This is a genomic window from Acinetobacter boissieri, from assembly GCF_900096955.1.
Taxonomy (GTDB): Bacteria; Pseudomonadota; Gammaproteobacteria; order Pseudomonadales; family Moraxellaceae; genus Acinetobacter; species Acinetobacter boissieri.
Genome location: NZ_FMYL01000002.1, coordinates 1 through 57,671, shown reverse-complemented (window position 1 = coordinate 57,671; position 57,671 = coordinate 1). Strand labels below are relative to the sequence as shown.

The following is a 57,671-nucleotide window of genomic DNA, read 5'->3' as shown; positions in this document are numbered from 1 at the left end:
CTTAGGCTGGCCATTATCTAGGCAAACCATATTAATACTAAATGAGTTTTCAAGCTGTGTATTTAGAAATAGGTTATTCACAATCACTTCTGCGTTTTCACCACGCTTTAAGTCAATTGCAATACGCATACCCTCTTTATCAGATTCGTCACGTAACTCAGAAATACCTTCGAGTTTTTTCTCTTTAACCAGCTCTGCAATGCGCTCAATCACACGTGCTTTATTGACTTGATATGGAATTTCAGTAAAGACGATAGTTGTACGATGAGTTTTTGCATCTTCTTCAAAGTGATATTTACCACGAATATGCAAACGCCCTTTACCTGTACGGTAAGCATCTACAATGCCAGATTTACCATAAATAATACCACCTGTTGGAAAGTCAGGCCCACTAATATGTTCCATTAACCCTTCAATGGAAATATTAGGATTATCTGCATAAGCCAAGCATGCATTCACAACTTCAGTCATGTTGTGCGGTGCCATATTTGTTGCCATACCTACAGCAATACCTGCTGTACCATTAATCAACAAATTTGGAATACGTGTCGGCAATACTTGCGGAATACGCTCAGAACCGTCGTAGTTATCTTCCCAATCCACGGTGTCTTTTTCAAGATCGGCTAATAGCTCATGGGCCAAACGTGTCATGCGTACTTCGGTATAACGCATTGCCGCAGCACTATCACCGTCAACTGAACCGAAGTTCCCTTGACCATCAACCAAACGATAACGCAAGCTAAAATCTTGTGCCATACGGACAATGGTTTCATAGACTGCAGAGTCACCATGTGGGTGATACTTACCAATCACATCACCAACAACACGAGCAGATTTTTTATAGGCTTTATTATAATCATTGCCTAACTCATGCATTGCGAACAATACACGACGGTGAACGGGTTTCAGGCCATCTCTCACATCAGGCAATGCACGAGAAACGATGACACTCATCGCATAGTCTAAATACGAATGCTTGAGTTCATCCTCAATGGCAATCGGTCTTATTTCCGATACGCTCATGCATACTCCTTATTCTTTTGATTAGCCAGTTTTACTAATCTTAGACACAACATACAGAACAAATTAGTTGAAAAAAATCAAACTAAAACGAGATATAAATTAACGCCTTATTATATCACATTTTGCTTATTAAACATGTTCTGTCGCTTAAACGAATCGTATTTTTCAGCACGATAGATACATAATATTTGACTAAAAAAGTCCCAGTGTAAAGATGTTGAAATAAACTTAAAATAGATTGGGAAAACCATGATTTGAAGATAAAAAAACGCCTCTAATCATAGAGGCGTTTTTCATAAAAAATAATTTATATTTTAGTGGTAAATTCTGGAATAATGTCATTAAGGTCGCCGACTAACCAATAGTCTGCAACTGCATTAATCGGTGCTTCTTCGTCTTTGTTAATCGCAACAATTACTTTAGAGTCTTTCATACCTGCTAAATGCTGAATTGCACCAGAAATACCTGCTGCAATATATAAATCAGGTGCAACAATTTTCCCTGTTTGCCCAACTTGCATATCGTTAGGAACAAAGCCTGCATCTACTGCCGCACGAGATGCACCTTGTGCAGCACCAAGTTTATCTGCCAATGGATCGAGTACCGCATGATAGTTTTCTGCAGAACCAACACCACGTCCACCAGACACAACAACACGTGCTGCCGAAAGCTCTGGACGCTCTGTTTTAATGATCTGTTCTGTAACAAAACGAGATACTTTAGCATCTTCAGCAGTCGTAACAGTCTCTAAAGTTGCAGATCCGCCTGTATTCGCAACAGCATCAAATGCAGTTGTTCGAACAGTTGCAACAATAATCGCTTCATCTGATTGCACAGTAGCAATTGCATTGCCTGCATAAATTGAGCGTTTAAAGGTATTTTCAGATTCTACAGAAATAATATCTGTTGCCATACTCACATCAAGTAAAGCTGCCACACGAGGTAAAATATTTTTACCCATTGTTGTCGATGGCGCTAAAACATGACGATAGTCTTTTGCAAGGTCGGCAACCAATGCAGATACATTTTCTGCCAGTTGATGTGCATATACAGCATGATCTGCAACTAAAACTTTGCTTACGCCGGCAACAGCTTTTGCTTGCTCAGCAACCGCTGTAATATTTTCACCAGCCACCAATAACGTAATGTCTGCACCAATTTTCCGCGCTGCTGCAACAACATGTAAAGTTGCGCCATTTAATGCTGTATTATCATGTTCAGCAATCACTAAAATACTCATAGATTTATCCTTTTCGTATCAGATCACTTTAGCTTCATGTCTAAGCTTATCTACAAGCTCATCGACTGAAGTCACTCGTACACCCGCTTTACGCTCAGCAGGATTATCTACACGTACTGTTTTTAGCTTTGTACCTGTGTTTACACCATAATCTGCTAAAGTTTTCACAACTAAAGGCTTTTTACGTGCTTTCATAATGTCAGGTAATTTGACATAACGGGGTTCATTTAAGCGTAGATCTGCTGTAATCACCGCAGGAAATGTAAGTGCAACTGTTTGTAAGCCACCATCTATTTCACGTATTACTTGTACTTGATCTGATTCAACTTTAATTTCAGAGGCAAAAGTTGCTTGTCCCGAGCCCAGTAAAGCACTCAACATTTGACCCACTTGATTTGAGTCATCATCAATGGCTTGCTTGCCCAATAGAATAATCTCGGGTTTTTCTTCGAGAACAATCGCTTTTAGTACCTTTGCAACTTCAAGTGCACCAATATCATCATTCGTTTCAACTAGAATTGAACGATCACCACCCAATGCCATAGACGAACGAAGCTGCTCTTGAGACTCTTTTGCACCTACAGAAACAATCACGATTTCAGAAACAATGCCCTTTTCCTTTAAACGTACTGCTTCTTCTACAGCAATTTCACAAAATGGGTTAATTGACATTTTTACATTAGTCAAATCAACGCCACTATTGTCTTGCTTAATGCGAACCTTCACATTAGCATCTACTACACGTTTGACTGCAACCAGAGCCTTCATGTCATCCTCGGCTATATGTTTAAATACTATAGAAGGAAAAGCAAAATGCTTTTCAAGTTTGTTTTCGGTGCTTATCTTGCATTGATGTGCCCAATCTGGTCAAGCAACAATTCTTTATAGATCAGTTTTTTTTTATTAAAACCTCTATTCTATTTAAAATATAAGTACATTTACTCAAAAAACACTCATACAAGAATAATTTTAAACAAATAAAAAACAGCAACTTATAAATAAAAAAGGCGAAAGATTACATATAACATTTACTGATATACAACATAAAAAATATTCAGTCTACTGATATGCTAAATTTTCATATTTTAACCATTTGGTGACCATATTTTATTTGAACGGCTTAAGAATTTGAAAGCATCCATGTTGCAGCCAACATAATTAAACTGCCTGACCCCATATCTATCCACTTTTGTTGTTTGGTCTGAATATTGCGACCTCGCACAAACCGCGCAAATATTACACTTAATACACTATATACGATCAAACATAAACCAATAAAAATAAAGGATAACATTAACCCTTGCAAAATTGTATTGCCTTGTTTATTTATAAATTGCGGTAAAATTGCAAAATAAATAAGCATACCCTTAGGGTTTAAAAGAGCTGTAAAAAACCCTTTTTTGATTGGATTTTTTGCCACTTTTTTATTAAAACTTAAATCGCTACCTTTAGTAAATGCTGTACGAAATAAAGTGAAAGCTAAAAACAACAAATATATTACGCCCACATAACGAATGGTCTCAAACAAAATTGGATATGCCACAATAATTGCTGAAATACCTAAAGCCACCAAGATAGAATGAACCGTATACCCTAAACATACGCCAGATGTTGCCATAATACCTGCTTTTGCATCTTTTCCCATGACTTGTGACAAGATAAATAACATATCTGGGCCAGGTGTAAAAACTAGTGGAATAATAGTCAATGCAAATAGCGTTAAATCAGACACTTGGAAAGCTCTCAGTTCAGGTTTATATTATTTTTGTATTATCTAAATTTAGCAATAAAATAGGCTGTCAAATATTTTATAATATTATTTATTTTTAGAATTTAATGTGAATAAATGAAACTTAATTCATCAGATATTCGAATAAAGCTCGATAGAATAGACAAAAGTATTATTCGAAACTTACAAAAAAATGGCCGAATTCAAAACAACGATTTAGCCAAAGAAATTGGACTATCACCCTCCTCTTGTTTAAGACGTGTCAAAATACTCGAAGATGCGGGAGTCATTGAAAGTTACACGACTTTAGTTAATCCACACAAAGTGGGTTTACAGCTTATTTTATTTTCAAGAATTTGGTTAATTGGGCAAGATGCAGAAACGATTAATATCTTTATAGAAGCCATGAAAGAACTACCTCAAGTCATGGACTGCTATATTATTTTGGGCGAATGTGATGCAATGCTAAAAGTTATTGTTGCAGATTTAGAAAGCTATCGTAAATTTCAGTCTAGCCATTTGACTAAGAAAAATGGTATTACTAGCGTGAAGACTGACTTACCTAGTCAAATTATTAAACAAAGCTATCAACTACCATTATAAAATAGAGAAAAAGATGTCTTTTATACAACCTGTTCAATTATCAAAACATGGCATTTTACTTGAACCACTCACACACGAACATTTATATGGGCTCAGCACCGCTTGCAAAGATGGCGAACTTTGGAAAATTAGAGTTACATCAACCCCTAAGGTAGATGAAGTTAAGCAATACATTGATACGGCGTGCAACCAAAAATTACTCGGCCAACGCTTTGCTTTTGCTGTAATTGAGCAAGCGACAGGGCATGTGATTGGCACAACCAGTTATCATGATATTTTATCAGATGTAAAACGTATTGAAATTGGCTATACGTGGTACGCTCAGCGTATGCAACGTACGCATGTAAATACCACATGTAAATTATTGCTTTTAGAACATGCATTTGAAGTATTAAATTGTAATATTGTTGCCTTACGTACAGATATATTTAACTTTAAAAGTCAACGTGCCATTGAACGTTTAGGCGCTAAAAAAGATGGGATTATTCGTGGGAATGCGCTCAGAAAAGATAACACTATTCGAGATACTGTCATGTACAGTATCAGCGCAAGTGAATGGCCAAATATTAAATTGCATTTAACAGATTTATTGTCGCAACACGGGTTGAATGAATGACTTTTTTAGTTATGATTGAACATAGCCAAATTAAAGATACTTCGCCATGTTTCAACCACCACAATACCAAGAAAATGATTTAAACACATTACATCAGTTCCTTAACACACATAATTTTGCAACGCTCATGAGTTACAACCAAACACATGAGCGTATTGAAGCAGGCCACTTACCCTTTATTTTAGATATTAATCAAGGAATGTACGGTACGCTGAGTGCACATATTGCCAAAGCCAACCCATTATACGAGCAAATTAAACAAGACCAATCTGTACTATTGAGCTTTCAGGGAGATCAACAATATATTAGCCCAAACTGGTATCCAACTAAGGCCGATCATCACCGTGCTGTGCCTACTTGGAATTACATGGTGGTACATGTTAGAGGGCGGATACACTGCATAGATGATGAAAAATCTTTACTTGCCCTCCTTGGACGACTAACAAAACAACACGAAGCCAGTCAAGCCATTCCTTGGAAAATGAAAGATGCACCTGCAGAATATATTCAAAATTTACTCAAAGAAATTGCAGTGATTTATATTGAGATTGACAGCATTGTAGGTCAGTTTAAAACCAGCCAAGATCGACCAAATATAGACAAAATACGTGTGGCTCAAGCATTACAAACAACTGCACCAGAAATGTCAGCACATATTAAACAACATACAAACTAATGCTTTTGCGCTCTTGGATGGCTTTTATCGTACACCGCAGCAAGGCGCTCAAAATCTAAATGCGTATAAATTTGAGTAGTAGATAAATTACTGTGTCCCAACATTTCTTGTACAGCACGTAAATCACCACTTGCAGAAAGCATATGACTGGCAAAGCAGTGCCTTAATAAATGGGGGTGTAAATTAATATTTACCCCTGCTCTTTGCGCTTGAAATTTAACGCGATTTTCAATTTGTCGGTTGCTTAAAGCATTGCCTTTTTGAGACACAAAAACCGCATCTGCCGCCTGAAATTTACCTTTCCATAAACGATAAACCTCAAGCCATTTGAGTAATGCTTGCTTAGATTTTTCACCAAAAGGAACAATGCGTTCTTTACTTCCTTTACCTATTACACGAAGTAATCGTCTATTTAAGTCTATGCTATTAAAGCATAAACTTTGTATTTCAGATAAACGGATACCGCTAGTATACAGTAACTCTAAAATCGCTTTATCTCTGATCCAAAGTTGTTGATCTATCACACTTTCAGGCATAGGCTGATCTAAAATTTGTATAATTGTTTCTATATCTACTAAGCCAGGTAATGCACGAGCATGGCGTTTGAGTTGAAAATCAGCAGAAAAGTTTTGGACAATTAAATGATTTTCAGTCACCCATTTCATAAATTGCCGAATAGCACTGAGTTGACGTTGTAAACTACTTGAACTTAACTGGCCATGCTCAACTCGGAAGGTCAAATATTCTCGTAAATCTGATGCTTCAATCTCTGGTAATGCTAATTTTTTTTTGTCACAAAACTGAATAAAATCGGTTAAATCTCGCCGATATGCTGACAAAGTATGTTCAGATTGGTTTTGTCTTTCTCTGACATTCAACCAACTGTCTAACCAATACCATGTATCCATAGATGACTATTACTCAAAGTTCACCAAGCTCACCATTTAGTCAATGAGCTCGGTATTGGCTTTAGTACTGAAAATAACTTAAGTCTAAACGCCCTTCATAGACTGTTGCTGTCGGACCAGTCATATAAACAACGCCACCCTCTTGCCATGCAATGTGTAAGCGCCCACCTGCAAGCTCAATTTCAACTTCTTCGGAAAGCAAACCACGGCGCATTGCACTTACAGCAGCAGCACATGCTCCTGTACCACATGCCAATGTTTCACCTACACCACGTTCAAATACACGCAAGCGCGCTTGTTTTTCATTTAAAATTTGTAAAAAACCAGCATTAACTCGGTTCGGGAAACGAGCATGCTTTTCAATTTGTGGGCCTAAACGTGCCACATCTACCTGTAATATATCTGGAACAAGTGTCACAGCATGTGGATTACCCATGTTCACAACATCAATTTTAACAATTAACTGATCCGCTAACTCTAAATCATAAAGACTATCACTTAACTCTGCTGTGAATGGAATCTCGTGAGGTGAAAACTTAGGCTGTCCCATATTTACACGTACCCAACCATTAACTCCCAATTCAGGTTCAACCACACCTGATTTGGTTTGTACTTTAATTTTGGTTTTACGTGTCAATTTACGGTCATGCACAAAACGAGCAAAACAACGTACACCATTACCGCACTGCTCAACTTCAGAACCATCTGCATTAAAAATACGGTATTTGAAGTCAACATTCGGTAAGTCAGGTGGTTCAACAATCAGTAACTGATCAAAACCGATACCAAAATGACGGTCAGCCAACCGTTGAATTGTCAATGGATCAAAATGGGCTTGCTGGCTAATCAGATCAACCACCATAAAGTCGTTACCCAAGCCATGCATTTTACTAAATTCAAGTAACATGATTATTCCTCAGGTAAAAAGTGCTCTTTTTCCCACAATGATTCAATGGTTTCACGCTCACGAATTAAATGCGCCTGTGAGCCATCAACCATCACTTCAGCAGCACGTGCACGTGTATTGTAATTTGAACTCATTACAAAACCGTATGCGCCTGCACCTAAAACAGCGAGCGTGTCATTGTCTTGTAAGTTCAACTCACGATCTTTGGCAAGAAAATCCCCTGTTTCACAAATTGCACCAACAATATCCCAAGTTTTTGTTTCACCTTCAATACGTGCTGTCACTGGTTGAATATCCATCCATGCTTGGTATAAAGACGGACGAATCAAATCATTCATTGCGGCATCTACAATTGCGAAATTACGATGACTGGTTGGTTTGAGTAAATCTACTTTAGTGAGTAAAATACCTGCATTTGCACTAATACTACGACCCGGCTCCATATAGACTTTTAATCCGAGTCGCTCAAGTGCTGGACGCAATGCTTGTGCAAACTGCGTGACACTCGGTGGGGTTTCATCTTTGTACACTACCCCTAAGCCACCACCAATATCTATATGTTCTAACTCAATGCCAGCTTCTTTTAACTCACAAATCATGAGTTCTAAACGTGCTAAAGCATCTTCAAATGGCTGTGTTTCAGTCAGTTGTGAACCAATATGACAATCTATACCAATAATTTTTAAATGTTTTAAACTGTGTGCATAAAGATATGTCTCTAAAACTGCATCACTTTGAATACCAAATTTATTTTCTTTTAGCCCTGTTGAAATATAAGGGTGTGTATTTGCATCTACATCTGGGTTAACACGCAATGAAATAGGTGCTTTTACATTTAACTTCGCAGCTACTTTTTCAATGCGATCAAGCTCTGCATATGACTCAACATTAAAACATGCAATACCTACTTTTAATGCTTTTTCAATATCTTCTTCCGACTTACCCAAGCCTGAAAACACAATTTTTTGTGCATCACCACCTGCGGCTAACACACGTGCAAGCTCACCCCCCGTTACAATATCAAAGCCTGCCCCTATTTTAGATAACACACGAAGTACTGCTAAATTTGAATTAGACTTTACTGCATAGCACACTTGATGTGGTATATAGGAAAATGCTTGATCTAAATCAAGATAGTGTTTTTCAAATGTGGCTTTAGAATATACATACAAAGGTGTACCAAACTGCTGTGCCAGTTGCTCTAAATTGCACTGCTCTGCATGTAAAATCCCATCTATACGGGTAAAGCTCATAAATAATCCTTGCTTAGAATACAAAAATTTTTGTATATAAATCTGTTTAGTTTTTTGAAGATACGGTTGAATCTTTTTGATTGTTCGTTGCGTGATCTGCTGGATGCCAAAGTAAATATTTAGGTCGAGTATCTAAGTCAGGATCATTCGTCAATTGCAATGCACCAGACTGTCCGCAACCAGATAAACCACTCAGTAAAATCAACCCAATTATGTATTTTACTTTATGCATGTCCCGCCCTGCTTAATATGTGAGTTCACATGAAGTATAGCGTGATGCAAGTGGCTTTGAAATGAAATAATGAAAGATGTTGTACTAAAATAGAGCAAGAGATTTACAACAAAGTGATGAATCCATATTCAGCAAATGGTTGATCATTAGACAGTGCAAACCAAATTCAGCACCAAAAACATACTATCAAATATAGAAAAAGCACCATAATGATTCATATCAATAAAGTAAAGAACCATCACAGTGCATAATCATATAAATAAATTAAAATATTTTATATAATTTTTTTGATTTAAAACTGTTTATTATCTGACTGACCTTTAAGTTTTGGCTTATAAAAACCATAATAACCTATTGCCAATACAATCAACCAAATTGGGCTAACCATCAATGATTTGCGAGTGTCATCTTCTAAGCTTAAAATACCAATGGTAAACAAGAAGAATATAATCACTGCATAACACATTGCGATACCGCCAGGCATTTTGAATTTTGATTTTGCATGCAATTCTGGACGTAATTTACGATAGCGAATGTAGCATACCAAAATAATAATCCAAACAGACAAGAACAAAATTGTACACAATGTACCCGCAAGCGTGAAGGCTTCAATGGTATTTGGTACGAAGTATTGTAATAATGAACCGCCCATAATACATGCGCAAGAGAATATCAAGCCATTTGCAGGTACACCATTTCGGGTTAAGAAACTCAAAACTTTAGGTGCTTGACCATCTTTTGCAAGACCAAACATCATACGGCTTGTAGAAAATACACCACTGTTCATTGATGACATTACAGAAGACAATACAACCAAGTTCATAATAATTGCAGCGGTTGGAATACCAGCCATTAAGAATAATTCAACAAATGGACTACGGTCTGCTTTTACTTCTGTCCATGGTGTCACAGACATAACTACAACTAATGACAATACGTAAAATAAAATAACACGAATTGGAATAGAGTTAATCGCTTTTGGTAAGTTCTTCTCTGGATCTTTAGTCTCGGCTGCTGTAGTACCTACAAGCTCCACACCCATAAAGGCAAAAATTGCAATTTGGAAGCCTGCTAAGAAACCGCTCATACCATGTGGGAACATACCACCATGATTCCAAATGTTACTAACCGATGCCACTGTACCGTTTGGTGATTGGAAACTGGTCGCAACCATATAAATACCAATTAAAACTAAAGCAATAATGGCTACAATTTTAATAATTGCAAACCAAAATTCAACTTCACCAAACAGCTTAACTGTGAGTAGATTAAGTACAAATAAGAAAAGTACACAACCTGCACTAATCATGGCTTGATCAACAGGTGAAAATGTTGCGCCCGGTGGTAACCAAAACGTTAAATAACTCACGACAGCGGTTAAATCCGCCATACCCACTAAAACCCAACCAATCCAATACGTCCAACCCACGTAAAAGCCAACACCTGGACCAAGTAAGTCGTATGCCATATCTACAAAAGATTTGTAGTTTAAATTAGAAAGTAATAATTCACCTAACGCACGCATGAGAAAGAAAATCATGGTACCGATGATCATGTAAATAAATAAAATCGATGGACCTGCCAACGAAATTGTTTTCCCCGACCCCATAAACAAACCCGTACCAATTGCACCACCAATAGCGATCAACTGTAAGTGACGGTTTGTTAAATTACGTTGCAAATCTGAAGAATGCTCATGTTGTACAGTCATTCAGTGTCTTCCCACAATATATTTATACATTTTTATTATAAGCAAAAAGTATTCCAATTTAACAGACAAGCTGACTGTTATTTTTATATTCGTTCAATAAAAAGCATGAGATAATATGATCTATCAAAAAATACATGTACGTTATGAGTAAAGTAAAAACCGTATACCGCTGTGAACAATGCGGTACAGACCATTCTAAATGGGCAGGACAATGTACAGACTGTGGTGAATGGAACTCACTGTTTGAAGTACGCTTAGACAATACCACAACACATCGAGCCAAACCCAAAGTAAGTGGTTATGCGGGCCAAATATCACAGATTACAACATTAAACCAAGTCTCTGTTTCTCACGAGTCTAGACTAGGTACAGGCATTAGTGAGTTTGATCGTGTTTTAGGTGGTGGGCTTGTGACAGGTTCAGTGGTGTTAATTGGTGGTGATCCAGGTATTGGTAAATCCACTATTTTGCTACAAACTGCAACTTATATGGCAACAGCTCAACGTGCAGCACTTTATATCACAGGGGAAGAGTCTTTATCCCAAGTGGCTTTACGTGCGCAGCGCTTGGAATTAGATGCTTCACAGCTTAAAGTGATGGCAGAAACTTGTGTGGAGCGGATTTGTGAAGCTTTAGCACAAGAGCGCCCTGCAGTAGCCATCTTAGATTCAATTCAAACACTGTATACCGAAACCATTCAATCTGCCCCTGGCGGTGTTTCTCAAATACGAGAATCTGCTGCTTTACTGACTCGTTTTGCAAAACACAGTGGTACAGCCTTATTTATTGTAGGTCATGTCACCAAAGAAGGGGCTTTAGCAGGCCCTCGGGTGCTTGAACACATGGTTGACTGCGTTTTGTACTTTGAAGGTCAATCTGATTCCAGGTACCGTATGATTCGTGCTGTCAAAAACCGCTTTGGCGCAGTCAATGAATTAGGTGTATTTGGCATGACAGATCGAGGCTTAAAAGAGGTGTCTAACCCCTCTGCGATTTTTTTAAGTCGTTATGATGAACCCATTGCAGGATCTGTCGTGATGGTGAGCCGTGAAGGAACTCGCCCCCTATTGGTGGAAGTACAAGCACTGGTCGATGATGCACATGGACAAGCTCGAAGAGTATCACTTGGATTAGATCAAAACAGACTAAACATGTTATTGGCAGTAATGCATCGTCATGGCGGTATTCAAACAACAGGGCAAGATGTCTATGTCAATATTGTAGGTGGCTTAAAGATTACTGAAACAGGGTCTGACTTAGCTGTACTACTCGCCTGCGCTTCTAGTTTACGAGGTAAAGCTTTTCCACAACAACTCGCTGTATTTGGTGAAGTCGGATTATCTGGTGAAATTAGACCTGTACCAAATGGCCAAGAGCGATTAAAAGAAGCAATAAAACATGGTTTTGAATATATTATTTTACCAAGAGCCAATGCACCGCAACAGGCCATTAAAGGGATTAAAGTCATTGCAGTCGCTCGTTTACATGAAGCGTTATCTGAAGCATTACAGCTAGAGCAATAAATATGCCTCATATTTGCATCATAACGCTACATTTTGTTATTTTTTAGCCTTTGCTATTGAATTTTTGAATATTAACTGCATAAATGTAGTCTTAACTTTGTTTAATTTTCATAGGAAAAATTAATGAAATTACGCCAACGTGGCTTAGTTGCTGCTATTTTAATGGCAACTTTGGTGGTTTCACCGTTAGTAGAAGCAAAACGTGCTGGTAATGGCAAAAGCCAAGGTATGCAGCGCTCAATGGCCCCAAGCCAATCGAGACAGCAACCTCAACAACAATCTATTCCTCCTCAAGCACCTGTTGCTGCAACACAACAGCAAAAAACAGGTTCAAACACAGGTAGAATGGTTGCAGCAGGTGTTGCAGGTGCTGCAGTCGGTGCGATTGCTGCGAATGCTTTAGCAGACGATAAAACATCTCACACAAACTCGAACAACCAAGCAACAGCAAGTGCCTCCCAGCCTGCTGAAGTTAAACAGCCTGAAGAGAAAAAATCTGGCATTCCTTCTTGGATTTGGCTGATTTTAATTGCGGGTGCTGCATTCTTTATTTTTCGTAAAATGAGTGCAAAAAAAAAGTCAGAGAGTAGTAACCCGTATGCGCCGAATAATGGTGGTACAACAACAGCACCGTTTGGACAAAACAATACACAGAACTCAAATAGCAATATTTATGGGCAAAGTGTAGGTGGTAACCCAAGTAATAGTAACTCGGCACCTTTTGCGACAAACAATAGTAGTACGTTACCAGATGGTACAGAGCAAGCAGCGTTTTTACGTATTGCACGCCAACGCTTTAACCATATTCAATCTATGAATACAGCAAGCAATATTGAAGAAATTCGTCGCTATTTAACCAGCGATTTATATAACTCAATGTACCAAGACATTATGGCAAACCGTGACCAAGACGTTGCTGAATTTCAAAACTTAAATGCTGAAATTGCAGATACAGCAACTGAAAATGGTCAGTATGTTGCAAGTGTTCGTTTTACTGGCTTGGTTTCAGAAGATTTAAATAGTCAAGCTCAACCGTTCACAGAGGTTTGGCACTTTGTTAAACCAACCAATACGCAACAAGACTGGTTAGTTGCCGGTATTCAAGTTGAAAGTTAATCCTAGATAAAAAAACAGCCTCAATATGAGGCTGTTTTTTTATCTACTTGGCAAAGGAATGTATTCAGATTGACTACGTTTCTTTTGTCTTTCTCCAACAATAACCATCAACGTTAAAGGTTGAGTATTTCTTAATATTTCGAGCTTAACGCTACTACCCGGTGACTGCAAAGCGATATAATTTATCAAGTGTGATGCTGAAGACACTACTAAACCATTCACACGCAGAATAAAATCCCCTGAGCGTATCCCTGCCTGTGCGCTTGGACCAGATGGCAACACACTAGCCACTTCTACACCTTCATGACTTTGGGTCACATCATCACTATATTGTGTGGGTACTAAACTTAAACCAAGCCAACCTCGTGTAACCTTGCCTTCTTTCAAAATAGATTCAAACACATGCTGACAAACTTTAGCAGGAATTGCAAAACCAATACCCAGCGACCCCCCTGACTGAGAAAATATCGCTGTATTTAAACCAATCAATTGCCCATTTACATCCACTAAAGCACCACCAGAGTTTCCTGGGTTAATTGCAGCATCTGTCTGAATAAAATCTTCATAGGTGTTAATTCCTAGATCTGAACGACCTAAAGCCGAAATAATCCCTTGAGTTACTGTTTGTCCTACACCAAAGGGATTACCAATCGCAAGGACAACATCCCCTACTTCATTACCGTATAATTTAAAAGACATCACAGGTAAATTTGTTAAATCTATTTTTATCACAGCTAAGTCTGTATCTGGATCTGTACCCACAACATGAGCTACCGCACGGCGACCATCTTTTAATGCAACAATAATTTGATCGGCCTGTGTAATTACATGGTTATTTGTCAAAATATAACCATCTGCTCGAACAATAACACCTGAACCGAGGTTATTTTCATTTTTATTTTTTAAATTAGGTAATTGATTACCAAAAAACTCTCGTATTCCATTTTCATTTGACAACACTCTATTTTGATTCTTAATTTTCTGTGTGGTAAATATATTCACTACTGCAGGTGCTGCTATTTTCACTGCAGAACGATAAGAAGTTACCGTAGGTTCATCTGGCTTCAAAGAAGTTTTATCATCTGTTATTGCTTGCTCAGAAGACGTAATAGATTGATTCATCAACTTAGATGTATGTAACTTCTGCCACTCCCAAGAGAAACAAATTACAATAGCTAATATTACCCAGGGTAACCATTTCAATGCTTTATTCACAAAATGTCCTCATTGAACAATTTTAAGGTATTGATACCTATTATTTTATCGTTTATTTTCAATCTGGATTTTACGAGACCCATTATCTAATCTAACATATTGTAATCATCAATATGTTGTTAAACCAACACTACCTTGTGAGCACATAGAAGCAATGGCCCAACTTCACGACATGATTAAATGGTGCGACCACACCTTAAAGAGCAACGAGTTTAAGGATTATGCCCCGAACGGGTTACAAATTGAAGGGCTTAACGAGGTCACCTCAATCACCTGTGCGGTTACCGCCTCAATGGATGCAATAGATGCATGCATTAAAAATGGTTCCAAATTACTTTTAGTCCATCATGGTTATTTCTGGAAAGGCGAACCCTATGCCATTACAGGTATGCGTGGAAACCGAATTAGAAAACTGATCGAACATCAAATTTCTTTAGTGGCTTATCATTTACCTTTAGATGCCCATCCAAGCCTAGGCAATAATGCAGCCATTGCAGATATTTTAGGTTTACGCGATATTATAGCATTAGACCCAAATCAAAAACATTCAATTGGTAATATTGGTTTTCTACCAGAACCCATAACAGCGACTCATTTTCAGCAAAAACTGGCCCAGTTGATTCAACCACAGATTTTACACCTACCTGCACACAAAACCCATGTTCAAAAAATTGGATTTTGTACAGGTGCCGCTCAAGATTTTATTTCTCAAGCTGCTGAACAAGGTTGCGATGCATATTTATCGGGTGAAGTCAGTGAGCGTACATTTTATGAAGCAAAAGAGCTTGATGTGCATTACTACTCATGTGGCCACCATGCAACAGAGCGCTATGGCGTACAACGCTTAGGCCAAGCCATGTGTGAAGAATTTAACCTACACTACCATTACTTTGAGCAAAATAACCCTGTATAGCGATCTGACTTAGAAGAGAAGTAAAAAATACTTTTCTTCTAAAGATTTTCTTTCTTTTTAAAAAATTACTCTAAAAATAGGCGATTAAAGCACAAAAACCTTGTTAGAAGATTGATTTTGCTCATAAAAAATACAATCAATCACATTAATAGCAATATTCCCTTGACGAATTAAAGGATCACCCATAGAATTCGCATCAGATTCTCCAATAGCTCAGTCGGTAGAGCGACGGACTGTTAATCCGCAGGTCCCTGGTTCGAGCCCAGGTTGGAGAGCCAAAACTTATTCTCCCATAGCTCAGTCGGTAGAGCGACGGACTGTTAATCCGCAGGTCCCTGGTTCGAGCCCAGGTGGGAGAGCCAAGATTTTTAAAAACCTAAAGTTATTTTAAACTTTAGGTTTTTTTTATGGCTTATTGAAAATAATCGCCTTCGCTCAAACGCTTTAATATAATGTCATTTGCTTTAGGAAAATTTAAAGTCTGTATTTGCTGACAATCAATCCAAAACCAAGGTGCTTTAATACATTCATGCTTTAACTGAGTAAGCTCAGACAGATAAACATATAAATTAACAATTACATCATCATACTCATGCTGAATGAAATCTACTTTTCTCCAATCTAAAATCTCAATACCTACTTCTTCAAAAATCTCTCGCTGACATGCTTTCTCAGGCATTTCATTATGTTCTACTTTTCCACCTGGAAATTCATTTTTATTGCCTTGATGTTGCTCAGCCCCTCGCCAACCGACTAAAACTGATTTTTCAAAAATAATTAAAGCAATTGCCACATTTACTTCGGTTTTAAACATACTTACCCACTCATATAACATTTAGTTTATTTTACATATACAAAAATTTTCATAAAAAGACTATTTTTTCATTGACAGCATTATTCGATAATGATTATCATTTATACCGTTAGCAAACGCCACGGAGAAGCAACCCAATGAACGCACCTTTTAACTTATTTACACGTAGCACCAACCCTGAAAACACACAAACTTTACCAATGCTACACTCAAATAACCTTTTTGCCCTTGGTCGTGAAATTCGCATAATGCATGCTGGTGAAGAATATCGTTTACGTCTTACTCGCAATAACCGTCTAATTTTAACGAAGTAAGCATTCGCCATAAGCAACATTCACTTTGCTAAAAATAAACGTGGACAAAAGCAGTTTCGAATAAAAGAAGCTGCTTTTTTTAATTTAAACCACACGCTCTCTTAAGCGTGTCATATGTTTTTTTAACACATCAAAAATATGCTGATCTAAACAATGAGAGACATTAAAACGTATAAATTGATCGGCACTTTTGGCCCGACTAAAGACTGTACCTGCAACTAAAATTAAATGATCTTCACGGCAACTTTTTGCTAATGCATTTGCAGAGATACCCTGAGGGAGCTCACACCATAAAAACATACCTGATTTTGGAATAATCCAAGGTTCAATCCCTAAGCCCTTCAACTGATGTACGGTATAGTATCTTGCATCATTCAGCCGATGTTGCATATATTCTAAATAACGGCGATATTGAGCATCTTTTAATGTGTTATGAACCAATACTGCATTGAGTTGACTGCTATTAAAATTACTCGCAATTTTAATTTTAGCCAGTATTTCTATATATTCAGACTTCGCAACAATATAGCCACAACGAAATGATGCAGATAACGACTTAGAAAAACTACTGATTTGAATCACATGCTCAAAATCAGACAGAAAAGCATATTTTGGTGTGGGCACCCTTTCAAAATCACTGTACACATCATCTTCAACAATAAGAACATTATGCTCTTCAGCAATTTTTAGTATTTTATGCGCAGTACTAATGTTAATTGATGTCCCCGTTGGATTATGTATACCCGAATTTGTAATATATAGCTTAGGAGAGTGCTTCATGGCCAATAAAAATTGACTGACATCTGGACCATGAGGTTAAACGGTACACTAATCACACGAATCCCGAGTAAATTAATCACACTAAAAAAATTAAAATAACACGGATCATCAACAACAACGGTATCTCCCTCTTTGAGCCATGCGCGACAAATCATATCTAATGCTTGGGTTGCACTGTCTGTGAGTAATACTTGGTCATGATGCATCAATGCACCGAGATCACTTATTCTTTTTGCAATCATTTCTCTTAGTGGTGTGTAACCCAATACAGAGCTATAACTCAGCAAAACCCCTGAAGGCCCCGTAAGCAATTCTCTAAGAGATTTTTTAATATGTGCTTCGGGCAACCAATCTGTAGGCAACCAACCACAGCAAGGCTTTAAAGTGGCTTCTGTAGCCATTAATGACTGATGAGCAACCCAAAATGGATCACTTTCTATATTTTGAAAGGTCGTTGTATTTTTAATCGCAATATACGATGTATTTTTAACAAAATAGCCAGAACCATGCCGTACCTCTATTTTATGCTCTGCAAGCATTCTCTCATATGCTTCAAGAACTGTAGATATAGATACACCTAACTGTTTTGATAATACTCTTAATGACGGTAGCTTTGCACCTGGTAAGATTTCATATGTATTTATTTTTTCAGATATAAAATTAATCACACCATCTATTTTTGTTGTTTTTTTATCCATAACAGTTTTTAAATATATACCATAACAGTTATATATTATTGTATATATCTGTAGCTATTTTAACCATAGATATTTTGTCATAAATAGAGTCGTGTGATGTTCAATCACAACATGATTTAACTGTTTATGGAATATCAATCTAAATGCATAATTTCGCTCAACTCAAAAGAGATTTTTCTTTTTCTGCACTCGTTGCAGGATTTTTTGCTGTTCTCATTTCTTACGCAGGGCCGCTGGTCATTGTATTTCAAGCTGCCAAAATTGCGCACTTACCTACTGACATTGTATCGTCTTGGGTTTGGGCAATTTCAATAGGTAGTGGTATTTTAGGGATTGTTTTAAGTTATAAATATAAAACCCCCATTATTACAGCGTGGTCAACACCGGGGGCCGCTTTATTGGTCACGGCATTTACAACAGTAAACATCCATGAAGCTGTAGCCGTATACATGCTTGTAGCTGCAGCAACACTTATTATTGGTTTATCAGGGATATTTGATAAATTTATTAATCTGATTCCTAAGGGTATATGTTCAGCACTACTAGTCGGTATTTTATTTAATTTTGGTATGAATACCTTTAAAGCCATGCAGAGTAACTTTTTATTGGTTGCACTCATGCTACTGATCTATTTGTTCTCTAAAAAAATCATGAGTCGTTATGCACTGGCTATGACTCTTATTGTAGGTTTTGTATATTCAGCACTTTCAGGACTGACTCATTTTTCAAACCTTCATTTTTCACTCGCCCAACCTATTTTTATTGCGCCAACCTTTAATGTTCACTCACTCGTAAGTTTAGGCATACCGTTACTATTGGTCAGCTTAACAGGCCAATTTATGCCAGGTATGGCTGTTTTACGGTCTTCGGGTTACTCTGTAAAGTCTAGTCCTATCATTACATTATCTGCGATTACTTCAGGGTTAATATCTATATTTGGCGGGCATGGCGTTAACCTTGCTGCAATTACAGCAGCCATTTGCACAGGCAGTGAGTGCCATCACAACACAGATAAGCGATATATTGCAGGTATATTTAGTGGTCTATTCTATATTGTTTTTGGCCTATTCAGTTCAGTGATTACTTTACTGTTCATTTCTCTTCCATATGAGTTTATGACCACTTTAGCTGGCCTAGCATTAATCGGGGCAATGCTAAATGGACTACAAGGATTAGTTACAGATATTAGCAATAAAGAGGCTAGCTTGATTACTTTTATTACAACAGCATCAGGCCTTTCTTTACTCGGCCTTGGATCTGCTTTTTGGGGTGTGGTTTTTGGTTTAGTTGCCTATTTTATCTTAAAACCCAAATTTCAATATGCTCAAGAAAAATAATAAATAGGATATTTAAATAATGAGTATTACCCTACTGACGTCATTTGCACTGTACTGCTTAGTCACGTCTATCACACCGGGGCCAAATAATATTATGTTAATATCTTCAGGTATTAATTTTGGCTTTAAAAAAACCATTCCTCATATTTTAGGTATTGGTATTGGTATTGGCTGTTGTATCATGTTTATTTGTTTAAGCCTATTTGTTTCTCAGGTATTGAGTTTTTCAATTTTATTTTATGAGTTAATTAAAATTATTGGCATTTTTTATTTACTCTATCTCTCTTATAAAATCATACAGTCAAGCAACCTTCATGTTCAGCTTCACCAAAACTATGCCCCTTTTAGCTTTATATAGTCAAACAATCAAAAATGTAAGACAATATAAAATGAGTTATTCAGAACATTTTAGACGAAAAGTTATAGCCAAGATCGAGGATGCATATTCCATACGAGCGGTCTCTGCACAATTTGAAATTGATAAAAATACAATTTTGAGTTGGAAAAAACGGATTGGTATTAAAAAAACCCGCCCCAGGAAACCTTTTAAAATTGACGATGATGCATTAAGACGTTTAGGAATCACAGTTAAAAAAGACCTTACGCCACCCTAAAGCAAAAGCATCCTGTTGTTTATCTTGATGAAAGTGGGTTTAAATCACACGATTATCGACCTCATAGTTTCTCTCTAAAAGGAACACCATGTTATGGCTCATTTAATTGGCAATTAAAGAACCAAACCAATACGATTGGTGTATTGTATGAAAATCAGTTGTTTGCAGTAGGCCTATTTGACTGCAAAATTAATTCAGATGTATTCATTTCTGGGTAGAGCATTTTCTTATTCCTGAACTACCCAAACATAGTATCATTGTGATGGATAATGCGACCTTTCATAAGCGAGCAGACACACATGAGTTATTGGAACGACATGAGCATCAAGTTTTATGGTTACCGCCTTATGGCCCTGATTTAAATCCTATTGAAAAAACATGGGCATAGGTGAAAAAGAAACGTAAGGAATGGCTGGAAGATTGTATTGACCAACTCTTTCAGATGTTTTTTCATGTCTGTATGAGAAATTAGCCTGTTTCTTTCTCTTTGAGTTTAGCAGGGAAAGTCTCTGTATTTTCTAAATTCATTGCCCCGCGAAATTGATTACTTTCTTCTGTGTACGTTTTGAATGTACTTGCATAGGTAAAATGGGTTGTTATACATAGCAAAATACAATAAAAACTCGCACGTTTTGTATACTTTATAAAAGTCATTCTCGTTCATCTTTTTATACTATAAAACGAAATGTATTATAATTGTATAGTTTATATTTACAAGTGTAAAATATAATACAATCTCATTTTACCCACAAAAGATTACCTCTATCACAAAAATTAAGTCAGAGGTACAACACGTAAGACTTCATCTATAGAGGTTATGCCTTGCATAACTTTTCGAGCACCTGCAATTCTTAGTGGCTCTACACCATCTAATTTTGCCTGATGACGAATTCGCGACAGTGGCTCATCTTCGCTAATCATGTGTTTAATTGCTAAAGAAACTGGCATAAACTCATAAACGCCCATACGACCTTTATACCCTGTATAACGGCAAGCTTCACAACCAACCGCACTATATGCCAAGGTAGGAACCGTTACAGTATAACCTGAAGTAAGTTTTTGCCATGCTTGAACATCTACTGCAGTTTGTGTTTTGCATTTAGGACATAGTGTACGTAATAAACGCTGTGCCAATACACCCAATAAAGTTGAAGCCGTTAAGAATGGTTGCACACCCAAATCGTTCAATCGCATCAAGCTTGATGGCGCATCGTTGGTGTGCAAGGTCGATAATACTAAATGGCCTGTAAGTGCTGCTTGCACAGCCATATCTGCTGTATCTTGGTCACGAATCTCCCCCACCATAATAACATCTGGATCTTGTCGCATCAGTGCACGTATACCATCAACAAAACCCAAATCAATTCCTGTATTGACTTGCATCTGATTAAAGCTGTCTTCAATCATTTCAATCGGGTCTTCAATCGTACAGACGTTCACTTCTTCTGTGGCTAAATGCTTCAATGATGAATATAACGTTGTGGTTTTACCCGAACCTGTTGGCCCAGTCACCAAAATAATACCATGAGTATTTTTAGTCATTTCTTGCCATTGTTGATGCAAGTTTCGATCGAAACCCAACTGTTCAAAACCACGTACCAATACCTCTGGGTCAAAAACACGCATAACCATTTTTTCGCCAAATGCTGTAGGTAACGTTGCCAGTCTAAGCTCTGTTTCTAAGCCTTTTGTAGTTCTAGTTTTTAAACGGCCATCTTGTGGTTTTCGTTTTTCTGCCACATTCATACGACCTAAAATTTTAATTCGAGCAATGACTGCTGTCATGGTATTACTTGGCATTTGGTAAATGGTATGCAAAATACCATCTATACGAAACCTTATATTGCTTTTTTCTTTACGAGGCTCTAAATGAATATCACTTGCCCCCTGTTCAAAGGCAAACTCTAAAACCCAATCAACTAATTTTACAATATGTTGATCATTTGCATCTGGTTGATTGGACTGGCCAATTTCAAGCAATGCTTCAACACTATTGGTATCAAATCGTTGTTGTTTTTTCTCTGAAAAACGAACAGCACGACTGACCTGATAATACTCAGCCAAATAGCGTTTTAAGTGCTCAGGGCTTAACAAAACACGCTTAACGGTCTTTGGTTTAATGCTTTGTTCAAGACTCCGTTGCCAATCTGTAAAAAATGGCTGATCTGTTGCAATAGTCACTTCTTCGGTATTTTTAGCAACTGCTAAGATATTATTTTTAAAAGCAAACTCTTGCGACATCACTTGCGTTAGGTTAGATACATCCGCATTTAATGGGTCAACGGTGAATAACACTAAACCACTTTTATCTGCTAACCAGCGCATGAGTACGGTTAAATTAAGCATTTGTTGTTGATCTTGCTGATGCTTAATATTAAATGTTGCAATCCATTGCAATGGATGCATAGCAATATTATTTTTATTACGTGGTGTTGTTTGTACTAATATTTTATCTCGTTCACTCATTAAACCGTCAGTTACGAGCGCCTGCAAAGACCACTGTAAATCAATTAAAAAAGAATATTGTGTTTGTTGTTTAGAATCCATCATACGTGCAACACTCTCAATAATTTAAAACACATACTACATCACCAAATAAATAAAGTCAGTGGCATAAAGCACACTTTACACCATATCAACATACTGTAAAGCAACAATAAAAACATCTTGCGTACCCACTTTAAACTTCACTTCTAAATCAGAAAATCGAAGACCATACACACGATTTATATCTTTTTGATATGCAGGTTTAGGATCTAAAGCCAAAACTTGCTCTACATATTTTAATTCTTGCTCTGAAGTATATTGCTGTTGTAATAATTCTGCACGCTGATTTAATGCCTGTGTATGCCAAAAAACCTGCTTTGCAATTGGTGCTTCAACGGCATAGCTAGACTGTGCATCTAGCACTGCATCTGAATAAGTAATATAAGGCTTAATATCTAAAATAGGTGTGCCATCCAATAAATCACTGCCAGTCACACATAAACGTATACCATGGTCTTGTTGTTCTACCCCCATGAGTTTCACGACTGACAACCCAATATTTGCAGGTCTATACATACTGCGTGTTGCAAACACACCTATTTTTTGGTTACCACCGAGTCGAGGTGGACGTACTTGTGGCTTAAAGCCTTGTTGCTTTTTATTATCGTGAAACACCCATAACAACCATAGATGGCTAAATGCTTCAATACCATCAAAAGCTGCTGCATCATTATAAGGGGCTATCAATTCAATATAACAAGGAACATCAACTAAATTTGGTTGTCTAGGTATACCAAACTTTTCTTTAAAAGGAGAGCGCATCATGGCAATAACAGGAAAATCTACCGATTCTTTCATCACTTTTTCTTATAAAGACCATTAAATATATTCAGTTTATAGACATTGAATTTAGATTAAAATAGCAGGTATTATTTATTATTTGTAATTGGATTTTTGCATGGCTGCTTTTAACGTTGAACGTATTACAGAAGTTCACCATTGGAATGATACTTTATTTAGTTTCAAAACAACACGTGACCAAGCTTTACGTTATAAAAATGGTCAGTTTGTAATGATTGGCTTACAAGTCAATGGCAAACCACTGATGCGTGCTTATTCTATTGCAAGTGCCAACTACGAAGAAGAACTTGAATTTTTTTCAATTAAAGTACAAAACGGCCCTCTAACTTCTATTTTACAAAAAGTACAAGTTGGCGACGAAATCTTAATCTCAAGAAAACCAACAGGCACATTAGTGCATGATGATTTACTACCTGGTAAAAATCTTTACTTATTATCGTCAGGTACTGGGCTTGCACCATTTTTATCAATTATTCGTGACCCAGAAACGTATGAACGCTTCGAAAAAGTGATTGTTGTTCACGGTACACGTTTTGTCAGTGAGTTGGCGTATCAAGATCTCATTTTAAATGAATTACCAAATCATGAGTTTTTTGAAGAATTAGGCATTAAAGACAAATTGGTATACTACCCAACCGTCACACGTGAAGAATTTCATACCCAAGGTCGTGTAACAACAGCGATTGAAAGTGGTGAAATATTTGAAAAAATTGGTCTGCCACGTTTCAACCCTGAAACTGACCGTGCCATGTTATGTGGTAGCCCATCATTTTTAAAAGATGTTGCTGCACTCCTTGATCAACATGGTTTAAAAGAGTCACCTCGGATGGGTGAAATGGGTGACTACGTGATTGAACGTGCTTTTGTAGAAAAGTAAATTTCAATTTAATCTTTAAAACCGATGCGTGTCGCATCGGTTTTTTATTTTCATACCTAATGCTATGATCACTTGCAGTATGCTTCACTTTTATGCACAATCCCTTCGTTTAAAGTACATTGACCAGCCACATGAGTTTAGACTTCGCCCTCATTCAGCAAATTGATGCCCAACTCCCACAAACCCAATGCGGTTTATGTGGCCATAGAGATGGCTGTTTACCCTATGCACAAGCCGTTAGCATGGGTGAAGATGCCAATAAGTGTGTTCCTGGTGGTCAACCTGTTGCCGATGCCTTAGCAACACTTTTGAATCGCCCTAAATTTACTGCATTAAAAAGTGTCTGGCCCGTACAAACCAATGGCCGACCTCAGCGCATGAAAGCAGTCATTCGTGAAGATGAATGTATTGGTTGCACTAAATGTATCAGTGCGTGCCCTGTCGATGCTATTTTAGGCAGTGGAAAACAAATGCACAGTGTGTTAACTGATTTATGTACAGGCTGTGAGCTGTGTATCGCCCCATGCCCTGTTGACTGTATTGACCTTGTTGCAGATACAAACACCCTGAATTTAGAACAACAGCTATACGAACAAAATGACTTACGTCGTCGATACTATGCTCATATTCAGCGTGAAGAAAAACAACGCTTTGCACGGCGTGGCCCTATTGTTAAAGCGGAAATTAATACAAGTTTATTCGCTGAATTTTCTCAACACATTCAATCTGTGCCTAGTATAGAAATCCAACAACTCACTGAAGAAAAAGCGAGCATCGACCCACAAACCACAATTAAGATGGCTCGCTTACGTACGCAAATTAAAAAATTGGAAAAACAGCTGAGTGTACGAGAAGATTTAAAAAAGCGTGAGCAATTAGAGCAACTCATTCATCAAATCACACACATAGAGGCGCTGTCATGAGTAGTAAAAACATGACCAAGAAACAAATTCAAGTATTCTTTGAACGACTCAAAGAACAGCGCCCCTCGCCTAAAACTGAACTAAATTACCAATCTAATTTTGAGCTGTTAATTGCAGTCATGCTTTCAGCTCAAGCCACCGATATAAGCGTGAACAAAGCCACAGACAAACTTTATCCTGTGGCCAATACACCTGAAGCAATTTATGCTCTAGGTCTAGACGGTTTAAAAGACTATATTAGAACCATTGGCTTATATAATTCAAAAGCCCAAAATGTCATTAAAACTTGTAAAATCTTAATTGAGCAACATCAAAGCGAAGTACCAAATACCCGTACTGCCCTAGAAGCACTACCTGGCGTTGGACGTAAAACAGCCAATGTTGTACTCAATACTGCATTTGGTCAGGCTGCAATGGCTGTAGATACGCATATTTTTCGGGTAGGTAATCGGACAGGTCTAGCAGTTGGGAAAAATGTACTTGAAGTGGAACACCGTTTAATTAAAGTCATTCCAAAAGAATTTATACTCGATGCTCACCATTGGCTAATCTTACACGGCCGCTACTGCTGTGTTGCCAGAAAGCCAAAATGTGGGGAGTGTATTGTAGCAGATGTATGTCGCTGGCCAAACCGCTTCGAATTTGGTGCAAACAAAGCCAGTTAAACTATTTTTTATTTTTTTGCTGTTGTTGCAATTTTGGGTGTAACTGTCGTTCTCGTACTTGCTTAGGACGTTTATTATTTTCATCAACGACCTGCTTAAGCATTTTACGGCTTTGCCATGCTAAGCCCACCAATACAATCAAGCTGACTACAACAAATATCATCAATAAAATTTTCATAGTGTTTGCTCATTTGGTGATAAAAGAGCCGAAATGGCTCTTTTAATACGACGTCAAGACATTACTTGTCTAAAATAGCAAACAAATCTGCTTGAACATCATCAATTGGACGTAGACCATCTAATTTATTATAAGATGCACTGCTTTCTGTTTTTGCACGTGATTGATAAAAACCAACCAATTGCGCAGTTTCAGCATGATATGCAGTTAAACGCTTACGAATGGTTTCTTCTTGATCATCTGGACGTTGAATTAAGTCTTCACCCGTCACGTCATCTTTGCCTTCCACTTTTGGTGGATTATAGACCACATGGTACACGCGACCCGATGCTGCATGTTGACGACGACCTGATAAACGTTGCACGATTTCTTCATCAGGTACAGCAATTTCAATGACATGGTCAATCGAAACACCTTGTTTCTCCAAAGCTTCTGCTTGGGGAATTGTACGAGGGAAACCATCAAAAATACAGCCATTTACACAATCAGGCTGTGCGATACGTTCTTTGACTAAACCTAAAATGAGTTCATCTGATACAAGACCGCCGGCATCCATCACACTTTTTGCTTGTAGACCAAGTTCAGTCCCTTCACGAATTGCAGCACGGAGCATATCACCGGTTGAAATTTGGGGGATATCATAGCGCTTACAGATCAGCTGAGCTTGTGTACCTTTACCTGCTCCAGGTGGTCCGAGTAAGATAATGCGCATTATAAATCCTCATTTAACAATAAATTTTACCAAAACATTCTACCCCAATTTATTTAAAGTAGAGCGACATATAATTACAAAAAAGCAACAAATAAATGTATTGTACCTGCAATGAAGCCTGTGACTCCACCAAGTACAATTAAAATCCACTCATCCTCTTGAAATGCAGGACGTAACAAGTTTTGAAACTCATGTGGACTAAGATCACGAATACGATCTCTAAACATCGTAAATATTTTACGGGCGCGACTGGCATTAAATGCAGGATCACTTACGGGCACCATCGTAATTTCTATTGAGCGGTCAATCAAGTCCGTTTTAAGCTTTGCATATTCTTTCGCCCCTAAAGACAACTGCAGAGTCGTACGAACTAAGGGTGTATCAGTAATATAATTAATATGTTTTTTAACAATTTGTCGGGTTTTTTCTTTTTGTCCACCATACATCATTTCTGTCATAATCGTTTTCAAAGTAATCAATTCTTCAGTCACAACTTTAGCAAAAACATCAGAGACTTCGTCCTGACGTTTAATAAATGCGCCTTGAATATTATACGTAGCCATACGGGGTATAATTGGAACAAGCCAAGGAAACCCATGATTTTTGGTTCGTTTAAAACATTGCGGATATTTTACAGGATGTGGATATAAAGGATTAAATACCATCCACACTGCAATCCAATTGGTGAGCAGTCCCCAAATCGCCGCCCAAAAAGGCACTGTCAAATGCCATGGTACAATAAACCATACCAACATTTGTATAAGACCAAAGAAACAACCAATTAAGGCACTAATGTGCCAAATAAAATCAATTTCTTTTTGACCTACTTTTAAAAACATTTTGACCATTAACTCACGGTCATTTTCCATTTGGTGAACAACCATTTCCCGCATGTCGACTAAATCTTCGACATGGTCTGTCAAATCTATAACTAAATCATGGAGTAGCTGTGGAAGTTGTTTATGTGCATGCTCGTAAATACGGCGTTTTATGGCAAAGGGTAAATTTTCCCATAACATTGCATTGCGCTCATACATCACCTCATCAATCAAATGTTCAAGCTCAGCATTTATTTGTTGGCCAATAATATCTGCCATCTCATTAGGATTCATAGCATCTAAAAATTCAGCCAATGAACCAATTTTTTTCAGAGTGTTGTCAGTAATAATACCAGAAATACGCCCTGCTTTACGTGGCACAATTCCCTGCCAACCCACAGGGATTGGACCAAGGTGTACTCCCCAAAACTTAATTGGGTAAAACACCATGCGTAATGCCATCCACACATGAATCCATGTTACAAAAGCAGTCACAGGAATAATACTTAACACAGCCCAGTGATCTGGTCTGAGCCAAAATAAATGCCAAAGATGACTGATATAATCCAACATGTATCTGCTCTCAAACGTGTCTTACTTATGTTTAACCAAAGTAAGTCCACCAAATCTAGAATCTTTATAGAATATCAGCTTTTAATAGATAAAAGCTGTGCAGTTTATGATACATCGTCAGTATAAATCTGACGCGCTTCACTTATTTTTGCCGAATGTAGCAAAATAGACACAAAACGCCTAGCCTTTTTTGGCAAATAGTTACATAATTTAAGAAAATACACGCGTTAATTATGCAGATGTTAGGGTAGAATGTGAGCCCTTGTAAACCCCAACCTCGGTATAATGTAGTCTATAATGAAGCAACACTTTCCGCTCAAAAATGTGCAACAAGAAAAAAAGATTTATCGGAATCGTGTATTTATCGCTGTAGGCATTGTGGTATTTTGCTTCGCAATTTTAATTTCTCGCTATGTTTACTTACAGATTTTTCACCACCAAGATTTTGTCACCGCCTCAGATAACAATAGAATTCGATTACAGCCAATTCCTCCGACTCGTGGGTATATTTACGATCGTAATGGTATTTTGCTTGCAGACAATTACCCTGTATTTACTGCAACTTTAAGCAAAGCAGATGTTGAAAATATTGATGATACTGTGAATCGTCTTACCTCTGTCTTAAATTTAAGCCCAGACGATATTGATAAGTTTACCACACGAATTAAAACGGCAAAAAAAACCGAACGTGTTGCGCTCAAACTTAATTTAAATGAAGCAGAAATTGCACGTTTTAGTGAAGCAAAATATTTATTTCCAGGCGTACAAATTGAAACCCAAATGACGCGTTACTATCCATATGGTGAGCTATTTGCGCATGTGATTGGTTATGTTGGTCGAATTAATGATAAAGAACTCAAAAGTATTGATAAGGATTCATACTCTGGAACCAACCTGATTGGTAAAAGTGGCGTTGAACGCCAATACGAATCACTCTTACATGGTACACCGGGCAATGAATCTGTAGAAGCAGATGCACATGGTAATATTTTACGCCATTTAGGAAGAAAACAACCGGCTCAAGGTGATGATCTTTATTTGTCAATTGACTATGGTTTACAAGTGGTTGCATCTGAACAACTTGCAGGCAAACGTGGTGCAGTCGTTGCCATCAACCCTAAAACAGGGGAAATTTTAGCACTCGTCTCTAGCCCAAGCTTTAATCCAAACTTGTTCGTTACCGGTATTAGTGGGCCAGATTATGCTTCTTTAAGAGATAATCTTGACCAACCGCTTTATAATCGTGCTGTGCAAGGGACTTACCCTCCCGGCTCAACCATTAAACCCATGGAAGGCTTGGGTGGTATTCACTTTGGTGTCGTCGATTGGGGCACAGCCATTCATGATCCGGGTTATTTTCAACTCCCTGGTGACTCCCACCGGTTTAGAGATTGGAAAAAAACAGGCCATGGTGTTGTGAATATGAGTAAAGCCATTCAAGAGTCTTGTGATACCTACTTTTATGTATTATCAAATCAAATGGGGATTGATCGCATGAATGAATGGATGCGACAGTTTGGTTTTGGTGCGAAAACTGGCTTAGATTTACCCAGTGAAAGTTCTGGTATTTATCCAAATCCTGCATGGAAGATGAAAGCGTATAAATCGAAATGGCTCAAGGGTGAAACAATTTCTGTCAGTATTGGCCAAGGTGCATTTACAGCGACTCCTGTTCAATTGGCTATGGCAACAGCCATTGTATCTAATCAAGGAAAACATATTACCCCTCATGTTTTATACAATGTTAAAGGGGCGAAACCACATACTGTACTTAATGCGCCTGATGGTGATGTGAAGTTTAATGGTACATCCGAAGACTGGGTCAAAATGCGTAATGCCATGATTGATGTGATTAATCAAGGTACAGGACGTAGCATTCGTACCAATGCGTACCAAATTGCAGGTAAAACCGGAACTGCGCAGGTTAAAAGTATTGCTCAAGGTAAAAAATATAACGAAGCTTTACTGACACACAGGCAATATGACCATGGTTTATTTGTAGGCTTTGCCCCTGCCGAAGATCCAGAAATCGCAATTGCTGTAATTTGGGAAAATGGTCGACACGGTGGCGCTGCTGCACACATCGCTAAGCCAATTTTTGATTACTGGATGGTTCAGCGTAAAAACAATCCGATTCAACCAACTGCGCAACAAGTCAACGGTGGACTTATGACCGCAGGGATTCGACCAAGCCAATTGCCAAGTGGTGGGCGCATTTTAGAAGCTGATCCAAATGCAATTTTACCCAATAGCCCTACTGCACGGCGTCAACAAGCAAATGGTCGTCATGTCACACCAACGGTACAACCTACGGTTGCTTCAAACCCAAGTGACGACAGTGATATAAGCGACTAATCTATGAAAAATCAGTTACGTATTATTGGTGGTGAATGGAAACGTAGGCAACTTAGTTTCGCCAGTATTGATGGCCTGCGCCCAACACCTGACCGTGTACGAGAAACGTTATTCAATTGGCTTATGTGGGATATTCAAAATGCCAAAGTACTTGATGTGTGTACAGGATCTGGAGCACTGGCATTTGAAGCACTCTCTCGTGGCGCAAAACATGTCTCCATGATTGAACCCAACCTGACGCAAGCCAAATTTTTACAGCAAAATATGAATTTACTTCGTGCCCAAAATGTATGCACACTGCACGTACATACTGCACAAGTTGCACTCAATAAAATATCTGGCCCATTTGACTTGGTTTTTCTTGACCCGCCATATAGTTTAAATTTATGGAAAAGCCTTGCTGAACAAATAGAGCCGATGTTATCGGAAGGTGCTTTAATTTATGTTGAAGCAGATCGTGAGCTCAATACATTACAATTACCAAACTCTTGGGTACAAAAAAAGCACCTAAAAGCTGGTGTAATTAAAGCAGGTTTATATCAAAAATCAACAACATGTTAAGTCGTCATTAACATGGGTTTTCTATCTGAATCGCATAAATGGCTTAGTCATTGCTTCCCTTTCCTCTTTTAAACAAGTTTTCATCAAACTTGAATCTAAAGCGTAGGTAAGCACCTTGAATTGTGGTATCACTTTCCACAAGGTCATCGTCTTTATAACCAGAAAAATTATAACCCCCAGAAACCCATAAGTTTGCAGCCACTAAATAACCAATTTCAGCGCCTAATAAAATACGTTGCCCAGAACTAACATTTGACCATAAAGCACCTGTATGTGCCCCTGCATCCCATCGTTCATTAATGTCGTACATTGTACGTGCACTAAGCATATGTGTTACGCCACTAGACTCCAAGTTAGAGAACGTTGTATTTACACTTTTCACTGCATATTGCCCTGAAAAGGTCCAATCTTTCACTGGGTGATAATTCACATGATGCGACAAAATATATACGTGCTTTAGATAAGGATTGGTTAAATCTGTTTGATTATGATCATAACGGTATTCGACTTTAGCCAGCGCATCAAAACGATTACGTTCAGTATCACGATAAGCCATACCCAATTGGAAGCGATTAATCAAACGGTCGCCACTACTGCTACTTTTACTATTGGTATGGCTAAAAATATTTTTTGCCAGTAATGTGACATCTTCCGAATATTTATAAGCCACCCCCAACGTGTTTAATAAGGTGTCAGCTTGATCTGCTAAACGGCCTTCAATCCGTGCTACTGTTTTCCAATCTGGATTTTTTAAATACTCTATTCCGACAGAAGCGGCTGTACTTTCTGCATTACTACTATTCACCGTAGACAATGCTTTCGTTTGCTCAAAACTTGCGTTGGCATAAACCCCTTTTTCAAGCTCCCAACGGTTACGTAATCCTATTGCAGCTTCGGCTTCACGCGCACTCATACCATCGCGTACACGATATTCACTAAATGCTGTACCATTGTTGTTATATTTACTATCAAGCCCAAAAACAGTAACATTTTTACGTTCACTACTATTTAAGTCATAGACACTACCTAGGCTAGAGACTAGCTCATGGCGACCATAAGCTCTAAGCTTAGAGTTTATTTGGTAATTTGCGCCTAGCGCAAAAAGTCTTCGATTGGCTTCGATAATATCTTGTTCATATTCAGTAAATATGTTCGAACCTTGCCAAGGCAACTGACTGGTTAATTTTGTACGCAACGTTGTACCATGATACGGTTCTATAGGTGTTGTATTGAGTACATTTTGGTTAATTGACTTATCATAGTATTTCAAACCAAGCTCTAAAGTGAGAATACGGCTAATCGCTCGCTCAATACTTGCTGAAAGACCTTGGTTGGTTCCGTTAGTTTGATCTTCTGTACGAATTGCTTCAAGCTTAGCTAAACCAATATTATTCAATTGAATGCGTGCTTTCAGCCCACTTTCTTTACGCCCTGCAGTAATGGGGGCTGCTGTATTATAAAACCCAAGGTCTGCTTGGTTATGATACAGTTTCATATCCAAGTCTTTATATGCATAATTAAGTTCAACACGAGCGGCATTTCCTGATAACTTTCCAGAAGCATCAGGTTGAGACTTGGTTTGTGTTGTAGAAGTTAAATCACTGTAAATATTTTCTGAACGAGCAAACTCAGTCACCAACTTACCTTTATCATTGGCAAATTTAACCACTGTATTTACACTAGCAAGCTGATCTTGTGTTAGCGGATTATCACTTTTCACATAAGAACCACCAACTTTGAGTTGTTTCGTCACTTTCATAGATGCTGAAACACCACCCACAGTGTATGTTTCACCGCCTTGATCAGATTCTACCGTAATTCGTAAGTAAACAGGGTTCAAGTCCGCATCAACACTGGGTACAGGGTCTTTTAAGTAAATACTATTACTAAAAGCATCTATTTCATAGTCAGTAAAACGAGTGAGTGTCGTACGTGCAATAATTAATCCGGTATTATTACGATCACGCGTTATGACTTCCACTTTTTCGCTATTGTCTCGCATGTCTTGAACGTTTACACCACCTAAACTATATGGGCCAGAAATACCCATCGCACGTTGCTCATTAACCACTTGTTGCGTATTCGTGTTAGCGGCAAAAGCAGTGACTTTATATTTATCAGTTTCTAATGCACCACGTACGCCAGTTAAAGAGCGGTTATATTGTCCTAAAGATAATCCTTCATCGTTTTCAGTGCGTGTCACATAATCACCATACATAACATATGAGCGACCTTTATCTACACGTACATACAGCTTACTGGTCGATTGAGCATCAAACCCTTTTGTGGCTGAATCTCCATACACAGGATAATATTCATCTGGGCGAATATCACGAAATAATCGCTGATTTTTATCTTTATCTGAGTCATACGACAACGTAAGTAAATATTCACCCTTCACTTGACCTTTTAAAAATAATGCTGCTCGTCCATTAATACTCTGCCTGCCGTCATGTGAAGAAGAAATGTCATTCAACTCCTCTTCAAAACTATCATTGGATTGACTTTGGCCGAATTGTTTTGGATCAAACTTTTTAAAATTAACAGAACCCTCGAGCATACCCACTGCAATGATTGGTCTAAGATCTGGTAAAAAACGGATGGCTGTGCTGGTATTAAAGATACCGCTTTCAACAGACAATACACCCTCACCAGCTTCTGTTGGCGCAATAATTGGTACAAGTAAAGTTCCACCCTCTACAAAAACTTGTATACCTGGCTGTTTTGGATCTAAATCGACTAAGTCAATTTTACCAATCGAACTGTCTAAAGTAATTGGTGTACGCGTTGAAACCAACGTACCGTGACGATCGAGTAAATTTAAACGTACGGTATATGAATCACGGCCATTTGCTTGTACTGCAACCTTGCTCGGCTCAAGACGTAATTTATCGAGTTGATCAGGTGCAATGACTTCTATACGTTTTTTATCACGAACGTTACCCATCATGTCTAGTTGACGTACTTCAATGCTATTACGACCAACTTGAAGATCAATACCAATAAAGTCTACCCCAGAGACCTGTAAACTTGGTAAAATTGCTCGTTTACCAATGCGCTTTTCGGGTACTCGCTCCCCATTAACCCACAATTCAAGTTGTGTACCCGCCGTACCTTTAATCTGCACAGACGTTTGTGGGTAAGCCAATACCTGCCCATCTTTTAAATTCAAAATATCGAGTTGATTATTGGTGGTATTTTCTAAAGCATTCTCTAGATTAACCATTTTCAGCGGATGCATTTCTTCTGGTAGATCTTTTGTCTCAACTGCATGAACATCATTCGATTGATTAGGCTCAAATTGAGGCTGTTTTAATTCTTTAACCGGTTCTTTCGACAAATCAGTATTACAATTTGCTGTCATTCCTTGTGTAGAAATACAACCACTGGCTGGCTGGCCTCTTACATCTGTCACTTTTGAAGTAATAGGGTCAAGTGTTAAATCTGAACGCAAAATTTGTTCTAAATTGGTATTGTTTTGCTCTACTTTCTTTTTACGATCAAGTACACGCTGTATTAGTGTTTGTGAGCAAGTCAAATTATGATCTGCAAGTGCAAAATCAGCCCGATGTAATTCACCACGTTTTAAATCGACAAAACGAGAGTTTGGGTCACCCGCCTGTCTATTGCTGATAAGCAAGAGTTCCGAGTCAAGTGGTAAACTTGTACGGTCTACTTTTAATACATGTGTTTTAGCACTTACGCCATAAAAATCATACTTCCCTTCGCTATCTGTCAGTACATAACTGCCATCTTCAAGATAAATTCGCACACCAGGCACACCAATTTCACCCAGATCTTGTACACCATTTTTATTACAGTCGGTAAAAACTTTACCTACAATAAATCCATCTGAAATTAAAGCACCAGGGGTTACCTCTACAGCAGCCATGGCTTCATTGGACTCTACACCTTTACCATCTCTTGCACGAACACGGTTAATTCCATCACCATTGAGTGCGTTAGGTCCAATATATACACGGTACTGTACTTTAACCTCTTTATTAGTCGTGAGTGTACCTAACCCTAATTTAAGATATGGCCCTTTTCCTCCGATAGGATCTGCTACTTTTGTACCATCTACTCGCATAGAACCTTGTACATAAATAAAACCTCTAGGCAAGGTATCTGTCATGGCAACATTGGTTGACTCGGCAGTTCCACGATTCGCTACAGTTACTGTATATTCTTCAAAATCACCAATTTCTGCTGTTTTACTTGAAACTGCTTTTTTAACAAATAAAGCTGAATTTGTACTTGATATAACAGGATCGATTGGAATATCAATATTCAGTGCAGGGTCACCACTATTGAGTGTAAATTGCCCTGCATAAGACCAGTTCAAATCAACCACTTTATCACTAGAAAAACTAGGATAAACATTACGATCACTTACAAAAGTGTACGGTGTGCTCCCTGTAATTGTTTTGGTATCCACCACAAGACTATATGTGCCTTCTTTTACTAGTGGATAAATAAACTCACCTGCACTGTTAGTCACTTGACTTGCTGGAATCGAAACCTCATCACCCGTTTGAGGATCAACCCTAAATGCAATATCATTAGCAATAGGTTGACCACTCTGGTTTAACAGCGTTACAGTGGCACCAGCTACAGGTAGCCCTGTTTTTGCATCAAAAACAATACCATATGGGTCGATTAATATATTTGCACTAACATCTGCAACTGTTTCACCTGATTGACCTTGTGCATCCACACAATCCGTTAAACGAATATCTACTTGATCACGCTTTACTGTCTGCAAAACAAAATCATACGGTGCACCTGTATTTGAAAGTACTGTCGGCAGGCTATAGTGAAATACGCCAGTATTTACACCGGTCTCTACTGCAAATACTTCTTCTATATCACCTGTTTTTGCTGATTTAACACGAACTTTTACTCGATCTATAGCATCACGATCTATATTGCAGCTGGAATTTTTAGCCTCTATGTTTAAAGGTTTATTTACACTTCCTGTTGCTAAAATACTCTTAAAATTACTTGAGTTATGTGAAATATGTGTCGTTCCAGTCACTACGGTAGCTACCGTATTTGACACGGTGTCTTTTTGTCGATCGGCTACCGCATAAGATACTTTATAAGCATTTTTTACTGTAGTTTTTGCAATATTGTTGTTCATACTAAGTGTAAGCGCAATCTGCTCTGATGAACCCGCTATAATTTGCGGAAAACCAACCACCAACTGACTCACTTGAGCCAAATCGTTGGGTACAATCGTGCTATAACTGTTATTACTCAGTTTATATAAAATTTTCGCTTGAGGGTTTTTTGCAACCGCTGATTTAAATGTTGTATTTGGCGGTAAATCATCGACTAATAACACCATTTTTTGATTTTGACCATCGACTAAAACATCAATAGGTCGAGCGGTCTGTTTACCATCATTTGTTATATTTAACGTATAATTTAAATCATAATTTGCAGTAGCAGATGGCACAAATGTTTTTTGCTCTACATCTACATTTGCGACCAAATTTGCACCATAGCTTATTGCACTGTCTATGGCTGTCGCCGTGACTTGATTGTCTTCCACAACAGTTGCTTTAATCGGTAAATTAAATTGCTGACCTTCTATTAAGTCTGCGCTTGTATTTGCCACGACCCATAAATTAACACTTTGCCCAACAGCTAAAGCGAGCTGTGTTGTTACGGCTTGATCCGTGCTGTCAAACTGACCATCTTTATTACTATCTATGTAAATTTTAATATGATTAAACGCATTGTTTGCAGCTGATTCTAACTGAACATTTATTGGTGCGTTGCTGTTATTAGAAAGCGTATTTGCCCAAATCACACGTGTATTGGCTTCAACATCGAGCACAGGCGGTGTGGTTAACGTGATTGCGTATAGTGCAGATACATGCACATCTACAGCATTTGAAACTGATTGTTGTTGATTGCTATTTGCATCAATAAAATTTGCATAGGCAATATTTTGAATTGTAGTCCCAGCATTAGGGATATTTGTTGCATGACTGTATTGAGCAGACAATATCGATACTGTCAGCGTAGATAATATGAAAGATATGTTTTGACATACTTGAGTTTTTTTCTGTCGTCGCACAGCGTTCTACCAATCAACCTAATTAATCTAAATAAAAAATGTCATGTAGACACTTGCTTTGAGCAAGTGTCTACAGATTTAATACACCTATAATGAACAACCAAAATTGTTCAAGGTATATTAATTATTTACTTTGATCACAAACTCTAAAGATGCGTTTGTATTAGGTACAAGCGGTGTTTTTTCTGCAGCGACTGTTCCTGTTGAACCATCACTAAGCGAAGTTGTAGATGAAGTTAATGATGCATTCGTTGCCACTGGAGATGCACCACTAATTACTTTTAACGTTGTATATGCAGGAGTTGCATCGCTAATGACAACATTAGTTACATTGGCATTACCTTCGTTGTACGCAGTGATTTTATACTTCACACACTCACCAGGCTTTGCAGATACTGTGTTTTGGGTATACGTAGATGACTTCACAGCACCCGTTGCACAATCTGCCAATACTTGCTCTTTAACTAAACGAACTTGACCACTCGTGACAGTCGTTAAGTCTGTATTCACAAGATCAGCCACTGACTGACCACCAACAACTGTTGGCTTAATTGTTAAAGTCACACCACTGGTTGTACCTGCAGTTGCACTGGTTGGTGCTTGAACTTTAATAAGTAAGTTCACTGATGCACCACGAGCAATAGAACCTGTAACCGCAGCAAGGTCATTGCCTGTCACCAATTCATTAGATTCGGCAATACCATCATTGTTTAAATCAACAAATAAACTGGTTACCCAACCATTGGCGGCCTGATCATTCGTGAGTATAAATGGCAAGCTACCTGCTGTGGTTGCTTCCGCAATGTTACTGTTGTTGGTCAGTGTATGGGTATAAACCACTGTACCACCTTGTGCAACCTGTCCTGTACGGTCATTTTGGAAACTTAGCTTGCGCACAGTCTCTACAATAACGCGATCAGACATCACATCTGCTAAACCAGTTGCAGGCGAAGCCACTTTAAAGAGAACTTCTTGACTACCCGCTGAGGCATTGCTTGGCGGTGTTACGACAGCAACCAATTTAATACTGCCACCGCTTGAAACGTTACCCGTGTTTGTAATTGGTGCACCTGTTGCATTACCTGATGCATCAGTTAAGTAATACTGAACAGTCCAACCATCTGGCAATGCAACTGATGTAGATAAATTATAGTTGTCTCCAGTTGCACCATTATTTTGTACAGTAAGCGGGAAACTTGTTGCTTGAGCAGGTTTAGTTGACTTGGTGTCAATATACTGGCCAGTATCTTGGCCAGATGCACCCACAGTGCTACCTTTGCTGTCTGTAGTGTCACCATTAGACAAATCAACAGTAGATGCCGTGACCTGACTAATAACTAATTTAATGCTATCTGTTGCACTTGAGTTGCTCACAGGTGCAGAAGTTAAAACTGCATTAATTGGTGAAGATGTGTGATAACTAGAAGGCAACGTCACTTTTGAAACGATTTGATATGTTGCGCCACTTGCTATTGGGCCAGTATCTAAAATACCATCGCCATTGGTATCTGTTAACGGTGTTACACCATCAACTTTAAACAACTCAACAATACTACCTAATGGTAAAGAATCTTTGTTTATAGTAATGTTATATGACTCAGTTACATTACCGGTATTGTGAACAACAATCGGTTCGCCGCCATCGGTTGTTAAACCAAAGCTCACAGGTGTACCTTGAGTCGTTGATTTAGTAATCACATCTGGTGTTGGTGTCGTTGTTGTTTGTCCATCAGCAAAAGCATCTGAAAGACTGTCGTTCATGGTACCTTTTTTCACACCCAATACAGTAACGTCATTTGAGTTAGATTTTGTTGTACCTTCAGGGCCTGCACCATCTGGATCAACTTCAGCAACGTTGGTAATTTTACCGGCAGCAGTATTTTGAACCACTTGTACTTTAAACTTCAATACACCAGAACTATTGGCCGCAACACTTGCAAGTACTAACGTCGCTTTACCTGAAGCAAAGTTATATCCGTCTGCATCTGTGTTTGCATCATTAAGTGCTGTACCATTGAGGGTTGCAGAACCCGCAACATAGTTTAAGCCCGCAGGCAGTAAATCTGTAATTGTTACGTCTTTTGCTGTGGTGTTACCCGTGTTTTGGTACGCCAAGCTATATTCAACTTCACGTGCAGATGTACTACTTTGAGTTGCATCTATGTTTTGTACACTTGCAGACTTAACAAGACTAATCACAGCGCCAGTTGTGATTTTAACGGTATCAATGTTTTTTGCATTGATTGTTGTATCAAAACGACTTGCAGCAGAAACTGTCAATTTACCAAGATCATCTTTAGCACTATTGCTTGCTGTTGTTGCTTGTACAATCAGGTTAACCGACTCACCTGCAGCTAAGCTAACACTTGTAATTGGCGTTTGACTATCTGGAATACCATCTTTATTTGCATCTAAATAAACATTTAAACCACTGAAGTCGTAGTTATCTGTTGAATTATCACGCGTATCGTTATTGGCAACACCCACTGTAAACGTATCTGTACCATTACCCGTGTTGGTTAAAGTATGCGATAACGATACCTGACCATTTGCATTGGCCGTTTTTGTTTGATCAGAAGCCAATGTAAAACTTGCAACTTGTAAAACAGTAGTCGTTACTACATTAGATGTCACAGTTTTACTCGCACCATTGCTATCCGTATAGCTTGCAGATGCAATGTTACTAATATTCGTCCCAGCAGTTGGCGTTGCTGCATTTGCAGCTGAAGTAAATACAACACCACCGGCAAGTAATGCCATTGAAGTTGCAAGTTTCGTCAACTTTAAACGTTGTGTTTGATTAAACATCTAGAATTTCCCCTATTGAAATACTCAATATATTCAACTTGAATGACTGACAAAAAATTTAAAAACATAACTCGAGGGTAAGCTTACAACATATTTCAATTGCTTCTCGATCAAATCGGATCAAAAAAATAAGCCCAGATATCAAACAAAATTGTCTGATATAATGTTAAAATACAGTATGCTATGAAAATTACAGAAGATTATTTACTCTGTGTTTTTTCACTATTAACGCGTGTTTGTGCTGAAACAGTAATAGATTTACCTACTGGAAGTACCGCAACTGTCCAACGTAATGCACGATAGTCTTTTAATGGCACATTAACCATTTGATTGCCTTCTTTCATTTTTAAAGGCATGGGAGAGAAGTTAATACCATCTGTACTTGCGGTTGCATTTTCAGGCTTATTCTTTGCCAAAAATTGAGTTTCTACAGGAATAGGTAAAGTTGCAGCGAGGTTTTTAATATCACCTGACGTATTATTTGTATACGTTACACGATATTCAACCACATCATTTGGCTTTACATTGCTCACAAGCTTCGCTGTTTGAGCACCGTCACTACCCACAGTAATCAAATACGTCTTTAGCTCTACAGAGACCGGTTCTTTCGCAAGTTTGGTTTCAGCAGACACCTGTCCCACTATGAGTGAGCCAGTGACAGCCAATACACATTGAATCAAATAATTTTTTAAATGCACTTTGGTTGTTCCCCAGTTCAAAATAAAGCACTTTAGACATTTTCTCACATATTATGCAAATAATCTCCATATTGTATACACAACGCACAATATTTTATGTAATTTTGTTTAAAATATATGTTTTCTATTAAAGTAGCAACTCTAGCAAACAAACCATCGGAAAAGTAAAGTTGCTATTTAATTCAAGTTTTGAAGGTATAAAATATAAAAATTATACTAAACGTCCACTTCTTTCATAAAAAAATATCTAAGCATATATACATATATATTTCCAACAAAAATAAATACATAGAGAATAAGAAACCAACAATACGGGAAATTATCTCTATTTTTTATAACTAAAAATCCCCTAACTTACCCGATTAAAACACTTTAATATGACAATCGTGTCTATAAACAGAGTAAAACCTTCAAATTATAGTTTTTATATTCATTGAAATGTAGCGTGATACTCAATCAATCTGCTGTTTTAAATGTGGCACACGCTTATTTAAACAATTGAATGTCACATGTATGCGCATATAAAACAAGCATATCACCACAGTATAGACAGTGACATGCATTGTATAATCAGCAAAATTTTTATCTTATTACTGTGCCACACAAAATCTAAGTGTCCCTGAAGATGCTGGGTTCAATAAGCCTGTTAAAATCCATTCTAAAGTATTATTTGCAGAACTCGCGTTACACGTGTTTCCATTCGGAGTCACATTACAGCTAATACTGCCAAAAGTGGTCGCCGTAGGTAAACTATCTTTTACTTTTACGTTTTGCAGTTTCTTTGTACTGTTATTTTTATAGGTAATTTCATACTCTAGATGGTCATTCTTGGTTGCCTGATTTGTTGTATTAAATGCATTTGTATCAGATGAAGTCGCTGGGCAACTAGCCACTGTACGAACTTTTTTAGCTAAAGTTAATCCAGCACTTCCTATCAACGTCACATCTTTGCGCTTTAAAGTTTGACCAGTTATTGTTTCTACAGGGTTTGCCAAAGCAAATTGATAGCTTGCTTGCAACTCACCTATGTGCTGTGCGCCAGCAATCACATTGGTTGGAACATAAACTCGCTGTACTAAACAAATATTTGTATTTGGCTGCAATAATACGGGGCTTGAGGTGGTTGGGTTAAAAAGCACCTCTCCTGTATCGACTTGACCATTACAATTACTGTCTCGATAAATTAACGCTTGCCATGGTTGGTCTATACTAGAATTTGGTTGTTGCGTTTGTGTCTGTAATAATTGGGTGAGCTGTACTGGAGTTTGTGTCGTTAAACGATGAGGGTAATCTGTGACATCACCTGCAATGGCCGTATGTTGGCCATCTTCATTTAATACAACATTGACTATAACATCACCAAAATTATTCCCAATATAACTCGTAGCACTGGTTTTCGTCAGTGTTATACGGTCGCTTGAGCGATCATAACCAGTCGTACCACTCACAGATAGATATTCAGGTCTATTTTGTTGTGTAATACAAAATGATGATGGCAATAAACCTTGTTCAATTGAGAATGCATAATCACCACTTGCGTTGGTTAATACTGAGGCTAACTGAGTTGTACTACAGTTATTTAAAAGTATGGTACTGTTCTCAATACCAATCTCACCCGTATCTTGCGTCCCATTATATGCTTTAGCTACATCGCCTGTTGTACCACTATTGTCGGTAAATACTCTGCCTGCAATATCGACATAAATCAGTTTATTATTCGTAAAAGTACAGGTAATGTTCGCTCCTTCTTTAATGCGGGCAGCAGGAATCGTCATCACATTATTGGCTAATGTCCAAAATGTACCTGTATTACCTGTAGTAGAACTATTTGTATCACTACAACTGACACCAGATAAAACATACCCAGTCACCGCACTTTCAGTCACCGAAATATCACTACCGAGTGTTTTTGCCCACAATTGTTGTGCAGAGTTCACTGGTGTCCCTGCAACCGTTGTTGTAATACTATCGCTCGTCACATCTATTGTATTATTCACAAGATTACTCAGATTAATATAATTAAAAGTACCCACACCATTAATTGAGTTTTTAGCAATTTTAATTTTTGCACCATCAATCAGATTTATGCTGACAGGAATTCCCGCTGTCGTTGCAGCATCGTAGTTTGTCGTTGAACAATCACCACTCAGTGACAAACCAATTGCGCCATAACCACCTGCCGCTTGCTCACTTCGACCATTGTAGGTGTTTCTATTAACAATACGATAAGTGATACGGTGATAGCCTGGTGCTAATCTAAATGAACTTGAAACAAACCCACCAGCCACGTAGCCATCTTGAGAAACAACACTGGCACCATCTACAATAATATATCCCCCATCATCAACACCAAGACTACTTCTACCAACGCATGCTGTGACTGTATTTGAGTCAGCTGTTGTATATACGCCTGTAGTAAACTCCCATGCCCGTCGGTTGTCGCCATTACCTGTCGCTTCTGGATTAATTAAATTGAGCTGTACTGTTGCATTTGCATCTGTACTCATATTGGTAATAATACGCTGAATCATGGCTTGAGCTGTGGTGGTAGATGCAGCATATGTTGAGTTTTTTAGACCTCCAGCGCTACTAACCAAATAAGCACCTGTAGGGCTAGATTGGCTTACAGGCCATGCAGCTACAACACTTGTACTTTCATCAGAGTAAGCACCTGATTTTGCTGTACCGCCAGTTCCTGTATAACCGACCCAAAATGCGCCATCTTTACTGGTTTCATTTTGATTATTACTTCCCCACACTTTATATAAAGTCTCGCCTACACCACTGCCTGGGTTAAACTCATCACTTGAAACTTTTACTGTTGCTTGTTGACCAGACCCTAAAGATGAGGCCGATGTGGTGTTATAGCTCACAACCAATTGTTTAGTCACACCATTTGTAACATTACCTAATGTGCATGACCAATTACTGCCACTTAATGTACACGCTGTACCACCAACAACACTGACAGAGGTCACAGTTACACCAGTTTTTGGCGCTGCCACATAGGTAGCAACGGCATTTGTTGCATTATTTGGACCTTCATTTTTAATATTAATCAATTGCGAACCAATACGTCCACGCTCAATGGCAGGTAAAGTTGCACTCACACTAAAACGTGCTTCTAAAATAACGGCGTCTGCTGCATAACTGGCAGTTGTAGAAATCAAACAACTCAGCAATACACATAGAAAAAATACACAATATTTTAAATGTGAAATATTATTTTTCTGTACGCTTAACTTATTGCCCAACATAACGCACCCCAAAATTAAAGTCATAGCTTTGATTCGCTGCAACACGACTTAATGTCCCTGAAACTGCGCCACTAGAGCCCACTGTAGGCGCTGTTACACCACTACACGCACTACAATTGGGTGTTTGAAATAACACGGTATATGCAGGTGTCATATCTCTAAAAGTAAATACAGTCTCTAAGTTTTTTTGACTGATATTGGTCAAAGTAATTTTATACAATATGCATTGTCCTTGCGCATTGTCTTGCTTACCAATATTCAAACTGTTACTAGTATATGGCTCATCTGCGGCACCATCACAATCAAAATCACGTGCTTGTAATTTATTAAGCTTTAATTGCACTTGATTCACTGTTGTTACATCCGTAATAGATGCGACGATTTGGTTAGTACTCGCGTTGGTTAAATTTACTATAGTACTGTTAGACTGATAACTATTATTAGAGGCTAAATTTTTCACTTGCAACAATACATTAATTTGTTGATGTGCAGCCAACTTGCCATTTGGTAAATCTGCTAAGCTGCCAAGTATTAAATCACCTGAATCAAAAATACCATTCTCATTAACATCATAAAAAAGCGTACTTTGAAAACCATTTTGATCATTGTTTACTACAAAACGATAATTGGTTGCCAAGTCTGTATCTGTACGGTTCACTAAATAATGGCGGTAGACCACCGTACCTAGCGGCGCAACCTGCCCACGAGCACTTGGCATAAACTCGACTTGGTTTTGTGCATTGACACTTTGAATGGTAATGGCATTTTTAATAATATCTTGACTCGGATTACTACTATTATTTGTACTCACAAAACTGGTCGAGAGTACTCTGAAGTAAATTGGTGTAGTGACCGTTTTATTCATCGGGTCAACTTCCACAACAGCGCATACAAGCTGACTTTCTCCATCACTTAAATAACGAGTTTTACCTATTTCATTTCCTAAAGTACTACAGCTTTCATCATTTTTTGCTATATAAAAACGAACTTTATTAATACCACTAGGTAATACCATTTGCGTAAAGTCTGAGCTTGAATTTGCACTCAATATGTATTGGGTACCTGTACCATGATGTGTGACTGTTAATGGAAAAACCACTTGCCCACCAGCAACAGTATTTGTACTGGTCGTTGTCTGCAACGTTTTCCAAGGTGCACCTGCATTATCAACATTACCATTGCCCACAGCATTGTTTTCAGGACTATTCACCAAATCAACCAATTGTGCTGAGGGTGTTGTAGCTAAAGTACCTTGATCTTTTATTGTATTTTTTTTCGTAATATCATTTACAGATTGAGCCTGAACAGACAAATCAAACGTAGTGTCTGCAGTTACGGCATAACTACTTGGGAAGCGTACTTTAACAATAATTGGGAAATATGCACCTGCTGGTAACAAACCAGTATCAGGGATACCATCCCCATTACTGTCTAGTAAGGGTGTTGCACCATCAATACGGTATAGCTCAATTTGACTCCCTGCTGGAAAAGTATTTCCGGCAAAGGTGACATTAAAACGATCAGTCGCATTTCCTGTATTCCAAACATAATTATTAAGCGTAATTTCACCCCCTTGCGTTGTTGGGGTTGCCGTTACTACGTTGCTATTACTACTGTCATTTGCACTACCGTTTATTTTAACATTATAGATTGGAGCGACATTGACCACAGCCGTATTACTCACATCAGAAATATTCGCTGTTGCACTATTATTATCATGATCGTATAGAGTATTTACAACATTACTGATCACACCTGCATTGGATTTATTTATTTTAACTTTAAATTCAAGATAACCACTGCTGTTTGCAGCAATCGTACTAATCACAGCACGGACTACATTTGATGTCACGCTGTAGTTAATTCCAGTAGGATCATTACTTCCCTCACTTGGATTAACCGTTACGCCATTCCAATTTTCACCACTATTTGCTTGGTACAGCAAACTTGAATCTAGTGTATCAGTCAGTGTCACTACACCTGTTGCTGTATTGGTTAAATTTTGATAGTCCAAACGTACTGTAATAACATCGCCACTCGCAACCGTCGTCTGAGAAAACTTCTTCCGTACTATTAATGCAGATTGATTTGTCACCGTTGTGGTATCTATATTGGCTTTAGTACCAGAAGCATTATTTGATGAACTCACATTTAACGTAATTATCCCTTTTTGATCGACAGTCACTGTTGTAGGTACAGTTGCTACAACAATGAGACCGACTGAGTCACCTGCACTTAATGCATAGGATGTTATTGCTGGACCGTCAGGTACGCCATCATTGTCTTTATCTAAAAAAACGGAAAAATCAGTTAAATCATAATTATCAGACGTATTATTACTCACAGTAAAAGTATATTGATCTGTTTCATTCCCTGTATTGGTAAGTGTGTGGTTAAAATATACCTTTTGACCAGCAACAACCGTTTTAATATTATTGCTACTTAAATTCACAGAATATAGAGGCAACACCGTCGTCTGAACTAAATTAGAGCGACTCACTTGTACAACACTTGACCCCTCTTCGCTGTATTCGCCAATTGCCATATTACTAATAATTTGCTGTGTAGATGCTGCTAAACACAACTGTGGCATGACGAGCACTGTGGCTAAAAAAACAATCCAAGCAATCATTTGGATACGGAATTTTTTAAATCGACTAACATTATTCATGATCTATTATCCGCCCCAATTAAGGTGTAACTTGTATTGAGAAATACAATATCGCTTGCTCTTGTGGTGCAAGTACCCCAATATTCGCTGAAATTTGCCCACCACTCACTGTAACGATTCCCTTACTGACCGAAGGTGCTAAATTACTGCGTAAAATACTATAAGCAGGTACAACATCATTAATCACTGTTTTAGCAGCTTGTGTTGCGCCTTCATTTTTTATAGTTAACCGGTAAGTAAGACATTGGTTCGGCTTAATCATTAAGGGTGTACTGCTATATGTAGCTGTTTGAACATTGGTGAGCATACATGCTTCATCTTTAGTTTGTTCTTTGGTTAAACGAAGTTGTGTAGGATCAACTGTTGTTAAATCTGTATTTTGGACCGTACTAAGCAGGATACCTTGAGTGGTATTGGTTGGTGAAACAATGACACTCACAATACTCGACATACCATTGGTTGCCGTGACAGGTGCTTGAACTTTTAATAATAATTGAACAGATTTTTGTGGACTCAAACCACCTGTAACAAATAAATCTGTCGCAATAGGGTCTGTTTCATCTAATACCCCATTATTATTGGCATCGTAATATAAAACATAACTAAATCCATCGTCTACATTCTGAGGCACGACTTTCAGACTGACTTTACCACTTGCATCACCCTCAACCAATGTACCCGCATTTTTTAAAGTATGTAGATAAACAACTGTGCCCCCAATGTTAATTCGTCCTTGTTGGTCATTTGCTAAAGTCAGTTGACGTATTGCAACATCAACTTGGTTTTTTATACTGTCTCCCTGTGCATTCATCGGAGATTTTATTGCAAACCAAATGGCTAAGCTCGATACATTTGTATTTTCAGGAACACTCACCACGGCGCAATATTGTTTGATTGCACCGCTTGCTACATTTCCTGTATTAGTTACTTCACTTTGTAACGATTGACATGTCGCATCGCCATTATAAAACTTAACCGTCCAATCTAAAGGAAATGTGGTACTTGGGCTACTCACATCAATATTTGTACTGGAGGCATACAAATTATAATTATTTACTACCGCACTACTATTTTTAACCACCAAAGGAAAAACAACATTTGTGCCTTTTGCAGTTGTTTTGGCCAATTGTGCCTGCCCACTTGAGCCACTCACATTACCAACGCCAACACCTGAATTATTGCTATTATATAAGTCACTTTCACCCACAACGATTGTATTTACAAGTCGATCACGTGTACTATTTTTTATACTCGTGTCAGTCACTGACGTTGCTGTCAGGTCAAAATCCATGGTATTTAATGACGTACATGTCGCAGGAAAATATACGCCTACTTTAATTTTTTTAAAGCCTCCTACGGCTAAACCACCTGTATCTATTACACCATCACCGTTGGTGTCTGTGAGTAAAGTACGACCATCTGCATGGTATAAGCGAACAACTGCACAACTGGGTACATTGGTTTGTAGCATCGTTAAATTATAACTGTCTGTGGCTTGCCCTGTATTCCAAACATAATTATCAAATTGAATCTCTTTTGCGACACCATTAAATGTATTATTTATACTCTGTAGATTACTAGACCCTGTATTTGGCTCGCCATCATCGTTGGCATTACTGGCTATTGAATTCAACACGACACCTAATGTTTGCTCAACATTAAAAATAACTGTATTGGTAAGTGCATTTTTAATGACAGCATTAGATGAATTATATTGCTGATAACTCACAGTATTTGAAACTTTATGTGCCGAATTGGCATTTACTAGTACAGTAAAGCTCACACTGCCTTTACTTAAAGGGGCAATACTTCCCAATTCCACATCAATTTGCCCATTACTGGCTTTGTATTTAATACCCGTATTACTCGTAGCTTCAACATCATCAGCATCTGTGAGTGTGCCCGAACCATTTGCCCAACGTGCGCTATTGGCTTGATAGCTCAAATCTGCTGGCAAAATATCTTTCAATACCAATCGAGCAGCAGCTGTTCCTGTGTTGGCATAACTAAATGTATAGGTAATTTCTGTACCAACTTTACCTGTGCTTACACTTTGTGCCATCGTGACCTGAATTACAGCATCATCTACGACTTTGGCTGTATCACTTACCGTCATGGCAATATTAGTGTTGTGCTGACTAGTGGCTGTTAAAGTAAAGTTTGCAAGATTATTTTCTGATACATTACTTGGAACACCACCAACAACTACAATAGAGGCGAATTGGTCTGCTTCTAATCGAAGTGTCGTATTTTCATTCAATAAATTATTATTATCGTCAGGCTCACCATTTTGATCTCGGTCAATATAAACAGCCATGTTCTCTAAATTAAATTGATCATTGGTCAATTGTTTTAGACTAAACTTATAATCATCAGCGATATTACCTGTGTTCACTAACACATGTGGAAAACTCACTTTACTACCAATAGTCGCAATATTTTGTTGATTACTTTGCAAGTTAAGTGCATAAATGGCTTGAACAGTTAAAACTACAGCATTTGAATTAATGACCTGCAAATTACCTTGGTCATCATAAAAATCACCACTTGCAATATTAGTAATACTACTTCCAGCTTTGGGTTGCGCAAAAACCAATGAACTGTAGCAGTTAAAAAGCAGACCAATCAAAGCAACGAATGTTGTTCGTAAAACAGCATTTTTACTCAGAAGGGCTTTCATTTTTTATCCTTTAAACACATCATTGTGATAACTTTTTTACATTTTTTTAAAAAAAGTTACGCTCCAACAACATATTAAATAAATCTTTAAAAGAGAACAAGGCATATAAAATGTTATTTTGGCCTATAAAATATATTTTATTTTTATATTCAAAAGTTAAGTGTTAAATTTCTTATAAGAAGAAGCTCATCTATCATATAAATTTTATGAGAGATGAGCATTTACAGAGAGATTTCGATACGGCTGATTATAGCCTAATCAGAAAAACTCTCAACCAGCTCTAAAATAATGGAACCCATACATATCTAAGACCATCATTGGTCGGAACTTTATCTCTGATGGTTTTTCTTAACCCCGCTGTACAGTCTCTTGATGAAAAACCAAGTACAGAATAAGTACTACCATCTTGTAGTATAAAAGGTGTTTCAAACCAACCTGGCTTTAAGTTTAAATTTTGGATACAAAATCCATTGTTTAAATTACCTAGTTGATCTTTACCAACAAGATATAAAGACTTTGTAGCGGCCCCATCTGTTTTAATTCGTAATTTATGATCTGCATAAGATGATGTTGTACATATCAGTGCGGTAATTATTAACAAGCTAGAAAAACTGTTTTCATCATATTATTCCATAACAAATAATTGTCAATTATTAAATATTATTATAAAAAAATGTTAAATTGTTTACATAAATATATTACATACAGCATTTATAGATAAGCAAAGCCACACTATAAATTGACTTAAACACATTCACAGTATGTAAAACCCAAAGATATAAATTTTTCAGAAAAATTGATGCTCAAGATAAATACTGATCTATCGAATAATTTTTAGCAGTAAATTATGTATGCTAATCAATAATCAGGAAACTTATATTCGCTAAAGTATTAAATAGGTATTTAATGAGCTTGGGATTATTTATTGGTATAAAAATATGACTCACATCCTTTAAAATAAATAATAAAATTTATTTAATATTCTTAAAAGGCAATACTTAGCCATATAAGTGCAAAAACAAATATGGAAAGATATTTAGTTTTATATTGTTAGGTTAAAATGCGGCATAAGTATAATAATAAAAAATAGAGCGAACAAAAAACTAAGCCATGTTACTCTCTCACTTATAGAAAGAAAAAATATGCACCAATCGACAATCTGATATCAAAAATATACTGTAAAAACGTGATACCAGTGTAATCACTAGATAAATTTTTTATTAATTCCGGCAGTTTCAATATCTAATAAATCCACATTACTCAAACTAAAAGCCACAAAATAAATTGAGGCTTTTAGTTAAAAAAGTAACAACAACAGTTATTTAATGACTTCTATTTTACCGTGATTATCGCAGTGGTCACCGTGTGGGTGATGCAAGTGACCATCAACTAAGTAATCTATATGGTCACCATGCGGCACAGCTTCATGACCACAATTTGGGCCATGCACATGGTCCTTATCATGCCCTGCACATACATGGTCTGGTGTGCATTGTGCAGGGTTATTTGTATCTACTTCAATCACATGCTCATCTACATGTGACTCATGTGGATGGTGTAAATGGCCGTCATGTAAGTAATCCACATGATCATTGTGCTGAATTGCAGTATGGCCACAGCCTTCGCCATGTTGATGCGCATGGTTTGTATGGTGTTTATGATCACATGTCATATGATTGTCCTTAAAAGTGAAATAGTACAAATAACATAAAACGCTTAAATCCTAAATGCAAGTCAGCTTACGCAAACACTATATGGATTATGATTTAAACAGACCTTGTCTTTCAATAAATGCTATCACTTCTTGTACGCCATCTTGTGTTTTCATATTTGAGAAAATAAATGGTTTATCACCTCGCATACGTTTGGCATCTTGTGCCATTACATCTAAATTTGCGCCAACCATGGGTGCTAAATCTGTTTTATTAATAATCAATAAATCTGATTTGGTAATGCCCGGCCCACCTTTGCGTGGAATTTTCTCACCACCAGACACATCAATCACATATAACGTTAAATCCGACAATTCAGGGCTAAAGGTTGCCGCCAAATTATCACCACCACTTTCAATAATAATTAGCTCTAGACCTTCAAATTTTTCACATAGGTCATCTATGGCAGCCAAGTTAATCGATGCATCTTCACGAATAGCCGTATGTGGGCAACCACCTGTTTCCACACCAACAATACGCTCTGGGTCCATCGCTTCATTACGAGTGAGAAAGTTCGAGTCTTCTTTGGTGTAAATGTCATTAGTCACAACGGCCATGTTGTATTTTTCTCGTAAAATACGACATAGGTTTAAAGTGAGTGCTGTTTTACCCGAACCAACTGGGCCACCAATTCCTACACGTAATGGGCTACGTTGTGTCATATATTTTTCCTTATTTTAAGATCTAAAAAGTCGTGAATACTGAGTTTCATGTTGCATACTGAGCATGGCATATTGAGGCAAAGCACTCGATAGGTGTTCATTTGGTAAAGCGATTGCATATTCAACTGCTTGTGGTACATGACCATGTAAGTGCCATAAAATACGCTGACCACTCATTTGACCCAATGGCACAGTTTTCACAGCAGCAAGCACTTGGTTTTCAAGCACTGTAAATGCATACGCTGTCAGTACCTCATCTACACCAAGCCCCATTTCACCACATAAATGGGCATACACAGGTACAAAACCCAGCTGTTTTTTAACGTATATAGGTCGCTTTAAAACATCTTTAATCCATGCATTGAGTGAAAATGCTAGCTGTTGTGATTCTGCTAAAAGCTCTTTGCTTTCACGGCTTGCTCTATACATGTTTGCCCAATGTGAAAACTGTGTTTCATCTGCATAAGACTCCAACAAACGCTTTAATACTGGTAACTCAAAACGAGCCAATAGCATGTGTAATACTTCATCGAAGTACAAAATCGCTGATGCTTCATCATGCACAGTGCCATTCTCTATAGCGGTTTCCACGCCTTGCGAATAACAGTATGCGCCCACAGGCAAGGCAGTAGATGACAGCGTCAGTAATTTGAGCAATTTTGCTGCATTAATGTCCATGATGATGTAGCGACTTAATCGGACTTAAACGGTGTTCATGTGCATGTTGTGCATATGCTCCACTTTCAGGCTCAAACGGATGTTCGACTTGAGTGACCGCCAAACCTAAACCTTCAACCATTTCAGCAAGGACATGATCTGGCTCGAAATATAAGGCAGAGGGTGTAAGCATGAGCGGAACATGACGATTACCTAAATGATAAGCTGCTTTTAATAAGTCAAAATCAGTCTGTGCCGTCACTTGCATGAGTGTTTCTGCTTTGGCATCAATGCGTAAAATATCGCCTTCAGTCGTTGCAATATATGCCCCACTTCGTAAAATACCTGTTCTAGGTAAATCTGCACCAATATCTATGGCATTTTTAGTTTGTGCACGAAAGCGAGATTTCTGCCGTGTATCAAATGTCAACTCTAAGGTTTCAAATGTATCTGATGCTGCAATTGTGTCTAAACGCTGTGTATAAATTTTCATAAAACAGTCTATCTTTGCTAAATATAGGTCTAAAAAGACGCCATAATCACGATTAAAATAAGAAATATCTTTGTGCCATTGGCAATGCTGTAGCAGGCTCACACGTGAGTAATTTTCCATCTGCACGCACTTCGTACGTTTCTGGGTGTACGTCCATCACTGGGCAATAAGTATTATGCTTCATGTCTTTTTTAGTAATGTTACGGGTGTTATAGCATGGGCTAATTTGCTTTTTTAAGCCCAACTGCTGTGCAATACCTGCCTCTATGGCCACTTTTGACAAGAAGGTAATACATGTTTGCTGTGCACCCCGTGCAGAAGCACCAAACATTGGACGGTAATGCACAGGCTGTGGCGTTGGAATAGATGCATTAATGTCACCCATTGGTGCTGCTGCAATCATACCGCCCTTAATAATCATGGCAGGCTTTACTCCAAAAAATGCAGGTTTCCATAGCACTAAATCTGCTAACTTGCCTTCCTCTACCGAACCAACTTCATGACTTAAACCATGTGTAATGGCAGGGTTAATTGTATATTTTGCAATATAACGTTTAACACGTTGATTGTCACATTGGTAACGATCACCTTCTAATGCACCACGCTGCAATTTCATTTTATGTGCCGTTTGCCATGTGCGAATAATCACTTCACCCACTCGCCCCATCGCCTGAGAGTCGGAAGACATCATGGCGATTGCACCTAAATCTTGTAAAATATCCTCTGCAGCAATGGTTTCTCTACGAATACGACTTTCCGCAAAAGCAACATCTTCGGCAATGGCGGGGTCTAAGTGATGGCATACCATCAGCATATCTAAATGTTCATCAATAGTATTGATGGTGTATGGTCTAGTCGGATTGGTTGATGAAGGCAAAACGTGGCTTTGACCAATGGCTTTTAAAATATCTGGCGCATGTCCACCACCAGCACCTTCGGTATGGTAAGTGTGAATGGTTCGGTCTTTAAATGCGGCTAAGGTTTCTTCTAAAAATCCGCTTTCATTTAAAGTGTCTGTGTGTATTGCCACCTGTACATCAAATTCATCTGCCACACTTAAACAGTTATCAATGGCAGCGGGTGTTGATCCCCAATCTTCATGCAGCTTTAAACCCACAACCCCTGCTTTAATTTGTTCACGAATCGGCTCAGGTAAACTCAAGTTACCTTTACCCAATAAACCAATATTCATTGGCATATCATCTATGGCTTGTAACATGCTGTGAATATGCCACGGGCCGGGGGTTACAGTGGTAGCAGACGTCCCTGCAGCAGGGCCTGTGCCTCCACCAATCATGGTGGTGACACCAGACATTAAAGCAGTTTCAACCTGCTGTGGACAAATCCAATGAATATGAGTGTCTATACCACCTGCAGTTAAAATTTGCCCTTCACCTGCAATCACTTCTGTTGCAGCGCCGAGCGGTATAGTAATACCCGGTTGAATATCTGGATTACCTGCTTTACCAATCTTCCAAATGCGACCATTTTTTAGTCCAACATCTGCTTTAACAATACCCCACCAATCTATAATTAAAGCATTGGTAATGACAGTATCTGCTACCTCGGCACTGAGCTGTTGTGATTGCCCCATACCATCACGAATAACTTTTCCGCCGCCAAATTTAACTTCTTCACCGTAAATGGTCAGGTCTTTTTCAACTTCAACAAACAGGTCTGTATCTGCAAGACGTACTTTATCGCCAAGTGTTGGGCCAAACATTTCTGTGTAGGCTTTACGTGACATTTTCATGTTATCTATCCTATTTAATCTAAAGGGCCCATCACACGACCTGCGAAACCATATACAATGCGGTGCCCTGCCAATGCCACCAACTCAATGTCACGGCTTTGACCAGGTTCAAAGCGAATGGCTGTACCTGCGGCAATGTTTAAGCGATAACCTCTAGCCTGCACACGGTCAAAATCTAAGGCATCATTCGCTTCTGCAAAATGAAAATGCGACCCAACTTGTATAGGACGATCACCTGTATTTGAAACATTTAATTTGAGTGTATGGCGACCAACATTCAGCTCAATGTCACCGTCATTGGTAATAATTTCACCGGGTATCATAGATTTCTCCTCATACAATCGGTTGATGTACAGTGACAAGTTTTGAACCATCTGGAAATGTTGCTTCAACTTGCACTTCAAGAATCATCTCTGGTATGCCATCCATCACGTCATCACGTTTAAGCAGTGTTGTGCCAAAATGCATAAGGTCGGCAACAGTCATGCCATCTCTTGCACCCTCTAACAATGCCGCAGAAATATAGGCAATTGATTCAGGATAATTGAGTTTTAATCCTCTAGCTTTTCGACGTTCAGCAACCAGCCCCGCAGTAAAAATAAGTAGTTTGTCTTTTTCTGTTGGGTTCAATTCCATGATCTTATCCTTTGATTTAAAATGGTGATCCAATCTAGTTTTGTTACAATCACGCCATGTCCACGTTGTATTGTTTTACACCTTTTTAGTTAGGTTTTCCATATTCTTGGGTAAGCTTCTTCAAGCTCAAACCAATATTGACGCAGTCGTGCACGTATACCTGCAAATGCATCATGACAATCTCTCACATTACTGCCTAGAAACCGTGCAGTAATGACATCATTGAGTATCGTTAAGCTCACTGGCATATTCATACGCATGATAAGCTCTCGGATCAGCTCAAGATGTTGCTCTAGTTGAATGCTTGAACGGTATTTTTTGGGTGGGACAGCCCATAAACTACCCATAACCGCATGGCCATTCATGCCAAGATAAGACGTTAAAAATCGATCTTGGCCTGTAAAATATAGGGTATCTGCAACCAAGAGCTGCTGTTCTCTTTGCAGCTTGAATTGGCTACGATATTGCCCTGTTACAAAACTCTCTTGTCTGGCTTGACGACCAATCACGAGCATATCCCAGCCAATAAAGCTGGCGTGTTCTGACAAACTTACCGTTGTGGTTGTTTCTGCAACTGCACCATCAAAAAGCATGGTTTCTTGTGGTAACCATTCAAAAATCGCCTGATCTTGTACCTCTATTTGAATGTGTTGATATGCAGTTTTTCCATTGGTTTTATACCACTTGCCAGCACCCGGTGTAGTGACTAGAGCATGTGCTGTTTGGCCTGCATTCATATTGAAAGTTAAGTGATCTCCGCCTGCAATACCTGCAGGTGGATGCACAATGATGGCATGACATACGCCTGTTTTTTCAGGCCATAGCATTTTCTGCACTCGAACGGGGCCAAAATGCTTTCGATGCGACATAATGGTTCGATCTTTTGAATAATCGAAACCCAGCTCCAATCGTGCAAACCATTGTTTTGTTTGTGTTTTATCTAAACCATTCATTGTATCTTTATGGCATTGCATCAAATAATTTCGTCAGTATAAAGCATGCTAAAATTAAGCCAAGTTATTTTATTTATAGTTATTTTTTAATCACTTAGATTAACAAATGTAAAAAAGCCAACGACGCTAAAGTGTCGTTGGCTTTTTTAATAACATTAAGTTTAGTGTTGTTTATCGATGTTTGCTTCTAAGAACCATAAATATTGGTCTAGATCTTCAAGTGCACCTTGAATAATATCACCTGAAATTGGATCTTTAATATCATCAATCATTGAGCGCAAGTGGTTTGCAACAACTGCATAACGATCTGCAAGTTCAACCAAATGATCTTGAACATCATAAATATCACTTGGATATTCTTTTAACTGTGAATTCGCAGCCACACCTTGCACGCTACCTAGAGCTGTACCGCCAATTTGTACTGAACGCTCTGCAACATTGTCTAAATGCGTAATGATTGCTGTACGAAATGTATCTAACATTTCATGTACTGCAATAAAGTTACTGCCACGCATGTTCCAGTGTGCTTGTTTAGTAATTAGCGACAAATCAATTAAGTTTGCAAGTACTTGGCTTAAAATTTTCAGTGTTGGTTCTTTAATTTTTTCGTCTAAGTTATTACGTGTATAGACGCGGCTAATCTGTTTAGGTTTAGTCGTTTTCATTTTGTCCTCACTTTCAAATATTATGACTTTGAGCGAATTATTTCGTCTTTCTATGGTTAAACTATACTCGGTATAAGCAATAAAATCGACCCTTGCACCACATTTGAAACATTGTTATTACAAATCAACTTAAACTCTTTTTAAAATAACAAAGGAGAATAAAAATGATTATTAATTAACAAGATGGATTCAGCAACTGGTCATATGTTTTACGTTTTAATATAAAATGCCCCTGTCTAAATGATTTAAACAGGGACAATATAGATCATGAAACTTTAGCGATCTTAAAGCTATTTCCAAGTCACAGTAACACTACCGCCACCACCAGAATTTCCTTTAAAGTCACTCGTACCAGCCATTTTCCAAATATAGTTTACAGGCTTACCAAATATTTTATGGTCTTCCGTAACACCGCTGGCACCTACTGCGAGATTCGTACTGTTATTCCAAACACCTGTTCCTAAGCTCAGTGCTGAAGCACCTTTTTCAATCGGTTGCCCGAGTGAAGCAATCGCTATTGCACCCGCTATACCTGCGTTGGTGTCGTTACGCAATTTATTCATTTGCTGATTGGTTTGAGCAAATGCACTTTCCAAATTACCTACACGTGTATCTACTGCCGAGATTGCACCACCTACATTGTTATAACTACTACCACCAACACTGTAGCTAGGCTGTGACACTGTGCCATCTGCTTGTACCGCAG

General features: G+C 38.1%; 48 protein-coding genes, 2 tRNA genes and 4 pseudogenes (1 of these 54 running past the window's edge). 19 read left to right on the top strand and 35 right to left on the bottom strand.

What is annotated here, in order from left to right; translation table 11 throughout:
• The 4 genes from gyrA to BLS38_RS02405 all read right to left on the bottom strand — a co-directional run.
• On the bottom strand, positions 1-1,023 hold the 5' end (the start) of the coding sequence (gene gyrA / locus BLS38_RS02420; protein ID WP_092746752.1) for a DNA gyrase subunit A. The gene continues 1,665 nt to the left of window position 1, outside the view; only the first 1,023 of its 2,688 coding nucleotides appear in the window; the start codon lies at positions 1,021-1,023; the stop codon falls past the left edge of the window.
• 307 nt (positions 1,024-1,330) lie between these two features.
• A complete protein-coding gene (locus tag BLS38_RS02415) occupies positions 1,331-2,263 on the bottom strand; it encodes an electron transfer flavoprotein subunit alpha/FixB family protein (RefSeq protein WP_092746751.1) in 933 nt (310 codons plus the stop codon).
• A gap of 18 nt (positions 2,264-2,281) precedes the next feature.
• Positions 2,282-3,031: an electron transfer flavoprotein subunit beta/FixA family protein gene (locus BLS38_RS02410; protein WP_092746750.1), complete on the bottom strand. Its 750-nt coding sequence runs from the start codon at positions 3,029-3,031 to the stop codon at positions 2,282-2,284.
• 352 nt (positions 3,032-3,383) lie between these two features.
• A complete protein-coding gene (locus tag BLS38_RS02405; protein WP_092746749.1) occupies positions 3,384-3,995 on the bottom strand; it encodes a LysE family translocator in 612 nt (203 codons plus the stop codon).
• Positions 3,996-4,109: 114 nt separating this feature from the next.
• On the opposite strand from BLS38_RS02405, the gene BLS38_RS02400 reads away from it, so the two are divergent.
• Genes BLS38_RS02400 through BLS38_RS02390 form a run of 3 tightly spaced genes read left to right on the top strand, consistent with a single transcriptional unit; the run spans position 4,110 to position 5,887 of the window.
• On the top strand, positions 4,110-4,595 hold the full coding sequence (locus BLS38_RS02400) for an Lrp/AsnC family transcriptional regulator (RefSeq protein WP_092746748.1): 486 nt from the start codon (positions 4,110-4,112) through the stop codon (positions 4,593-4,595).
• Positions 4,596-4,608: 13 nt separating this feature from the next.
• Positions 4,609-5,211 carry a GNAT family N-acetyltransferase gene (locus BLS38_RS02395; RefSeq protein WP_092746747.1) on the top strand — a complete coding sequence of 201 codons (603 nt, stop codon included), beginning with the start codon at positions 4,609-4,611 and terminating at the stop codon, positions 5,209-5,211.
• 46 nt (positions 5,212-5,257) lie between these two features.
• Positions 5,258-5,887: an FMN-binding negative transcriptional regulator gene (locus BLS38_RS02390; RefSeq protein ID WP_092746746.1), complete on the top strand. Its 630-nt coding sequence runs from the start codon at positions 5,258-5,260 to the stop codon at positions 5,885-5,887.
• On the opposite strand, the gene BLS38_RS02385 is transcribed toward BLS38_RS02390, so the two are convergent.
• The 5 genes from BLS38_RS02385 to BLS38_RS02365 form a co-directional block, all read right to left on the bottom strand.
• Positions 5,884-6,795 (bottom strand): tyrosine recombinase XerC, encoded by a 912-nt coding sequence (locus tag BLS38_RS02385; RefSeq protein ID WP_092746745.1) that lies wholly within the window; start codon positions 6,793-6,795, stop codon positions 5,884-5,886. The two genes, BLS38_RS02390 and BLS38_RS02385, sit on opposite strands and share 4 nt — an antisense overlap.
• A 61-nt stretch (positions 6,796-6,856) precedes the next feature.
• Positions 6,857-7,702, bottom strand: a complete 846-nt coding sequence (gene dapF / locus BLS38_RS02380; protein WP_092746744.1) for a diaminopimelate epimerase — start codon at positions 7,700-7,702, stop codon at positions 6,857-6,859.
• Positions 7,703-7,704: 2 nt separating this feature from the next.
• Positions 7,705-8,955 carry a diaminopimelate decarboxylase gene (gene lysA / locus BLS38_RS02375; RefSeq protein ID WP_092746743.1) on the bottom strand — a complete coding sequence of 417 codons (1,251 nt, stop codon included), beginning with the start codon at positions 8,953-8,955 and terminating at the stop codon, positions 7,705-7,707.
• 46 nt (positions 8,956-9,001) lie between these two features.
• A complete protein-coding gene (locus BLS38_RS02370) occupies positions 9,002-9,187 on the bottom strand; it encodes a lipoprotein (protein WP_092746742.1) in 186 nt (61 codons plus the stop codon).
• Positions 9,188-9,479: 292 nt separating this feature from the next.
• Positions 9,480-10,898: an amino acid permease gene (locus BLS38_RS02365; protein ID WP_092746741.1), complete on the bottom strand. Its 1,419-nt coding sequence runs from the start codon at positions 10,896-10,898 to the stop codon at positions 9,480-9,482.
• Positions 10,899-11,041: 143 nt separating this feature from the next.
• Between BLS38_RS02365 and radA the strand changes: the two genes are divergently transcribed.
• Complete coding sequence (gene radA, locus BLS38_RS02360; RefSeq protein ID WP_092746740.1) at positions 11,042-12,421, top strand: DNA repair protein RadA; 1,380 nt, start codon at positions 11,042-11,044, stop codon at positions 12,419-12,421.
• Positions 12,422-12,544: 123 nt separating this feature from the next.
• Positions 12,545-13,537 (top strand): Tim44 domain-containing protein, encoded by a 993-nt coding sequence (locus tag BLS38_RS02355; RefSeq protein ID WP_092746739.1) that lies wholly within the window; start codon positions 12,545-12,547, stop codon positions 13,535-13,537.
• Between the two features lie 39 nt (positions 13,538-13,576).
• Here the strand turns inward: BLS38_RS02355 and BLS38_RS02350 are convergent, their stop codons facing one another.
• Positions 13,577-14,752, bottom strand: coding sequence for a trypsin-like peptidase domain-containing protein (locus tag BLS38_RS02350; RefSeq protein WP_244518139.1), 1,176 nt, complete (start codon positions 14,750-14,752; stop codon positions 13,577-13,579).
• Between the two features lie 154 nt (positions 14,753-14,906).
• Here BLS38_RS02350 and BLS38_RS02345 point away from each other — a divergent pair, with 154 nt between their 5' ends.
• From BLS38_RS02345 to BLS38_RS02335, 3 genes are all read left to right on the top strand, one after another.
• On the top strand, positions 14,907-15,665 hold the full coding sequence (locus BLS38_RS02345; protein ID WP_092746738.1) for a Nif3-like dinuclear metal center hexameric protein: 759 nt from the start codon (positions 14,907-14,909) through the stop codon (positions 15,663-15,665).
• Positions 15,666-15,867: 202 nt separating this feature from the next.
• Positions 15,868-15,943 (top strand) — tRNA-Asn (locus BLS38_RS02340).
• 8 nt (positions 15,944-15,951) lie between these two features.
• Positions 15,952-16,027: transfer RNA gene (locus BLS38_RS02335), tRNA-Asn, on the top strand.
• Positions 16,028-16,077: 50 nt separating this feature from the next.
• Here BLS38_RS02335 and BLS38_RS02330 read toward each other — a convergent pair.
• Positions 16,078-16,479 (bottom strand): NUDIX domain-containing protein, encoded by a 402-nt coding sequence (locus BLS38_RS02330; RefSeq protein WP_171258515.1) that lies wholly within the window; start codon positions 16,477-16,479, stop codon positions 16,078-16,080.
• Positions 16,480-16,616: 137 nt separating this feature from the next.
• Between BLS38_RS02330 and hemP the strand changes: the two genes are divergently transcribed.
• A complete protein-coding gene (gene hemP / locus BLS38_RS02325; RefSeq protein WP_092746736.1) occupies positions 16,617-16,793 on the top strand; it encodes a hemin uptake protein HemP in 177 nt (58 codons plus the stop codon).
• 84 nt (positions 16,794-16,877) lie between these two features.
• Here hemP and BLS38_RS13270 read toward each other — a convergent pair whose 3' ends face one another.
• Together BLS38_RS13270 and BLS38_RS13265 are read right to left on the bottom strand one after the other, a co-directional pair.
• A complete protein-coding gene (locus tag BLS38_RS13270) occupies positions 16,878-17,573 on the bottom strand; it encodes an aminotransferase class I/II-fold pyridoxal phosphate-dependent enzyme (RefSeq protein ID WP_092746735.1) in 696 nt (231 codons plus the stop codon).
• Positions 17,570-18,271, bottom strand: a complete 702-nt coding sequence (locus tag BLS38_RS13265; protein ID WP_092746734.1) for an aminotransferase class I/II-fold pyridoxal phosphate-dependent enzyme — start codon at positions 18,269-18,271, stop codon at positions 17,570-17,572. Before BLS38_RS13265 ends, BLS38_RS13270 begins: the two co-directional genes overlap by 4 nt.
• 143 nt (positions 18,272-18,414) lie before the next feature.
• Between BLS38_RS13265 and BLS38_RS02310 the strand changes: the two genes are divergently transcribed.
• The 5 genes and pseudogenes from BLS38_RS02310 (at position 18,415) to BLS38_RS12815 (ending at position 20,610) form a co-directional block, all read left to right on the top strand.
• Positions 18,415-19,608, top strand: coding sequence for a benzoate/H(+) symporter BenE family transporter (locus BLS38_RS02310; protein WP_092746733.1), 1,194 nt, complete (start codon positions 18,415-18,417; stop codon positions 19,606-19,608).
• 19 nt (positions 19,609-19,627) lie between these two features.
• Complete coding sequence (locus BLS38_RS02305; protein WP_092746732.1) at positions 19,628-19,966, top strand: LysE family translocator; 339 nt, start codon at positions 19,628-19,630, stop codon at positions 19,964-19,966.
• A 31-nt stretch (positions 19,967-19,997) separates the two neighbouring features.
• Positions 19,998-20,180 (top strand): annotated as a pseudogene (locus tag BLS38_RS02300) (IS630 transposase-related protein); the annotation flags it as partial.
• Between the two features lie 65 nt (positions 20,181-20,245).
• Positions 20,246-20,440, top strand: a pseudogene (locus tag BLS38_RS13330) (IS630 family transposase); the annotation flags it as partial.
• The gene (locus tag BLS38_RS12815; RefSeq protein ID WP_143230097.1) at positions 20,425-20,610 is read left to right on the top strand and encodes a transposase; all 186 of its coding nucleotides are present in this window, start codon (positions 20,425-20,427) and stop codon (positions 20,608-20,610) included. The pseudogene BLS38_RS13330 and the gene BLS38_RS12815, both read left to right, overlap by 16 nt.
• Before the next feature lie 386 nt (positions 20,611-20,996).
• Here the strand turns inward: BLS38_RS12815 and tfpB are convergent, their stop codons facing one another.
• Both tfpB and tsaA read right to left on the bottom strand, forming a co-directional pair.
• Entirely contained in the window at positions 20,997-22,772 is a 1,776-nt protein-coding gene (tfpB, locus tag BLS38_RS02285) for a type IV pilus assembly ATPase TfpB (protein ID WP_092746730.1), read from the bottom strand.
• Between the two features lie 75 nt (positions 22,773-22,847).
• Positions 22,848-23,567: a tRNA (N6-threonylcarbamoyladenosine(37)-N6)-methyltransferase TrmO gene (tsaA, locus tag BLS38_RS02280; protein ID WP_092746729.1), complete on the bottom strand. Its 720-nt coding sequence runs from the start codon at positions 23,565-23,567 to the stop codon at positions 22,848-22,850.
• Between the two features lie 100 nt (positions 23,568-23,667).
• Between tsaA and BLS38_RS02275 the strand changes: the two genes are divergently transcribed.
• The 3 genes from BLS38_RS02275 to nth all read left to right on the top strand — a co-directional run bounded on the left by BLS38_RS02275 (position 23,668) and on the right by nth (position 26,035).
• Positions 23,668-24,447 carry a ferredoxin--NADP reductase gene (locus BLS38_RS02275; protein ID WP_092746728.1) on the top strand — a complete coding sequence of 260 codons (780 nt, stop codon included), beginning with the start codon at positions 23,668-23,670 and terminating at the stop codon, positions 24,445-24,447.
• 131 nt (positions 24,448-24,578) lie between these two features.
• Complete coding sequence (locus BLS38_RS02270) at positions 24,579-25,370, top strand: RnfABCDGE type electron transport complex subunit B (RefSeq protein WP_092746727.1); 792 nt, start codon at positions 24,579-24,581, stop codon at positions 25,368-25,370.
• On the top strand, positions 25,367-26,035 hold the full coding sequence (gene nth / locus BLS38_RS02265) for an endonuclease III (protein WP_092746726.1): 669 nt from the start codon (positions 25,367-25,369) through the stop codon (positions 26,033-26,035). The genes BLS38_RS02270 and nth overlap by 4 nt, the downstream gene beginning before the upstream one ends.
• A 1-nt stretch (position 26,036) precedes the next feature.
• Here nth and BLS38_RS12960 read toward each other — a convergent pair whose 3' ends face one another.
• The 3 genes from BLS38_RS12960 to BLS38_RS02255 all read right to left on the bottom strand — a co-directional run bounded on the left by BLS38_RS12960 (position 26,037) and on the right by BLS38_RS02255 (position 28,316).
• Complete coding sequence (locus BLS38_RS12960; RefSeq protein ID WP_171258514.1) at positions 26,037-26,213, bottom strand: hypothetical protein; 177 nt, start codon at positions 26,211-26,213, stop codon at positions 26,037-26,039.
• A gap of 61 nt (positions 26,214-26,274) precedes the next feature.
• Positions 26,275-26,925 (bottom strand): adenylate kinase, encoded by a 651-nt coding sequence (gene adk, locus BLS38_RS02260; RefSeq protein WP_092746725.1) that lies wholly within the window; start codon positions 26,923-26,925, stop codon positions 26,275-26,277.
• Between the two features lie 74 nt (positions 26,926-26,999).
• Entirely contained in the window at positions 27,000-28,316 is a 1,317-nt protein-coding gene (locus BLS38_RS02255; RefSeq protein WP_092746724.1) for a DUF445 domain-containing protein, read from the bottom strand.
• Positions 28,317-28,613: 297 nt separating this feature from the next.
• Here BLS38_RS02255 and mrdA point away from each other — a divergent pair, with 297 nt between their 5' ends.
• Together mrdA and rsmD are read left to right on the top strand one after the other, a co-directional pair.
• A complete protein-coding gene (gene mrdA / locus BLS38_RS02250) occupies positions 28,614-30,671 on the top strand; it encodes a penicillin-binding protein 2 (protein ID WP_092746723.1) in 2,058 nt (685 codons plus the stop codon).
• A gap of 3 nt (positions 30,672-30,674) precedes the next feature.
• Positions 30,675-31,232: a 16S rRNA (guanine(966)-N(2))-methyltransferase RsmD gene (rsmD, locus tag BLS38_RS02245; RefSeq protein WP_092746722.1), complete on the top strand. Its 558-nt coding sequence runs from the start codon at positions 30,675-30,677 to the stop codon at positions 31,230-31,232.
• 43 nt (positions 31,233-31,275) lie between these two features.
• Here rsmD and BLS38_RS02240 read toward each other — a convergent pair whose 3' ends face one another.
• From BLS38_RS02240 to BLS38_RS02160, 17 genes and pseudogenes are all read right to left on the bottom strand, one after another.
• Positions 31,276-37,248: an SdrD B-like domain-containing protein gene (locus tag BLS38_RS02240; RefSeq protein WP_425283445.1), complete on the bottom strand. Its 5,973-nt coding sequence runs from the start codon at positions 37,246-37,248 to the stop codon at positions 31,276-31,278.
• A 192-nt stretch (positions 37,249-37,440) separates the two neighbouring features.
• Positions 37,441-40,128, bottom strand: a complete 2,688-nt coding sequence (locus BLS38_RS02235) for a beta strand repeat-containing protein (protein WP_092746720.1) — start codon at positions 40,126-40,128, stop codon at positions 37,441-37,443.
• Positions 40,129-40,328: 200 nt separating this feature from the next.
• The gene (locus tag BLS38_RS02230; RefSeq protein ID WP_244518151.1) at positions 40,329-40,808 is read right to left on the bottom strand and encodes a hypothetical protein; all 480 of its coding nucleotides are present in this window, start codon (positions 40,806-40,808) and stop codon (positions 40,329-40,331) included.
• 608 nt (positions 40,809-41,416) lie between these two features.
• Positions 41,417-43,969 (bottom strand): annotated as a pseudogene (locus BLS38_RS02225) (prealbumin-like fold domain-containing protein); the annotation flags it as partial.
• Between the two features lie 100 nt (positions 43,970-44,069).
• Positions 44,070-46,715 (bottom strand): autotransporter outer membrane beta-barrel domain-containing protein, encoded by a 2,646-nt coding sequence (locus BLS38_RS02220; RefSeq protein ID WP_425283451.1) that lies wholly within the window; start codon positions 46,713-46,715, stop codon positions 44,070-44,072.
• A gap of 58 nt (positions 46,716-46,773) precedes the next feature.
• On the bottom strand, positions 46,774-49,434 hold the full coding sequence (locus tag BLS38_RS02215) for a DUF11 domain-containing protein (RefSeq protein WP_092746717.1): 2,661 nt from the start codon (positions 49,432-49,434) through the stop codon (positions 46,774-46,776).
• 280 nt (positions 49,435-49,714) lie between these two features.
• Positions 49,715-50,035, bottom strand: coding sequence for a hypothetical protein (locus BLS38_RS02210; RefSeq protein ID WP_092746716.1), 321 nt, complete (start codon positions 50,033-50,035; stop codon positions 49,715-49,717).
• Positions 50,036-50,752: 717 nt separating this feature from the next.
• Positions 50,753-51,106, bottom strand: a complete 354-nt coding sequence (locus tag BLS38_RS02205) for a hypothetical protein (RefSeq protein ID WP_092746715.1) — start codon at positions 51,104-51,106, stop codon at positions 50,753-50,755.
• A gap of 87 nt (positions 51,107-51,193) precedes the next feature.
• Positions 51,194-51,808, bottom strand: a complete 615-nt coding sequence (gene ureG, locus BLS38_RS02200) for an urease accessory protein UreG (RefSeq protein ID WP_092746714.1) — start codon at positions 51,806-51,808, stop codon at positions 51,194-51,196.
• Between the two features lie 15 nt (positions 51,809-51,823).
• Positions 51,824-52,486 carry an urease accessory protein UreF gene (locus BLS38_RS02195; protein ID WP_092746713.1) on the bottom strand — a complete coding sequence of 221 codons (663 nt, stop codon included), beginning with the start codon at positions 52,484-52,486 and terminating at the stop codon, positions 51,824-51,826.
• The gene (gene ureE, locus BLS38_RS02190) at positions 52,476-52,958 is read right to left on the bottom strand and encodes an urease accessory protein UreE (protein WP_092746712.1); all 483 of its coding nucleotides are present in this window, start codon (positions 52,956-52,958) and stop codon (positions 52,476-52,478) included. The genes BLS38_RS02195 and ureE overlap by 11 nt, the downstream gene beginning before the upstream one ends.
• A 52-nt stretch (positions 52,959-53,010) precedes the next feature.
• Positions 53,011-54,711, bottom strand: a complete 1,701-nt coding sequence (gene ureC / locus BLS38_RS02185) for an urease subunit alpha (RefSeq protein WP_092746711.1) — start codon at positions 54,709-54,711, stop codon at positions 53,011-53,013.
• A gap of 14 nt (positions 54,712-54,725) precedes the next feature.
• A complete protein-coding gene (locus tag BLS38_RS02180) occupies positions 54,726-55,034 on the bottom strand; it encodes an urease subunit beta (RefSeq protein WP_092746710.1) in 309 nt (102 codons plus the stop codon).
• Between the two features lie 10 nt (positions 55,035-55,044).
• Entirely contained in the window at positions 55,045-55,347 is a 303-nt protein-coding gene (gene ureA / locus BLS38_RS02175; RefSeq protein ID WP_092746709.1) for an urease subunit gamma, read from the bottom strand.
• 89 nt (positions 55,348-55,436) lie between these two features.
• Positions 55,437-56,300 (bottom strand): urease accessory protein UreD, encoded by an 864-nt coding sequence (locus tag BLS38_RS02170; RefSeq protein WP_092746708.1) that lies wholly within the window; start codon positions 56,298-56,300, stop codon positions 55,437-55,439.
• A 161-nt stretch (positions 56,301-56,461) separates the two neighbouring features.
• Positions 56,462-56,965 carry a DNA starvation/stationary phase protection protein Dps gene (gene dps / locus BLS38_RS02165; RefSeq protein WP_092746707.1) on the bottom strand — a complete coding sequence of 168 codons (504 nt, stop codon included), beginning with the start codon at positions 56,963-56,965 and terminating at the stop codon, positions 56,462-56,464.
• A gap of 290 nt (positions 56,966-57,255) precedes the next feature.
• Positions 57,256-57,671 (bottom strand): annotated as a pseudogene (locus BLS38_RS02160) (hypothetical protein); the annotation flags it as partial.

What these genes read in the sequence shown, in the direction of transcription:
- BLS38_RS02415 (WP_092746751.1), bottom strand. Translation starts at nt 2,263, where the DNA reads ATGAGTATTTTAGTGATTGCTGAACATGATAATACAGCATTAAATGGC.
- BLS38_RS02410 (WP_092746750.1), bottom strand. Translation starts at nt 3,031, where the DNA reads ATGAAGGCTCTGGTTGCAGTCAAACGTGTAGTAGATGCTAATGTGAAG.
- BLS38_RS02400 (WP_092746748.1), top strand. Translation starts at nt 4,110, where the DNA reads ATGAAACTTAATTCATCAGATATTCGAATAAAGCTCGATAGAATAGAC.
- BLS38_RS02395 (WP_092746747.1), top strand. Translation starts at nt 4,609, where the DNA reads ATGTCTTTTATACAACCTGTTCAATTATCAAAACATGGCATTTTACTT.
- BLS38_RS02390 (WP_092746746.1), top strand. Translation starts at nt 5,258, where the DNA reads ATGTTTCAACCACCACAATACCAAGAAAATGATTTAAACACATTACAT.
- BLS38_RS02385 (WP_092746745.1), bottom strand. Translation starts at nt 6,795, where the DNA reads ATGGATACATGGTATTGGTTAGACAGTTGGTTGAATGTCAGAGAAAGA.
- dapF (WP_092746744.1), bottom strand. Translation starts at nt 7,702, where the DNA reads ATGTTACTTGAATTTAGTAAAATGCATGGCTTGGGTAACGACTTTATG.
- lysA (WP_092746743.1), bottom strand. Translation starts at nt 8,955, where the DNA reads ATGAGCTTTACCCGTATAGATGGGATTTTACATGCAGAGCAGTGCAAT.
- BLS38_RS02370 (WP_092746742.1), bottom strand. Translation starts at nt 9,187, where the DNA reads ATGCATAAAGTAAAATACATAATTGGGTTGATTTTACTGAGTGGTTTA.
- BLS38_RS02365 (WP_092746741.1), bottom strand. Translation starts at nt 10,898, where the DNA reads ATGACTGTACAACATGAGCATTCTTCAGATTTGCAACGTAATTTAACA.
- radA (WP_092746740.1), top strand. Translation starts at nt 11,042, where the DNA reads ATGAGTAAAGTAAAAACCGTATACCGCTGTGAACAATGCGGTACAGAC.
- BLS38_RS02355 (WP_092746739.1), top strand. Translation starts at nt 12,545, where the DNA reads ATGAAATTACGCCAACGTGGCTTAGTTGCTGCTATTTTAATGGCAACT.
- BLS38_RS02345 (WP_092746738.1), top strand. Translation starts at nt 14,907, where the DNA reads ATGGCCCAACTTCACGACATGATTAAATGGTGCGACCACACCTTAAAG.
- BLS38_RS02330 (WP_171258515.1), bottom strand. Translation starts at nt 16,479, where the DNA reads ATGTTTAAAACCGAAGTAAATGTGGCAATTGCTTTAATTATTTTTGAA.
- hemP (WP_092746736.1), top strand. Translation starts at nt 16,617, where the DNA reads ATGAACGCACCTTTTAACTTATTTACACGTAGCACCAACCCTGAAAAC.
- BLS38_RS13270 (WP_092746735.1), bottom strand. Translation starts at nt 17,573, where the DNA reads ATGAAGCACTCTCCTAAGCTATATATTACAAATTCGGGTATACATAAT.
- BLS38_RS13265 (WP_092746734.1), bottom strand. Translation starts at nt 18,271, where the DNA reads ATGGATAAAAAAACAACAAAAATAGATGGTGTGATTAATTTTATATCT.
- BLS38_RS02310 (WP_092746733.1), top strand. Translation starts at nt 18,415, where the DNA reads ATGCATAATTTCGCTCAACTCAAAAGAGATTTTTCTTTTTCTGCACTC.
- BLS38_RS02305 (WP_092746732.1), top strand. Translation starts at nt 19,628, where the DNA reads ATGAGTATTACCCTACTGACGTCATTTGCACTGTACTGCTTAGTCACG.
- tfpB (WP_092746730.1), bottom strand. Translation starts at nt 22,772, where the DNA reads ATGATGGATTCTAAACAACAAACACAATATTCTTTTTTAATTGATTTA.
- tsaA (WP_092746729.1), bottom strand. Translation starts at nt 23,567, where the DNA reads ATGAAAGAATCGGTAGATTTTCCTGTTATTGCCATGATGCGCTCTCCT.
- BLS38_RS02275 (WP_092746728.1), top strand. Translation starts at nt 23,668, where the DNA reads ATGGCTGCTTTTAACGTTGAACGTATTACAGAAGTTCACCATTGGAAT.
- BLS38_RS02270 (WP_092746727.1), top strand. Translation starts at nt 24,579, where the DNA reads ATGAGTTTAGACTTCGCCCTCATTCAGCAAATTGATGCCCAACTCCCA.
- nth (WP_092746726.1), top strand. Translation starts at nt 25,367, where the DNA reads ATGAGTAGTAAAAACATGACCAAGAAACAAATTCAAGTATTCTTTGAA.
- BLS38_RS12960 (WP_171258514.1), bottom strand. Translation starts at nt 26,213, where the DNA reads ATGAAAATTTTATTGATGATATTTGTTGTAGTCAGCTTGATTGTATTG.
- adk (WP_092746725.1), bottom strand. Translation starts at nt 26,925, where the DNA reads ATGCGCATTATCTTACTCGGACCACCTGGAGCAGGTAAAGGTACACAA.
- BLS38_RS02255 (WP_092746724.1), bottom strand. Translation starts at nt 28,316, where the DNA reads ATGTTGGATTATATCAGTCATCTTTGGCATTTATTTTGGCTCAGACCA.
- mrdA (WP_092746723.1), top strand. Translation starts at nt 28,614, where the DNA reads ATGAAGCAACACTTTCCGCTCAAAAATGTGCAACAAGAAAAAAAGATT.
- rsmD (WP_092746722.1), top strand. Translation starts at nt 30,675, where the DNA reads ATGAAAAATCAGTTACGTATTATTGGTGGTGAATGGAAACGTAGGCAA.
- BLS38_RS02235 (WP_092746720.1), bottom strand. Translation starts at nt 40,128, where the DNA reads ATGTTTAATCAAACACAACGTTTAAAGTTGACGAAACTTGCAACTTCA.
- BLS38_RS02220 (WP_425283451.1), bottom strand. Translation starts at nt 46,715, where the DNA reads ATGATTGCTTGGATTGTTTTTTTAGCCACAGTGCTCGTCATGCCACAG.
- BLS38_RS02215 (WP_092746717.1), bottom strand. Translation starts at nt 49,434, where the DNA reads ATGAAAGCCCTTCTGAGTAAAAATGCTGTTTTACGAACAACATTCGTT.
- BLS38_RS02205 (WP_092746715.1), bottom strand. Translation starts at nt 51,106, where the DNA reads ATGACATGTGATCATAAACACCATACAAACCATGCGCATCAACATGGC.
- ureG (WP_092746714.1), bottom strand. Translation starts at nt 51,808, where the DNA reads ATGACACAACGTAGCCCATTACGTGTAGGAATTGGTGGCCCAGTTGGT.
- BLS38_RS02195 (WP_092746713.1), bottom strand. Translation starts at nt 52,486, where the DNA reads ATGGACATTAATGCAGCAAAATTGCTCAAATTACTGACGCTGTCATCT.
- ureE (WP_092746712.1), bottom strand. Translation starts at nt 52,958, where the DNA reads ATGAAAATTTATACACAGCGTTTAGACACAATTGCAGCATCAGATACA.
- ureC (WP_092746711.1), bottom strand. Translation starts at nt 54,711, where the DNA reads ATGAAAATGTCACGTAAAGCCTACACAGAAATGTTTGGCCCAACACTT.
- BLS38_RS02180 (WP_092746710.1), bottom strand. Translation starts at nt 55,034, where the DNA reads ATGATACCCGGTGAAATTATTACCAATGACGGTGACATTGAGCTGAAT.
- ureA (WP_092746709.1), bottom strand. Translation starts at nt 55,347, where the DNA reads ATGGAATTGAACCCAACAGAAAAAGACAAACTACTTATTTTTACTGCG.
- BLS38_RS02170 (WP_092746708.1), bottom strand. Translation starts at nt 56,300, where the DNA reads ATGAATGGTTTAGATAAAACACAAACAAAACAATGGTTTGCACGATTG.
- dps (WP_092746707.1), bottom strand. Translation starts at nt 56,965, where the DNA reads ATGAAAACGACTAAACCTAAACAGATTAGCCGCGTCTATACACGTAAT.